Genomic DNA, 55683 nt, shown 5'->3' on the forward strand with positions numbered 1-55683 from the left:
GCACCTTCGAAGCGCTTTTCAAATCCGTTGCACAAACATGCGACCTCTTCCCACCAGACGAGTGCCGAAATCTCTTCAAGGCTGCCGGGTATGTTGCAGATTAAATGGACGGTGCTCTAAAGCGTTTCGAGTTTACCTTGAGACATCGCATAAAATCGAAACGCGTACACCATATAGGCTTATCACTGCGTTTCAGGATAATCTTTTGTCTCAGGTTTATCCCGAAACGCTTTAATGGCGGTCTTTTTCGCTTATGATCGACTTCCATCAGTGTTCTTATTTACTATAAGCTAAAAGCTGAATGTGCAGCGAGCTATTCCCAGTTGCCGGTTTGCCTGTCCCAGCTTTGTCCGGCGTTGGTTCTGACATCATAAAGCCCGTTGCCATAGACATAGGCTACTGTTTCGGGTTTGCATTCCAAATTTGCGACGGGCTGATCGTCTTTTAGGATGTTGATGCCGCCAAAGTGTCGGTTCTCCTGCTGGGATTCTTCTTCTGAAAACGGGCGGTCGAAGCCGCCAAAGACTTCGTAGGCATAGCCATCATTGTAGAACGTCACGCTTTCCCAGATCGCCCTTCCGACGCCGGACCAGGGTTCATAGAGCGCGTCCTGCACCGTTTCGGACAGTGTCAGGTCCGGCGCCCCGCCAACCGGTCCGTAGGCATAGCTGACCGTATAAAGATCAAAGCAAACCGCAACCTCGGTTGGCTTGCCGGAAATTTGGCAGGACATGAACGTGTCCATCTCTTTGGGGCAGTCGGCAAAAGCGGCGGGCGGCCCGAATAAAGCAAGCGCATAGATGACGAACTGATATCTCACGGTTTTCCCCTCGTTCTTGTGGTCCCCGGCCTCTGACCTTGCAGACCAGTGCCTATTGAAACATTGCTTTCAAATCTACCGTGCCACGTTGGCCAATATCTGCCCAGTGCGTTTTGAGGAAGGTATCCATACTTGCCCGACCCGCCGCTTTCAGGCGGTCCAGAAAGGCGCGGTCCGGGCTGAGTTTGGTTGCCACGCCCAGTTGGGTCATCAGCTCATCATCCATGATCGAATGCACCAGAATGTCTTTCATCGTTTGTGCTTTGACCGATCCATCCTCGATCAGGCGATGCACGAAATCAATCGCACGCAATTCGCGTAAAAGCGACGAGTTGAAGCTGATTTCGTTGATCCGGTTGACGATTTCAACCGAGGTACGGGGGATTTCTTCGCGCCGGATGGGGTTGATATGGACGATGACGATGTCGCGCGCTTTGGTGTTATAAAACAGTGGGAAAAGGGCGGGATTGCCCATGTAACCGCCGTCCCAATAAGCTTCGCGTTGGCCGGTCTTGGGGTCCTCAATCTCGATCGCCTGATAGATGGTGGGCAGGCAGGCCGAGGCCAGCAAGGCGTCTTCAGTGATCTCTTCACCAGAAAACACCTTGATCTTGCCGCTGCGCACATTGGTGGCCGAGATAAACAGCTTTGGCCCCTGATCGGCGCATACCTTGTCGAAATCCAGCATCTTGCGCAGCACCTGGCGCAGGGGATGGATGTTCAGCGGATTGAATTGATAGGGCGACAGGACACGGGTCAGGACATCCCCGGCCAGATAGGCGGGGCTCATCTCCATTATCTGGGCGAAAAGGGCGGGGGCAGGCGTGAAGGCAGCCAGCCACGCGGTCAGCCCGTTTTCTGGCAACTTGGCACCCAGGGCGATTTCCTGCCAGAAAGCGGCAAGTTCTGCTTTGGCCCCGTCGCGCCCATCCCGAACCCAACCGGCCTTGAGCGCGGCGGCGTTCATCGCCCCGGCGGAGGTTGCGGTGATGCCCTCAATCTCGATCCGCTCTTCCTCAAGCAGGCGATCCAGCACGCCCCAGGTATAAGCCCCATGCGCGCCGCCGCCCTGCAGGGCCAGGTTGATCGTCTTCACAATGCGGTCCAGCCGCCATCCACCGAGATCGTGGTGCCGGTGATCTGTTCCGCGGCGGGCGAACACAGGAAGGCGACGATGCCGCCGATTTGTTCTGTTGTGGCGAAGGATTTTGACGGTTGACGTTCCAGCAGAACCTCGCGGATGACGGTCTCGCGGTCCATGCCGTATTTCTTCATGGTATCGGGGATCTGCGATTCCACCAGCGGGGTCAGCACATAGCCGGGGCAGATGGCGTTGCAGGTGATCGGCTCTTCGGCGGTTTCCAGACCGACAACCTTTGTCATGCCCACAACGCCGTGTTTGGCCGCGACATAGGCGGATTTATAGGGAGAGGCGGTCAGCCCATGCGCCGAGGCGATGTTGATCACCCGGCCCCAGCCAGATTTGCGCATCCGGGGCAGGGCGGCAGCGGTGGTGTAAAAAGACGAGGACATGTTGATCGCGATGATTGCTTCCCATTTCTCGGGCGGGAATTCGTCGATAGCAGCAACGTGCTGTATGCCTGCGTTATTGACCAGAATATCGATCTGACCCAGCGCCTCAGCTGCCTTGTCGATCAGGGCGCGGCAGTCTTCCCCTTTTGACATGTCGGCCTTGATATAGACAGCCTTGCCGCCGCCGCGCTTGGTGATCTCTGCGGCCAGCGCATGATCTTCGTCCCGGTCGGTGAAAGAGTTCAGGACAACATTGGCGCCGAGTTTGGCCAGTTCTTCCGCGATGCCCAGGCCGATACCTGAATTTGATCCGGTGATAACCGCCGCTTTTCCTTTGATTGACACGCCCCAGTCCTCCTGTTGATCCTTATATAGGCGGAAACTAGTGCAAAATGCTGCGGTAGCGAAGGAGGGATTCGCAGTATGTTCTGCAAACTGCGACAAAGACGGGAAAAGCCAATAAAAAAACGCCCTCACAAGGAGGGCGTTAAGTTATTGAGGCAGGTTTCATACAGGCAAGAAACCTATCGAGCAGTAAGTCCTTTATACGCAAAGAGACTTCGGCGGCCAAGATAAAATTTCAACTTCGCCGACGGGCACGTTAAGCTGGGGTGAAATTCGAGGCAAATCGAGAGGGGGATACCGCGATGAACAGGATCGCAACGCTTGGCGCAACGCTGGCGCTGATCGCAACCAATGCACTGGCTGAGCCGAAACATGGCATTGCTATGTATGGCGAACCGGCCCTACCACCGGATTTTGTGTCCCTACCATATGTCAACCCTGACGCACCCAAGGGTGGTAAGGTCGTCTTCGGTGAAGGTGGTGGGTTTGATTCCATGAACCCGTATATCCGCAAGGGCCGCGCGCCCTGGGGGGTTCGGACGCATGTGGTTGAAAGCCTGATGGGGCGATCCTGGGACGAGTCTTTCACGCTTTACGGGCTTTTGGCCGAATCGATTGAGACCGGGCCGAATCGCGAATGGGTCGAATTTCAGCTTCGGCCGGAGGCGACATTCTCTGATGGGTCGCCGGTGACTGTCGAAGATGTCATCTGGTCATTTGAGACTCTCGCTGAAAAAGGTCATCCACGGTATAGCAATTCATGGGACAAGGTCGAAAAGGCCGAGAAAGTTGGCGAGCGGGGTGTGCGGTTCACCTTTAACGTGGTCGACAATGAACTGCCCCTGATCCTCGGCTTGCGCCCGATCCTGCGCAAGGCCGATTGGGACGGTCGGGACTTTGAAGAAAGCTCGCTGGATCTGGTCACCGGCTCTGGCCCTTATGTAGTCAGCGATTTCGAGCCGGGACGTTATATCGAGTTTCGCCGCAACCCGGATTACTGGGGCAAGGACCTGCCGTTCAATCGCGGGCAGAACAATATAGATGTTCTGCGCTATGACTATTTCAGCGACAACAACGTGATCTTTGAGGCGTTTCGCGCTGGCGAAACCTCGGTCTTTCGGGAGGGCAGCCCGGCACGCTGGGAAACGGAGTACAGTTTTCCAGCAGTGACCGAAGGCCGGATTGTGAAATCCGTTGTGCCGAACCAGCGCCCCTCGGGCATGGAAGGGTTCGTGTTCAACACGCGGCGCGCAATCTTTGCCGACTGGCGGGTGCGAGAGGCTCTGATCAAGGTCTTCGACTTCGAATTCGTCAACAAGACGATCAATGACGGGGTCTATCCGCGTCGCACCAGTTACTTCGCCAACTCGCCGCTGGGTATGTCACATGGACCCGCCGAGGGGCGAGTTCGTGAGCTTCTGGAGCCGTTCGCAGACGATCTGCTGCCGGGCGCGCTGGACGGGTATGACCTGCCGGTCTCCGACGGAGGCACTAACCGCCGCAATATCCGCGCCGCGAAAAAACTGCTGACCGAGGCGGGATGGGAAGTCGATGACAAGGGCGTCCTGCGCAATGCCGATGACGCGCCTTTCGAGTTCGCAATTACCCTGCGTGGCGATGCCGGGGAAGCAAAGGCGAATATGTATGTCGAAATGCTGCAGTCGCTTGGGATTTCCGCCCGGGTAGAACTGATGGACGACGCGCAATACACCGCGCGTCGCGCTGACTATGATTACGACATGATCATCAATCGTTGGGGGCTGTCGCTGAGCCCGGGTAACGAACAGATGCTTTATTGGGGGTCTGATGGCGTGACCACACCGGGGACCCGCAACTATATGGGCATGAACTCTCCTGCGGCCGAGGCGATGGTCCAGACCATGCTGACAGCGGAAGGTCAGAACGAGTTTGTCGCGGCAACCAAAGCGCTGGACCGGATTTTGACCACCGGGCGCTATGTTGTGCCATTCTGGTTCTCGGATGTATCTCTGCTGGCCCATAAGGCTGAGCTAAAATACCCGGCAGAGACGATCCCGGTCTATGGCGACTGGATTGGCTTTCTGCCTGAAGTGTGGTGGATCGAACCGCAATAACGTCAAACCGGGGCGGGCGGTTCATGATCGCCCGCTTCTGGATATTCAGACTCGCAACAGTAACGCTCTGGCACGCTTGGCATAGAAAGAGGGAAGTGCAGGCTTCTGTTGCCAGGTGCCTGCGAACCCCGCCTAAAGCTGCTAGGCCTTAGGGCTTAGATTTCGATGTTCGCACAGCTTACGCTGCGAGAGCCATCGGAGCTTTGTTGTCGTTTGCAACTAGCTTGATTGCGCCGATAACGGTGGCTTCCAGCCGAGCAAAAGCTAACACCTTTAGACGTCCGTCGATCCTGTTTCGGCCCCTAGATCCCCAAACGAAGGATTTTGGTGGAGCCGCCGGGTACCGCCCCCGGGTCCGATCCGCTTATTACGTGCGCGTTTATTGCCATAGTCCCCGAAGGAACGCTTTTTATATAAGGTGGCGGGACGCATCTGAAAAGGGGTCAGGGGCGCAGGCGGTGCCCGGTGCGGAAAATCCACCAGATCACCCCCAGACACATCACCAGAAATCCGGTAATCGCCACCAGGCTGATCCAGACATTGACATCCGATACTTCATAGAAGCTCCAGCGGAAGCCGGAGATCAGATAAAGCACCGGGTTGAAATGCGTCACTGTCTGCCAGAACGGCGGCAACATGGAGACCGAATAGAAGCTTCCGCCCAGAAACACCATGGGCGTAATGATCAGCAATGGAACCAGTTGCAACTGCTCAAAATTATTGGCCAGCAACCCGATGATAAAACCCAGCAACGCGAATGAGATACAGGTCAGAACCAGAAACAGAAGCATCACGACAGGGTGGGCGATCTGCAGATCGACAAACAGCGCGGCCGTCCCCAAAATGATCAGCCCAATCAGAAGCGCCTTTGTCGCCGCCGCCCCGACATAGCCGAGGATAATCTCGAAGAATGAAATGGGGGCGGACAGCAATTCGTAGGTTGTGCCCACGAATTTGGGAAAAAATATGCCGAAGGATCCATTTGCGGTCGCCTGGGTCAGCAGCGACAGCATGATCAGGCCTGGCACGATGAAAGCGCCGTATTCCACACCCTCAATCGTGTCGATGCGGGACCCAATGGCCGAGCCGAAGACAATGAAATAGAGGGAGGTCGACAGCACGGGCGAGATCACGCTTTGCACGAGGGTCCGGAAGGTGCGGGCCATTTCAAACTTATAGATTGCCTTGATCGCGTGAAAATTCATGGGTCTGCCCTCACAAGATCAACAAAAATTTCTTCCAGCGTGCTTTGCTTGGTTGACAGATCGCTTAGCTTCAGGCCCTCGGCGTTCAGGGCTGCCAGAAGGGTGGTGATGCCTGTGCGATCTGCGGCGGTGTCGTAATGATAGATTACGGCCCGGCCATCCTCAGCCAATGTCAGGTCATAGTCTGACAGGGCAGGGGGCAGGGCGGTAACAGGCTCCTGCAGGTGGACGGTAAGGGCCTTTTTACCCAGCTGCCGCATCAATTCATCCTTGGGCTGCACCAGCAACACCTGGCCTGCATTGATTACGCCGACGCGGTCGGCGATGGCCTCCGCCTCTTCTATGTAGTGGGTGGTCAGGATGGTGGTGACGCCGTCCTGCGACAGGCGCTCGACCAGATCCCACATATCCTTGCGCAGTTCCACATCAACGCCGGCAGTGGGTTCGTCCAGGAACAAAACACGGGGCTCATGGCTGAGCGCCTTGGCGATCAGAACGCGGCGTTTCATGCCGCCGGACAGGGCCTTGATCTGACTGTCACGCTTGTCCCAAAGGGACAGGTCGCGCAGGATTTTCTCGATCCGCGCGGGATCAGGGGGCAGACCGAACAGGCCACGGGAAAATGTGACGGTGTTGTTGACCGTCTCAAAATGCTCAAGCATGATTTCCTGCGGCACCAGCCCGATCAGTTTGCGCGCCGCACGGTAGTCGCGCTGAATGTCATGGCCCATGACATGAACACTGCCCGAGGTCGGGCGTGTCAGGCCGCAGATGGTTGAGATCAACGTCGTCTTGCCTGCGCCATTTGGACCCAGCAGGGCCAGAATTTCGCCTTCGCGAATATCTATCGACACGTCCTTAAGCGCAGTGTGCCCGCCGTCATAAACCTTACTGAGAGATGCGACCGAGATGGCAGCTTGCATGAGCGTCCCTATCATTGTTGCCGGCAGGACCATAGGGCGATCACCGGTGGCGGCAACGGCAAAATGGTGCGGGACAGAAAAAAGGCGCGCCGTGGCAGGCGCGCCCTTAAGGTCCGTCAGTGTCGGCTTTCAGCGACCGGACTGACGGACGGCGGGGGCTTTTGCGGCCGTGTAGCTGACCTCTGCGGTCAGTTCAGCAAGGCCAGCAAAACCGGCGGCAGATTGCACGTCGAACGCCACCTCCAATGGCATTTCGGGGGCAACTGCCGCCTCAGTGGTCTTATCGAGGGCTGCGACCACATCGTTCACATTCTCAGTTTTGCGCTCTGTAGATTTGGCACCGCCGGGAACAGGCAAACCGGTCATGCCCAGCGGGTTGAGCGGTGCAGCACGTCGGACTGGTGCCCCGTCCGAGGACGCGCTGATCGTGACCATACCGAGAACCGTGCCATCACCCAACTGTTCGCCCGCAGCAGTCACCAGCGCCCGCTCCTCCACACAATCAGTTTTGGCCGGGTCGGCGGAGTTTTCATCAAGAATACGCAACTCGCCATCGTCAAAAAGCCCATTTTGCTGCGGACTTAAGGGAATATCACCAGTGTCAAACAATGCTTCGTCCAGCCCGCCACCCTGGGCAAAGGTCGGCTCGCGTTCCAGAAACTTGGGGCGCAGCTCTTGCTTGCACTTTTCCGCATGTTGTTCTTGCGATGCGTCAGACGTGCGTCGCGGGCCGCTGGCAACGACATTGTCCGCAGCAACGCGTACTTCCTGTGTTTTTGCGTTCTGAACCGGCTGCTTGTCCCGACGAGCAACACTAATAACCATCAGTGGGCGGTTCTCGGGCGTGGTTTCGACAGGGCTGGCATCAGGCATGTTGATACTGTGACCACCCATGCGCACATCGCTGCTACTGGAATTGGCACTTTGACGACGCTGTGCGGAACCGCTGCCAGACGTTGCGCTTGAATTCCGCGACCTGACCTGCATGCCGCCATATTGCGGCGCGCTTTCGCTGTATCCTATCCTGGACTGCTCTTCAGTGATGTCGTATCCGACGCCCATATCAAGACCAGGGACACTGCTTTCGGTGGTACTGTTTCCCGCAACCTCGGTTTCATCGTCACCTTCACCTTCGTCAGCATCGTCCTCGATCGGCGCATAGCTGGCGGAAATGGTCACTTCGTTCGGTTTTTCTAAGGCCTTCACAACGACCTGGCTGCTGCTGTTTGAGCCGGATCCAATAAGTGCAAGAACGGGCACGGCAAAAAGAACAACGATCGCCGTTGCGACGACCCATTCAGTGCCAGCGGCCCCATCTTCTTCGACAGCTTTTCTGCGAAGCCCTGCCATCGCACGCGCAACATAGCTTACCATAACGCAACCTTTACATTCCCCGACACGCAGGGTGTACTCAACTTTACCCCACATGCTCCCCACCAGTATAATAACAGCGGAGCATGGCCTGTTAATGGCAAACGCAACGATTTGTCTGGTTTTTTACAGGAAAATATACCTATGCTTTTCAGCATCTTGGATGGATTATGGCTTCTATATTCTCGATACTAACAGAGTTTTGTCACACTCCGCCTAAAACACGCCTCAATCCGCCCCCTGACTTTGGTTTGAGGGTTTAAAGAATGCTGGTCGCGTCCCTACGGGATTCGTTTCGCAACAAGGCGCTCTAAACCTCGCCTGTAAATGGGTTCGGACAAAGTGTAATGTCTGGGACATGGGCTAAAACAGTCATTCAGAGATTTCATCGCTCAACCATGAGACCTTTGTCTTTGCTTCAGCCAAAGCACGATCAAAGGTGTCGAAAGATGCCGCCCCATAGTGCCCGATACTGTACCAACCTCTACCATCCTCCGGATCTCTCCGAAACTGATCAAATCCATACGTACCGTCAGGGCGAAGAAAAATATCGACGCAGATTGTTCCACCATCCAAATTCATTGAACGAATAACCTTGTTTGTGTGCGCCATAAGAAACCATCAAATGTGGGTGTGATTAAGTTACTCGGAAACATATAAGCTGCAAAGTTACTTTGGTAGGTCTGGGTTCAATCCTGCCGTTTGCTCCATTCTGGTATGTATCACGGCTTAACAGTTTCAGGCCATAAAAATGGCAATGTTTCTGTCCCATCATCTGGTTGACCTTGGCTGGGCGTGGCGCTAGCAAGGGGCGTGTTTGTCTGGGGTCGCCAGACCGCACTGCGCTCAGGCAGCAATACCGGTGTGACGAAAGGTTTGCCCCCCGTGTCCGATCTTCTCCGCGAATATCTTCCCATTTTGATTTTTCTTGGCCTTGCTATCGCACTTGGCCTTGTTCTGGTGCTGGCGGCCATTGTTGTCGCCGTGCGCAATCCTGATCCTGAGAAAGTGTCGGCCTACGAGTGCGGCTTTAACGCGTTCGATGATGCCCGGATGAAGTTTGACGTGCGCTTTTACCTCGTCTCCATACTGTTCATCATCTTTGACCTTGAGGTCGCGTTTCTGTTCCCCTGGGCGGCCAGCTTGCAGCATGTCGGCGTTTTCGGGTTCTGGTCGATGGTCGTCTTCCTGGGCGTGTTGACCGTTGGATTTGCCTATGAGTGGCGGAAAGGAGCCCTGGAATGGGAGTGATCGCCAATACCGGGGCAGGGGCCGATAAAGAGGCTGCGACGTTGGCCCTGAATGCGGAGTTGCAGGACAAGGGTTTCCTGCTGACCTCCACTGAATCTGTAATCAACTGGGCGCGGACCGGATCGCTGCACTGGATGACCTTCGGTCTGGCCTGTTGCGCGGTTGAGATGATGCATACCTCCATGCCGCGCTATGATTTGGAGCGTTTTGGTACAGCGCCGCGGGCCTCTCCGCGTCAGTCCGATCTAATGATTGTGGCGGGCACGCTGACCAACAAGATGGCCCCGGCGCTGCGCAAGGTGTACGACCAGATGCCTGAGCCGCGCTATGTGATCTCTATGGGGTCGTGCGCTAATGGCGGCGGCTACTATCACTATAGTTACAGCGTGGTGCGCGGCTGCGATCGGATTGTGCCGGTGGATATCTATGTCCCGGGATGCCCGCCGACTGCTGAGGCGCTGCTTTACGGCATTCTGCAGCTGCAGCGCAAAATGCGCCGCACCGGCACCATCGTTAGGTAAGGGGGCAGCATGTCAGAAGTTCTGCAAGAGCTGGCCGGAACGCTGGAACTGCGCCAGTCCAATGCGATTATTGAGGTGGGTGTAGAGCGCGACGAGCTGGTGGCTGTTGTGTCACCTGCTAACGTGGCGGAGTTTGTCTCGTTTCTGAAGGCTGACGGCAATTGTCAGTTCACTACGCTGATCGACATCACGGCTGTCGATTATCCCGCCCGGGAAAAGCGGTTCGAGGTGGTCTATCACTTCCTGTCGATGACCCAGAACCAGCGTATCCGTGTGAAACTGTCGGTGCGGGACGGGGAGCTTGTGCCCTCCATCACCTCAGTGTTCCCGGCGGCTGATTGGTATGAGCGCGAAGTGTTTGACATGTATGGCGTCATGTTCTCGGGCCATCCGGATTTGCGCCGCATTCTGACCGATTACGGCTTTCAGGGGCATCCGCTGCGCAAGGACTTCCCGACCACTGGCTATGTCGAGGTTCGCTACGATGAGGCTGAAAAACGCGTGATTTATGAACCGGTGGACCTGGTCCAGGATTACCGCCAGTTCGATTTCATGAGCCCTTGGGAAGGGGCAGAGTATATTCTGCCCGGTGATGAGAAAAAAGCGACCTAGGAATTCTTTATGACCAGTTTGGCGGAACAGGCATATGTAAAACTGATCGACCGCTATGGCGGTTTTGACGCAATTGTTGCTGGGCAGATGTTTGGGAAGTCATGTTTGAAAGTTGGTGGCAAGGCGTTCGCCGCGCTTCAAGGGGATTTTTTGGTCTTCAAACTAACCGGAGATATGCAGGCGAAAGCTCTGTCCGAAGACGGGGCATGCCTTTGGGGCCCATCTGGTGCGGGTCGCCCGATGAAAGAATGGGTCGCAGTTCCGGCGGACGGATTGCATGATTTTTCCGAGTACTCGGAAGCTGCTTTGAACTATGTGAAAGGCTGAGATGATGGCAGGTGACATCCAGCGCGGCAAGTATGATGACTGCTCGTTTGGCAGAGAGGCTAGCGAACGCCGCATCCGCAATTTTAACATCAACTTTGGCCCGCAACACCCTGCAGCACATGGCGTTTTGCGGATGGTTCTTGAGTTGGATGGCGAGATTGTGGAACGGTGCGATCCGCATATTGGCCTGTTGCATCGCGGCACCGAAAAGCTGATGGAAAGCCGCACCTATCTGCAGAATCTGCCCTATTTTGATAGGCTCGACTATGTAGCGCCAATGAACCAGGAACACGCATGGTGTCTGGCGATTGAGCGCCTGACCGGCACTGAGGTTCCGCGTAGGGCCAGCCTCATCCGGGTGCTCTACAGTGAAATCGGTCGTATCCTGAACCATCTGCTGAACATCACGACGCAAGCCCTGGATGTCGGTGCACTGACCCCGCCGCTTTGGGGGTTTGAGGAACGCGAAAAGCTGATGGTGTTCTATGAGCGTGCCTGCGGGGCGCGTCTGCATGCGGCTTACTTCCGCCCAGGCGGGGTGCATCAGGACCTGCCACCAGACCTGATCGAGGATATTGCGAAATGGTGCGAAGAGTTCCCGGCAGCCTTGGATGACATCGACGGCCTGCTTACGGAAAACCGCATCTTCAAGCAGCGCAATGTCGATATTGGCATTGTAACCCGTCAGGATGCGCTTGACTACGGGTTTTCCGGCGTGATGGTCCGTGGCTCTGGCATGGCCTGGGATTTGCGTCGCGCGCAGCCCTATGAATGCTATGACGAGTTCGATTTCCAGATCCCCATCGGCAATAATGGCGACTGCTATGATCGGTATCTGTGCCGTATGCTCGAGATGCGTGAAAGCCTGAAGATCATCTTGCAGTGTATTGATAAGCTTTCCGAAACCGAAGGCCAGGACGTACTGGCGCGCGGCAAGCTAACGCCCCCGACCCGGGCGAATATGAAAACCTCGATGGAAGCGCTGATCCATCACTTCAAGCTTTATACCGAAGGGTTCCATGTCCCTGCGGGTGAGATTTACGCAGCAGTCGAGGCGCCGAAGGGCGAATTTGGCGTTTATCTGGTCGCTGACGGAACCAACCGCCCCTACAAGGCCAAGTTGCGGGCACCCGGTTATCCGCATCTGGCGGCGATGGACCATCTATCGCGCGGCCACCAACTGGCGGACGTATCCGCCGTGCTTGGCTCGCTGGATATCGTGTTCGGTGAGGTTGACCGTTGATGTTGCTTGTGGCGTTTGGCCTTGCTTTTTCAGGCTATATTGTTCCGCAGGAACAGCTGGCCTTTGCAATCGCAGCCGTACTTTTCTGAGAAGGGGTAGAGATGAAGAAGATATTGATCGCACTGGCTTGTTTCAGTGCCAGCACTGTAAGCGCTGAAACGAACGAGCGGGAAGAGCTTTTCCTGAAGCTTGTTGTTGAGAACGGCTGTACGATGACGGAGGATCAGGCGGACGAAATTCTGCCGAAACACGACTTCACCACGTATGAAGTCGGACCGATGGTTGAGGCTTTGATCGAAAGCGGTCGCGCTTTGCTTGATGAAGACGAAAAACATCTCAAATTACTAACCGAGGACTGCAACTGACATGAAATATCTCTTCGCAATTCCAGCACTTCTGCTGGGCACCGCTGCAACCGCACAGGATGCTGATCTGAATACCGTTGTCACGGAGTCGATCGGCTATTTTAACCTTGCCCCGGGCCTCGTGGTTATCGAAGGCAACGAAAATCAGCCAAACCGTGTTTGCCAGATTTCCGTATCTGACGAAGCGTTTGCAGCTGGAGGTGCAGGCGCGTCCTACGACTGTTTCACGCTGAGTGAGACGGGCAATGACACGCTGTCAGACTATATCGATGCCTCGGTCGGGTACTTCTCTGTGCGTCCGGGCGTCTTTGTTGTCGAAGGTGAAGAAGGCTCTGTGATCTGCCAGTTGGAAGTTTCGGACGACTATATGGCGGCGCACAAGATCAACAACGTACAGGCTCAGGCAGACAACCTACCCAGCGCCGTATGTATGGGCTTGAGCGAGATTAAGGGCTAAGCCAGAAAGAAAGCATGATCAGGCATGGGCCAGATTCAAACCTCAAGGACACCGGCAACAGGGGCGGACGTGCCAGCGGGCGCGTTGCTTTTCCCTCCGGATGACTTGTGGGCTGGCCCATGGCTTGCAATCGCACCTATAATCCGGTCCATGCCCACTACAAAGGCGCCGTTAACCATCCACAGTGTGATTGTGCCGACTGGCAGGACCAGAACCATGCGCCATCCAGCATTGTTCGGCCCGAGATGGAAGATTTCGGTGATAGTGTTGAAACTCTGGCATGTCCCCTGATCGCCCCCCAGCACCAGCGAACCGGGCTCCGGAGATTTTTCTGGTCTATCCCGGCAACCCGCTTAAGCATACGCAAAAATACCCAAAGGACTAGCAACATGCTTCGCCGCCTATACTCAGAGCAGCCTGAAAGCTTCGAATTCACCCCGGGAAACCTGGTCTGGGCAAAGGCGCAGATTGCCAAATACCCCGAGGGACGGCAGGCGAGTGCGGTCATCCCACTGTTGTGGCGTGCGCAGGAACAGGAAGGCTGGGTCACCAAGCCTGCGATTGAATATGTCGCTGATATGCTGGGCATGGCGCGTATTCGGGTGATGGAAGTCGCCTCATTTTACTTCATGTTTCAACTTCAACCCGTTGGATCTGTCGCTAATATCCAGATTTGCGGAACCACGTCCTGCATGATTTGCGGTGCCGAGGATCTGGTGGGCGTGTGCAAGGATAAGATCGCTCCAGCCCCGCACCAGGTCTCTGCAGATGGAAAGTTCAGCTGGGAAGAGGTGGAATGCCTCGGGGCCTGTGCGAACGCGCCCATGGCTCAGATCGGTAAGGATTATTACGAAGACCTGACTGCCGAAAAGCTGGCAGATATCATTGATCAGCTTTCACATGGCGAAGTGCCGCTTCCTGGACCGCAAAATGGTCGTTTCTCGTCAGAAGCCGCAGGTGGACGGACAACACTTGTCGACGGCGTGGTGGCAGAACAGGCTAATGCCTCTGTCGATCTGGCCCAAAAGATGGGGGATACTGTTGCCCGCATAACGGATGGCGAGATTTCTGCGCCGATGCGGATTGCCGGTAGCTCAAAGAAAGCAGAGGGGACGCCAAAGGCGAAGCCAGTTAAGGCTGAACCGAAAGTGGTTTCCAACGAAGATAAGGAAGAAACCGTATCGCGCGCCCAACCGGCGCCGGATGCTCAAAAAGTTATTCCGTCGGCGCCAAAGGCGAATGAGACGGCAGCAACATCCCCAGCAGTACGCCCGGAGGGCCTGTCTGAGGCACGCGATGGCACGCCGGACGATCTTAAGAAAATACGTGGTGTAGGACCAAAGCTTGAAAAGCTGCTACACTCACTGGGCTTTTTCCATTTCGATCAGGTTGCAAACTGGACCAAGGCGGAAATCACATGGGTGGACGACAATCTTGAAGGGTTCAAAGGCCGCGTGACCCGCGACGAATGGGTTAGTCAGGCCAGGGAGTTCGCAAAGAAGTAACCCCAACTGAGGGAGGGTGACACTATGAACGGACTAATGGGATTGCTAGGAAATTGCCGCGTGATGTGTTGGATCGTGTCCGCACTGTTCGGGATACTAGCGCTTGTGTTTTTCAATGTGACCCTGGGCTGGCATTTCCTGCTGGCGCTGCTTTTGGGGGTTTTGGCGGCTGGGGCTGCCGCGTATTTTCTGCCGACCTGGTTCTGCACAGCAGACGCGACAGCGGCACCCCTGGCTGGATCAGCTTCTGCATTGCAGGGTGATACTGCCGATGACGTAAAGACCTCGGATAAAAGCGACGCGCCCACCGATGCTGGTAAGGGCGCCGCGTCTGATGATGTCGCCGATAGTGCTTCAAAAACCAATACGTCCGAAGATGAGGTCGCAAGGGATGAAATTGGCAACGATGACACGGCTGCAAGTGCCAGCCAGACATCTGAACCCTCCGAACCCTCCGCCGATGAGGGCGTCGACGAGGCCCCGACTGAAGATCAGCCGGTAGCCTCTGAAACCCAAGATGATCAGGCCGAAAGTGATGCGCTGTCCGTGGAAGATGAGACGGATCAGGTCAGTGCCGCTTCAGTTGACGCTTCGACCGCAGCAGATGACAAAGACGCATCCGCCGTTGTCAGCACCGGTACCTTGCTGCCTGGTGAGGAGGATATTGCCCATCGCAAGGGCGAGTGGCGCTACGAAGGCAAAGCTTCGGAAGGCGAGGCTGCATCATCAGATGCAGCCACCACCGACGCGTCTGGCGCTTCCTCGGACAGCGCAGCAGACAAAGCGCAGGATCCGGCGGACGAAACGACCGCTGAAAGTGATGACCACGACATTCCTGATCTCGACAATGACGGTGTGCTTGAAGGCCGTAATGAGGGTGAAAAACCTGAGACTCTGTCTGCAGCCCGCGATGGAAAGCCTGACAACCTCAAGGAAATCAAGGGTGTTGGTCCGAAGATGGAGCGTATGCTGAACGAGCTGGGCTTTTACCATTTCGATCAGATCGCGAAATGGACCGATCAACAGGTCGCCTGGGTCGATGCCAATCTCGAAGGCTTCAAGGGCCGGGTCAGCCGCGATGAGTGGGTCGCGCAGGCTAAAATTCTGGCCACAGGTGCGGAGACGGATTTCTCCAAGCGCGTTGATAGGGGTGACGTTTACTGATGCAGAGGGCGCATGGCACAACGCAAGACTGACCCGGACCGGGCTCAGGTCAAGCAACTGGCCATTGTTGTCATTGCAGCAATGGTGATTTGGATGGCAGGATCATTCCTGGGTGGCAAGCTCGGCCTGCATCCAAGCTATGCCATCCTGTTGGATCTGCTTGTGCTGGCTGCGTTTCTGTGGGCCATTATCGTTGGTATTCGGTTGTGGAGGCGGCAACCATGAAAGCCAGTGTACTGATAAAGCCCTTAGAAACCTTAGATGACAATATTTGGGTTGTCTGCCGTGCTGCTTTTTGTGAAAACCCTCTGGCCCGTTCTGAAAGGTGCCAATGATGCTGAATGACAGTGACCGTATTTTCACCAACCTCTACGGGATGCATGACCGCAGCCTTAAGGGCGCCCAGAAGCGTGGGCATTGGGACGGCACGGCAGATATCATCAAGCTGGGCCGCGATGAGATTATCGAACGGATGAAGGCCTCGGGCCTGCGCGGGCGTGGCGGTGCTGGGTTTCCGACCGGGTTGAAATGGTCGTTCATGCCCAAGGAAAGCGACGGGCGCCCGGCCTATCTGGTAATCAATGCCGACGAGTCCGAACCGGCCACCTGCAAAGACCGCGAGATCATGCGCCACGACCCGCATACCCTGATCGAGGGGGCGTTGATTGCCTCGTTCGCGATGGGAGCGCATGCCTGCTATATATACTTGCGCGGCGAATATATCCGCGAGCGCGAGGCGCTGCAGGCGGCGATTGACGAGTGCTATGATGCGGGTCTGCTGGGTGGCAACGCCGCGAAATCCGGTTGGGATTTCGACCTTTATCTGCATCACGGGGCAGGGGCGTATATCTGCGGTGAGGAAACCGCGCTGCTCGAAAGCCTTGAGGGCCGCAAGGGAATGCCGCGCCTGAAGCCGCCGTTTCCCGCGGGTGTTGGCCTGTATGGTTGCCCGACCACGGTGAACAATGTCGAATCCATTGCCGTTGTGCCCACCATCCTGCGCCGCGGGGCCGACTGGTTCGCCAGCTTTGGCCGTCCCAACAATGCCGGAACCAAGCTGTTTGCCCTAACCGGTCATGTCAACACCCCATGTGTCTTCGAAGATGCGATGAGCCTGCCGGTGCGGGAGTTGATCGAAAAACATGGCGGCGGTATTCGCGGCGGCTGGGATAACCTAAAGGCGATTATCCCCGGCGGTGCATCCTGCCCGGTTCTGCCCAAGGACGCGCTGGAAGACGCGATCATGGATTTCGACTGGATGCGGGAAAACAAATCCTCTTTCGGGACCGGCTGCATGATCGTGATGGATCAGTCCACCGATGTGGTCAAAGCGATCTGGCGGTTGAGCGCATTCTTCAAGCATGAAAGCTGCGGCCAGTGCACGCCCTGCCGCGAAGGCACCGGCTGGATGATGCGGGTGATGCAGCGGCTGGTCACCGGCGACGCCGAGATCGAGGAAATCGACATGCTGCTGGACGTCACCAAACAGGTCGAAGGTCACACCATCTGCGCCCTGGGCGATGCTGCGGCCTGGCCCATCCAGGGCCTGATCCGCCATTTCCGCGAAGAGATCGAGGACCGGATCAAGGCCAAGAAAACCGGGCGGATGAGCGCCGTTGCGGCGGAATAGGCTTGGCAGAAAATAGCTGAACCATGGGCGTGCCGCGGCCGTCTGATGGGGGCCTATAAAAATACTGCCGGATAATGAACTCCGTCGTACTCTTTTCGACTGATATACAGTCACAACCCGTATGATCCTTTTACACCAACGGATTAGAGTATAATGGAAAACACAAGCACTGATCACAGCAGCCTAAAGCACCTGCGCATTCCTTGTAGTTTGATCGTCGCGGCATTGACGCTGTCCTGCGCGCAGCCTGTCGCTGAATATGTCGGCCCGCAGCAGTTTGCGGACTTCAGGGCGGACGCGCCAGATTACATATTTGTGCATGGAGGGCCATATGATGGAGCTGCCTGGGGGCAGGAGGTAAGCTTCCTCGTAACGCCTGATGACCGTGTTCAATGTGTGTTTATTTTTGAAGGCCATGTTTGGCTGCCAGGTGGCGAACTTAGTGATCCGGATGTGCAAGATATTGATGCGTATGACGAGATTGTTGCAGGGGCGTATCAGAATTTCGAGCGCGCGATTGGTCCGCCTTCCAATTCGGGCGCTGCACCAATGGGCGCGCATACTGCCAACTATCTGGTAGAGATATCAAAAGGCGGCGTGAAAAGCTGGCGCGCCATAGGTATCGGAGAAGGCGACGGCAAAGCCTTTGATAGCCTAGATAACGCAATGCATGCCAAGCGGCATGAATGCTGGGCGTTTGGATAGCACGAGAAGGACGCAGCTTTTTGTCTTTTGGAGCGAGGGCGCGATGTTTCTATATGTGCTGGTTCTGTTGATCTGGGGTCTGTCCTTGGCTGCATTGAACCGCTTGCGTAAGCGCCTGGGTCTAAGCGGTGTTTGGTGGGTAACTATTTGTCCACCTGTCGTTGTCCCGGCGACACTTACGTGGATCACGGCGCCGATCACAATCACGCAAACGTCGCCAATCCTACAATGGACCTTTGTACTATCGTTTCTGTTTTCATATTGCGTGGCAGTAGCAGCTATTGCTTTTGGCGACTGGCCTGCGCGAAACACCTTTGATGTCTTTGAGTAAGACATATGGCGTGATCGCCGTCCCTGGCAGTGTTTACGCCCAACCATTTTGTTCTGGGTTGAGGTGGGGTATGCCGACCCCATGACCCACCAAATGCACCTAGCTGAATTCAATCTCGGCATTCTGAAATATGATTGGGACGATCCGCGTGTTGCGGATTTCGTCAATAATCTCGACCGGGTGAATGCCATTGCCCATCGCTCGCCGGGGTTTGTCTGGCAATTGCCACCGGATCAGATGGAGACTGGGCAACTGGGCGATGAAGGGCATCCGCGTATGGCGTCGTCGCTTTCGGTCTGGGAAGATGTGGACAGCCTGAAGCATTTTGTCTGGAACACAGTGCATAAGAAATTCTATGACCGGCGGGCCGAATGGTATGATGCCACAGATGCGATACGGCTGGTCTTCTGGTGGGTGGAGCCGGGACATCAGCCCGGTTTTTCCGAAGGAATGCAACGCTTTCGCCTGCTTCGGGACAACGGGCCGACGGAGGCCGCGTTTGACTGGAACTGGTTGGATCAGAACAGAGCTTAGCACCGTTGCCGCCTGTGGCCTTGCGGCAACGTCAGCCCTCGGCGGGCAGGGGGCGGCGTGGTAAGGTTGCATTTGCGCCCTTGGACCGGAATGTTATTCTGGCCCCGGAAAGGGCGGCCTTTGTAACGATTCCCCACTGCGCAGCCGATGAGGCCTGACACCATATGCGAACTGACGATACCGATACCCAGGCGGACAGCCGCAAGAACCGTTCCACACTTTTGATCATCATCGTTTTGGCGATTTCCTCGGCCGCGGCCTTCTGGAGTGTGAAACATGCCGTGCCGGGTGCCGAGGGCGACGGCCGATTTGCCTTCTGGATCGGCGCACCGGTGGCGGTTATCTCGTTCTTTCTGCTATTGCGCGCTGTGGTTGAGATGCTGGTGGAGCCGCAGATTCGAACCAAGCGTGTGGCCGCCTACGGCATCGTGATTGTTAGCTTTATGTTCATGGGCTTCTGGTTTTGGCAGTATTTGAAGTCCTGACCCTGCAGACAGACACATCTTTTGACCGGAAAAACCCGCGCAAAGTCGGCGATTTGCACTGGCATTGCGCGGTCAGAACGGGTTAGACACAACTGCAGCAGAATGGGGGCTGGCCGATGGCCCGCGCAAGCCACCCCGAAGGCCCGGTCTCCGCGATCAGGCACCAGAAACGGGAGAGCCGCATGAACATGCCGATATGCTTTGTCCGGATAGGGATGCTGGGACTGCTGTCCTGTCTGCCCGCTTGCTCCAGAGAGCCGGAAAGAGACGTGCCTGAAGCGTTTTATCAGGCCGCTGTCGCCATGGGTGTTGCCCAGAAGATTGCCTCCAATTGCGATAATCTGGAGTTTTCCAGCGAGGCCAGCACGGAATTGCTGGCAGATGCCAAGGTGCAGATGCTGTCGGCTGGTTTGTCCGAAGAGGATATAATTGGGATCAGCGAAGATCTGTCCACCGATCGTCTGGGTGCAGATATCGCGGCCTTTGCGCAGAACAATAATCTGGACAATGAAAAGCCCGAAACCTTCTGCACCGCCGGTAAGGCCGAGATCAAGGCCGAGAGCAATATCGGCAAATTACTGAAAGACGCCTGAGGGTTCCCTGCATGAGCGATTTGCGCACCATCATCATCGACGGCGTAGAGGTCGAGGTCGACCCGCGTCTGACCTTGCTACAGGCTTGTGAGGTCGTCGGCACCGAAATCCCAAGGTTCTGCTATCACGAACGCCTGTCGATTGCCGGAAATTGCCGCATGTGTCTGGTTGAGGTTGTCGGCGGTCCGCCGAAACCTGCCGCCTCCTGCGCGATGCAGGTCAAGGATCTGCGCCCGGGACCCGAAGGTCAGCCGCCCGAGATCAAGACCAAAAGCCCGATGGTCAAGAAAGCCCGTGAGGGCGTCATGGAATTTCTGCTGATCAACCACCCGCTGGATTGCCCGATCTGCGATCAGGGCGGCGAATGCGATCTGCAGGATCAGGCGATGGCCTATGGCGTGGATTTCTCGCGTTACCGCGAACCCAAGCGCGCCGCTATTGATCCCGACCTGGGGCCGCTGGTGGGCACCTGCATGACCCGCTGTATTTCCTGCACGCGCTGTGTGCGTTTCGTGACCGAGGTCGCAGGCGTGCCCGAGATGGGTCAGACCGGCCGCGGTGAAGATAGCGAAATCACCAGCTATCTGGGCAAGATGCTGACCAGCGAATTGCAGGGCAATGTGATTGACCTGTGCCCGGTTGGGGCGCTGACCTCCAAGCCTTATGCGTTTACCGCGCGGCCCTGGGAGTTGACCAAGACCGAAAGTATCGACGCAATGGACGCGCTTGGCTCCAACATCCGTGTGGATGCCAAGGGCCCTGAGGTGATGCGGATCATGCCGCGTAATCATGATGGTGTGAATGAGGAATGGCTGGCGGATCGCAGCCGTTTCATCTGGGATGGGCTGAAAAGCCAGCGTCTTGATCGCCCTTATGTACGCAAGGACGGCAAGTTGCAGGCCGCCACTTGGGGGGAGGCTTTCACCGCGATTGCCGTCGCTGTGGATGGCAAGTCCGTTGCCGGGATTGCCGGACCGCTGGCCTCGGTCGAGGCGATGTATGCGCTGAAGTCGTTGGTAGAGGCAAAGGGCGGGATTACCGAATGCCGCACGGATGGGGCAAAGCTGCCCATCGGCAACCGCTCGGCCTATGTCGGCACCGCCAAGATCGAGGATATCGACGACGCAGAGCTGATCCAGTTGGTCGGCACCAACCCGCGCAATGAAGCACCTGTTCTGAACGCCCGCCTGCGCAAGGCCTGGCTGAAGGGCGCGCAGATCGGGCTGGTCGGGCAATCGGTTGATCTGACCTATGACGTTGCGCATGTCGGCGCGACCGGTGCTGATCTGGCCAAGCTGCTTGAGCATAAATTCTCCAAGGTACTAGAGGTTCCGTCCATGGTCATCGTGGGGCAGGGTGCCCTGACTGGTGAGGATGGCGCGGCGGTGCTGGGCACGGCTATGAAGCTGGCCGAAGATACCAAAGGTGGTTTCCTTGTGCTGCATACGGCCGCCAGCCGCGTTGGCGGCATGGATATCGGTTTCGCCAATGATGGCGGGATCGAGTCGGCTTTGGGCGCAGATGTGATCTTTAACCTCGGTGAGGATGAGATTGATATCCCCGCAGGCCCCTTTGTGATCTATCAGGGCAGCCATGGGGACCGGGGCGCGCATCGCGCCGATGTCATCCTGCCGGCTGCTACCTATACCGAAGAAAGCGGCATTTTCGTCAACACCGAAGGCCGTCCGCAAATGGCCAATCGCGCAGGCTTCCCGCCGGGTTTGGCCAAGGAAAACTGGGCCATTCTGCGCGCGCTGTCGGCCGAATTGGGGGCAACGCTGCCATACGATGCGCTTGATGTGCTGCGGCGAGAGCTGTTCGCGAAGCACCCGCATCTGGCTCAGCTGGGTATGGTGCCGGAAAATAACTGGCAACCGGTTGAGGCTGGTACGCCCGGCGATGCTGCATTTACCGCCGCCCTTGGCGACCACTACCAGACTAACCCGATTGCTCGGGCCTCGAAAACTATGGCCGAGATGTCGCGTCTGGCGGCAGAGCGCGGTCAGGCCCTGGCGGCGGAGTAAGCAGATGCGCCGCGTCCTTGCATCCCTGTTGCTTGTCGCCGTAGCGGCCTGTCGGCCCGGCCTTGATGTCGGGACTGTGGGGTCTGCGGCTGTGAATAATGTGACCTTGCTGGAAACCGGCATTTTTCAGGTTCCGGGGGCCGCAGGACAGCAGAACTGGTGCATTGCCGGGCTTTACGGCAGCACCATCCTGCGCCTGCCGCCCAGCCAGCGCCTGACACGGATCGCCCAAATCCCCGCGGGCACAACCAATGTCGCAGGGCGCAGCGTAACCGGCCCCGGCGTCCTTTATTCCTCGCGCTCTGGCGGGTCGGTTTTTGATGTGCTGGCCGGTGCCCTGAACGAAAACCGGACCGTCCAGACGGCCCTTGATGAGTGTAACTGAGCTATGACCGAATTTCTGCAAACCCCCTTCGGCATCTTCGTTCTGATCCTGGCGCAATGCCTGCTGGTCACGGTCTGCGTGCTGGTTGCGCTGGCCTTTCTGATGTATGCTGACCGCAAGATTTGGGCGGCGGTACAGATGCGCAAGGGGCCGAACGTGGTCGGGGCCTTTGGCCTGCTGCAAAGCTTTGCCGATTTCATTAAATACATCGTCAAAGAGGTTGTCGTGCCCGCCGGGGCCGACAAGTTTGTGTTTTTCCTCGCCCCGATGATTGCCTTTGTACTGGCGGTGATCAGCTGGGCGGTGATCCCGTTCAATGACGGCTGGGTCATTGCCAACCTGAATATCGGTATTCTTTATATCTTCGCCATTTCCTCGCTTGAGGTTTATGGCGTGATCATGGGGGGCTGGGCGTCGAACTCCAAATACCCTTTCCTCGGAAGCCTGCGCTCTGCCGCGCAGATGATTTCCTACGAGGTGTCGATCGGCTTTATCATTGTGGGCATCCTGATCTCGACCGGTTCCCTGAACCTTACGCATATCGTGCAGGCGCAGGCGGGCGGCATGGGGTTCCTGAACTGGTACTGGCTGCCGCATCTGCCGATGGTGGTGCTGTTCTTCGTGTCCGCACTGGCCGAGACCAACCGCCCCCCCTTCGATCTGCCCGAGGCCGAGGCGGAGCTGGTTGCCGGCTATCAGGTCGAATATTCCTCAACCCCGTTCCTGTTGTTCATGATCGGCGAGTTGATGGCCGTCGTGCTGATGTGCGCGCTGATCACCCTCCTGTTCTTCGGCGGCTGGCTGTCGCCGATCCCCGGTGTCGCCGACATGCCGGTTCTGGGCGACGGGCTGCACTGGATGATCCTGAAGATGGGCTTCTTCTTCTTCATGTTTGCAATGGTCAAAGCCATCGTGCCCCGCTACCGCTATGATCAACTGATGCGTCTGGGCTGGAAGGTATTCCTGCCGATGTCACTGGCCTGGGTGGTGATCGCCGCCGGGTTCGCTGTAATGGATGTGCCGGGCTATGCGCGCTGGGATATGCTGCAATGAAAGGGATAATCTTATGAGACTTGTAGTTCAGAGCTTTGTAGGGGCTCTCTTGCTTTTGCTGTCCGGATGCATGGTCGAGTCGTCAGAGCCTTATACGCTGCCGACGGAGATATTCTCTTGCTCCAAAGGCTTCTCGGCACCTTCGTGCGATCCTAATGCGGCTGTTGCGGCGATGGATCGGCTTGAGAAAAGACGTTTTGCAGAGATCGTCTCCGCCACAACCAATCCGATGTTTGCAAGCGTTGCTCTGAGCGGTTCCAGTGATGCCATCCGTTATGGCTTGCAAGGCCGGTCATGTGCCGCGTTTCGCAAAGATGCAGAGGCGCTGCCCGGCATCTGGGCTTCGGCGAAGCTGAAGCCAACCGCAACGGGAACGCAGCGCTATGATAACAAGATCCTGACCTCTTACATCAAAGCAGCCGTCGCCTATTCCAAAGCAAAGGCAGGGTGCTAAGATGATCACTTCGGCTTGTGCGAAAATGGAAAGCTGCCGAGCTTGCAGTCTTTTGACGCAAGCCTTTTTGTGTGCAGTCGTAGCGACTGCTAAGGACCGCAGCCAATGATCCGTGCGTTTGCAGTCTTGATGAGTTTTCTCTTTTGGGGCCCGCCAAGTTACGCGCAGACGGACGATATTGTTGCGGCCTGCGCGGCCGAGCCGATTGGTGTTGGGGCCTGTGATGCTGAGGCACTGGCGGAAAAGCTGGGTCTTATGACAGCTGGCGACATGATCCCGTTCCGCGACAGCCGCATGGAGAGCTTTGCCATTCTGACGTCACTGCGTCTGACGTCTTCGGCGATTTTCTTCAACCTCGAAGGCGATGGCTGTGTTGCCGAGGAAGAGCGCATTCAGGCGGCCGAGATATGGCAGTTATGGGTACAGTTGCCGCAGGATGCTTTGCCGGAAGCCGCAGAACGGTTTTCGCAGTTGAACGCGCTTATGAACAATGTGTTTGAGATGGAGCTGGTGTGTTGAGAGCTTTCCTAAAATCAGTTCTAACTGTGGCCTTATGCCTTTCAGCAGCTCCGGCCATATCACAACAATTGTCGGCCGCTTTCCCGGTTCCCCTCGCCTGCGTTGATCAGTCCGTAGGGAGCGAGGGTTGCGCGCTTGCCGCTGTCGCAGAAGGCTTCGACCGTATTTCGCCGGGCTATTTCAATATATTTCGCGAGGCGAAGCTTGAGTCGTTTTACATGAGCCATGTAACAAACCAGTTCACCGGACCTTTGAATGCCGCTCTTTCGGGAGATAAATGCAGCGGTATCGAAGCTGTATATTTCTTCGGTGAAACCAGTTTCATTTATTTGCCACCTGCTGAGGACATTCCGGCCAGTGTCCGCGAAGAATATCTTAGGTGGCAAGCTGTCATGGATAACGTATCGGTCTTTCTTGACAGCCAAGCAACCGGAGGGTGCTGACATGACAACCATCGACTGGACCCGCGCAACGAAGTATTTTTTGCTGGCTGATTTTTTCGGCGGTTTCAAACTGGGCATGAAATACTTCTTTCGGCCCAAGGCGACGCTGAACTATCCACACGAAAAGGGCCCGCTTTCCCCGCGCTTCCGGGGTGAACATGCCCTGCGCCGCTATCCCAATGGCGAAGAGCGCTGCATTGCCTGCAAGCTGTGCGAGGCGATCTGTCCGGCGCAGGCCATCACCATTGATGCCGAGCCGCGCGACGACGGCAGCCGCCGCACGACGCGCTATGACATCGACATGACCAAATGCATCTATTGCGGTTTCTGTCAGGAGGCCTGCCCGGTCGATGCGATTGTCGAAGGCCCGAATTTTGAATTCTCGACCGAGACCCGCGAAGAGCTGTTTTACGACAAGGAAAAACTTCTTTCGAATGGCGACCGCTGGGAGGCGGAGATCGCCCGCAACCTCGAGCTGGATGCACCATACAGATAGGAGATAGCTGATGGGCGCTTGGGGAACAGGGGCTTTCGAAAACGACACCGCACTCGATTGGCTTTCGTCATTCGAGAAGAAAGGTGTGGTCGAGGTTGTGCGTGCGCTGGAAGTTATTGAGGAAAATGAAGACCTTGATGGTCCGGATGTTGATATCTTTCTCGTTGCGGCAGAAGCTCTAGCAGCGAGTTATACCGGTGCGCCTGAGCAGCTTGAAAAGTTGAAGCCTGGACTTATCGAAAAGCACGCGAAGAGCCTGACCGCAGTTGCAGGGCTGCCCGCAAGGTTCCGGGCGCTTAGAGATAAGATTTGCGACCCTGAGGTTTCAGAGGCAGCTGAGCTATGGGAAGACGAATTTCAGGAGTGGACGGCAGATGTTGATGCCACACTCGGGCGGTTGCCATGATCGGGCGAGCGCAGCAATCAGGAATTAGACAGTGAGCCAGGTAACCGACCCAAAAGACAGTGCAATGGACCGCGGTCGCGCCCTTTCGGAGCAGGTTCACCCCGGCACGGAAGAGGCACTACGATCCCGCTATGAGGCGTGGTTGCCAGGCGGTGTGGCTGAAACGGTCGTTGGTCATGTATGGGGCGAGGTTTACAGCCGTGAAGGGCTTGATCTGCGGACCCGTCATCTGATCACCATCGCTGCCCTTGCTGCAATGGGTGGGCAGACGCGACCACAGTTGAAAGTAAACATTGCAAACGGATTGGCTGTGGGCCTAAACCCACGCGAGATCACGGAGGCGATCTTTCAGATGCATCTCTATGGCGGCATGCCTGCGATGATCAATGCGCTAAACGCCGCCATCGAAGTATTCGAAGAGCAGGAGGTTGCCTGATGGGCTTCACCGTATTTGCATTCTATCTGTTCGCGATCACGGCCATGGTCTCTGGGCTGTTGGTGGTCCTGTCGCGCAACCCGGTGCATTCGGTTTTGTGGCTGATCTTGGCGTTCTTTTCCGCCTCGGGCCTATTTGTTCTGCTGGGGGCAGAGTTCCTGGCCGCGCTTTTGCTAATTGTCTACGTAGGTGCCGTCGCGGTTCTGTTCCTGTTTGTTGTGATGATGCTGGACGTGGATTTCGCCGAATTGCGCGGCGAGTTGAGCCGGTACACGCCCATCGGTGTGCTGATCGGCGTGATCCTTCTGATGCAGCTGGGGGTGGCCATCGGTGCCTGGGTTCCGGCTGATGCCGCCGAGGGGCTGCGAGATGCGGTTACTCCGCCGCTGGAGGAGACGCAGAACACCGTCGCGCTGGGGCAACTGCTTTATACCAAGTACGTCTTTTTGTTCCAGACCGCTGGCCTGATCCTGTTTGTTGCCATGGTCGGGGCGATTGTCCTGACGCTTCGCCACCGCGAGGATGTCAAACGCCAGAACATCCTGACTCAAATCTACCGCGATCCTGAGGCCGCTGTTGATCTGGTAGATGTTAAACCGGGGCAGGGGATATGAGGTTTCTAACCATCATTCTTGCTTGTTTGGCGGTACCAAGCTCGGTTGTCAGTCAGACCGCTTATGAGAGGGTTGGCAATTGCGGCTTTCGCGTAGCGGAAGTACATCCATCATCAGGTTTCATAGATCCCATTGTTGCTGCTGACGGAACGTTTGTGCTTGTTGGCTTTTCGCATCGTGATGATGATTGGTTCGGCAGTATCGCGATCACGCACGGAAATTGCCCGCAGGACATCACCTACCCGAGCTTTAATCAGTTAAAGGTTTTCGGCAGTTCTTCCGAATTTCAGGAACAGTTTGAGGTGGCGCTTGCCACGGCAGAGGCATTTCTTAAGGGTGAAGATCACGCAGATACGGAAGTACTTAGAACCGTTTTCCATAAACTTGGTTACCGCAACAGTGGTATACAACAAAAAGGCCGAGCTTCAGCCCTTTGGTCTGCGCAATGCGCTTGTGCGAATGCTGGTTTCAAATTGCCGGCATTTACCGGCAATGCGCCCGATTTTGAGGATCAGCAATGACGTTCATTTCCCTTGCTTTAGCCGTTAGCTCCATCTTTGTGGCAAGTGCTGCGGCACAGGGATTGCCGGTCAAAAGTTATTCCAAGAACACCGCCTTTCAGGGCAATCCCCGCGTCGTCATCCTGGATCGTGAAGGTGCGCAATACGCCCTCGTTTCCGCCCATAAAGAGGCTGGGCGGCCTTGGGCGGACGCGCTGTTTTACCGCTATCGCGATGACACACGCACGCTGATGAACCGGGCCTATGATTGTGCCGCAGGCACTTATCGCTGGCTGGGGGAAGGCAAGGATTTTCCGTCGATGTCGGCGGCTGTAAAACCATCGCAGACCGGTGATCGGCAGTTGCAACCGGGCAGCGTCGAATATGCGCTGGCCCGCTATGTCTGCGGGTTGTAAGGAGCGGGCGATGAAGCAGATGAACTTGGGCGGCTGGACCGCCGTAGCAATCGGAGTAGCCGTCGCCATTCTTGTGGCCAACGACTATTTCAGCGGCTGAGGAGACACAGATGATCGGTATTGAGCATTATCTTTTCGTTGCGTCTATCCTGTTTGTAACAGGGATCTTCGGCATTTTCCTCAACCGAAAGAACGTCATTGTTATTCTGATGTCGATCGAACTGATGTTGCTGGCGGTGAATATCAACTTCGTCGCGTTCTCGCATTTCTCGGGCGATATGGTGGGGCAGGTCTTTACCCTGTTCGTGCTGACCGTCGCCGCCGCCGAGGCCGCGATCGGTTTGGCCATTCTGGTTTGCTTCTTCCGCAATCGCGGCACTATCGCGGTGGAAGATGTCAACGTGATGAAGGGGTAGGAGTGCGGAGAATGCGTTACATCCAACTTATTGTTGCGTTGGCGGGAACCATGCTTGCGGGCGTGGCACCAGCGCTGACACCTAAGATGCCGCCACCCTGCCTCTGGGATCAAACGGCACAGAAGTTTGCTGATAAAGGTTTCGCGGCCTCGATTGTATCTGAGGACAACGGCTTTGCATCTTTTATCGCAGGCGCGATTGGTGGCCCGCAGCACAGGGTTTTGCAGCATTGCCCAACGGGTAAATATCTGTTGATCGTGATGTCGCCCTCGCAGGTCACCCGCATAGAAGAGCGGTTCAGGTTTTTCATGGAGACCACTGTTAAGGTGACCATGGAAGAGATAGCGCTGGATATCGTCACTATGGGGGCCGGTGTCCGGCGCGGGCAAGGCGATATCGGGCAATGTGGCTGCGATTATCTGCAGCAGTCAGGGCAATCGCAATGATGAAGCTTAGCGATATCAAGGGACGGAACGTGCGCATTGCTCGTGCTTCGTTAGCAGCAGCGGTCTTGCTGGGGGTTGCAAGCCATGTGGCGGCAGAGGAACCGCCCGCGATCGGGTTCGAATGTCCCTGGGACAGCAAGGCGCAACGTTTTTCGGAGGCCGGGGACGCGATCGCAACTGTTGTTCCCGGTGGGAACCAATTTGCAGTCACTTCTGTCTTCTTGGAGGAAACAGAGTATTCTTGGATGTACCTGCATCACTGTCCATCCGACACCCTTTTGTCGATCAAGTTCAGGAATGCGGATCATCTGGAGATAGAGTCTCGGTTCAACACCCTGATCGACTCGAACACGGCTTACAGCATGGACCAGATCGGTGCCGATCTGTCCAAGCGTGGCGCAATTGTCAAAAGAAGTCGTGGCGACATAGGACGCTGTGATTGTGAAACCCTCAAGAAAGAGGGATATCTGGAATGAAAGGCTGGGCATGACCACCATCATCCTGTTTGCGCCGCTGATTGGCGCATTGGTCTGCGGCTTTACGCATCGCTTTATCGGCGAAAAGGCGGCGATGACCTTTGCCACCAGCCTTTTGTTTCTGTCGGCGCTTTTGTCGTGGATCGTCTTTTTCGGTCAGCCGGGCGAGGTACAGCAGATCCCTTTGCTACGCTGGGTTTCAAGTGGCACGCTAAGCGTGGATTGGGGCATTCGTCTCGATACGCTGACCGCCATCATGCTGGTGGTTGTGACCACGGTTTCGGCGCTCGTGCATCTTTATAGCTTTGGTTACATGGACCATGATCCGCAATGGAAGGACGGCGAAAGCTATAAGCCGCGTTTCTTTGCATACCTGTCCTTCTTTACCTTTGCGATGCTGATGCTGGTGACCTCGGACAACCTGCTGCAGCTCTTCTTCGGCTGGGAGGGGGTCGGCGTCGCGTCTTACCTGTTGATCGGCTTTTACTATCGCAAACCATCGGCCAGCGCGGCAGCGATGAAGGCGTTTATCGTCAATCGGGTTGGGGATTTCGGCCTCGCCCTGGGGATTTTCGCCATCTACTTCATGGTCGATTCTATTCAGTTCGATGATATCTTTGCAAAGGCCCCCGCGCTGGCCTCGGAGTCGATCCATTTCCTGTGGACGGATTGGAATGCCGCCGAGGTGGCCGCGCTGCTGCTGTTCATCGGCGCTATGGGCAAGTCGGCACAACTGTTTCTGCACACATGGTTGCCCGACGCGATGGAGGGGCCGACGCCGGTTTCTGCCCTGATCCATGCCGCGACCATGGTGACGGCCGGTGTCTTCCTGGTTTGCCGTATGTCACCACTGATGGAGTTTGCGCCGCATACGCTGCAGTTCATCACGGTGATTGGCGCAACGACCGCCTTCTTCGCTGCCACAGTGGGGCTGGTGCAGAACGACATCAAACGTGTGATCGCCTATTCGACCTGTTCGCAGCTGGGCTATATGTTTGCCGCAGCCGGTGTCGGATTTTATCAGGCAGCGATGTTCCATCTGTTTACCCATGCCGCGTTCAAGGCGATGCTGTTCCTTGGCGCAGGCTCTGTCATCCATGCAATGCATCATGAGCAGGACATGCGGAACTATGGCGGGCTGCGCAAAAAGATCCCCGTGACCTTCTGGGCGATGATGATCGGCACACTTGCGATCACCGGGGTGGGGATCCCGCTGCTCTATATCGCGCATGTGCCGCTCGGACTGGCCGGGTTCGTGTCCAAAGACGCGATCATCGAAGGGGTCTATGCCGGGCACTCGATCTATGGTTTCGGGATGCTGCTCATCGCGGCTCTGTTCACCAGCTTCTATTCCTGGCGGCTGATGTTCATGACCTTCTACGGAGAGGAGCGCGGGGACGAGCATACCCACGCCCATGCTCATGAAAGCCCCCGTGTGATGACGATCCCGCTGATGGTACTGATGGTCGGCTCGGTTCTGGCGGGGATGGTCTATTATAACAAGTTTGTTGGCGAGACCTCTGAAGAGTTCTTTGGCAGTGCGATCTACAATATCGCCGCCCATTCCGGAGACCATGGCGATGCGCATACAACGGAGGCCGGTCACGGTGCGGCGGATCATGCCGCAGATGAGCACGCAGAGCCCCCGGCTGCGGATCACAGCACTGAAGATCACGGAAATGACCCTGCTGCCGCAGATGCAGGCCATGGAACCGACGACCACGCAGCCAAGGCCACCACGCCCGTTGGCGATGTAGCCGAGGGCCGAGAATGGGTGCTGCATGCCTATCACGATGTCCCGGTTCTGGTGAAACTGGCCCCGTTCTTTGCCATGCTACTTGGCCTCTATACGGCATGGATGTTCTATATCCGACGCCCGGAACTGCCCGGTCAGCTGCGCGAACGGAACGAGGCGTTGTATCAGTTCCTGCTGAACAAGTGGTATTTTGACGAGGTCTACGACTTTCTCTTTGTGCGGCCAGCCAAATGGCTGGGCCGGTTCCTGTGGAAGAAAGGCGATGGTGCGACGATTGATGGCGGGCTGAATGGCCTTGCGCTAGGGATCGTGCCGTTCTTTACCAAACTCGCAGGGCGGGCGCAGTCGGGATATGTCTTCCACTATGCCTTTGCGATGTTCGTCGGGCTGTCGGCCATACTTCTGATCGTGCTTGTCGGAGGAGCAGGCTGATGGACAATCTCCTTTCACTGGTCACGTTTCTGCCTCTGCTGGGTGTGGTCGCACTGCTGGTCCTGCGCGGCGATGACGAGTTTGGCCAGCGCAATGCGCGTTGGGTCGCCCTTGGCGTAACCGGGGCGACTTTCCTGATCTCTCTGGGAATTTTGGCAGAGTTCGACCCGGAACTGCCCGGCTTTCAGCTGGTCGAAAGCTATGAATGGCTGAGTTTTGGCGACCTGACCCTGCAATACAAGATGGGCGTGGACGGCATTTCGGTGCTGTTTGTGATGCTGACCACTTTCCTGATGCCGATCGTCATCGGGGCCTGCTGGGGTGTTACGCATCGGGTCAAGGAATACATGATCGCGTTCCTGCTGCTGGAAACGCTGATGATTGGCGTGTTCTGCGCGCTGGACCTGATCCTGTTCTACTTCCTGTTCGAGGCGGGCCTGATCCCGATGTTCCTGATCATCGGCATCTGGGGCGGCAAGGACCGCATCTATGCCTCGTTCAAGTTCTTCCTCTATACGCTGCTTGGATCGCTTCTGATGCTTGTTGCTATGATCGCCATGGCGCGCGAGGCAGGGACCACGGATATTGAGGCGCTGCTGAACCATACCTTTGCCTCTGGCACCATAACGGTGATGGGCTTCCATATTGTTGGCGGTATGCAAATGCTGCTTTGGATTGCTTTCTTTGCCAGCTTTGCCGTCAAGATGCCGATGTGGCCTGTGCATACATGGCTGCCCGATGCGCATGTTCAGGCGCCCACGGCGGGATCGGTGGTGCTGGCGGCGATCCTGTTGAAGATGGGCGGCTATGGCTTCCTGCGCTTCAGCCTGCCGATGTTCCCGGTTGCGTCTGACATGGCGGCGGATTTTGTCTTTGCGCTGAGTGTCATTGCCATCATCTACACCAGTCTGGTGGCGATGATGCAGGAAGACATGAAAAAGCTGATCGCCTATTCCTCGGTCGCGCATATGGGCTTTGTCACCATGGGCATCTTTGCGGCCAACCGGCAGGGGATCGACGGGGCGATTTTTCAGATGCTAAGCCATGGCTTTATCTCGGGTGCGCTGTTCCTGAGTGTCGGTGTGATCTATGACCGGATGCATACCCGCGATATCGATGCCTATGGCGGACTGGTGATCCGTATGCCGGCCTTTGCGCTGATCTTCATGCTGTTTACCATGGGCAATGTGGGCTTGCCGGGGACGTCCGGCTTTGTCGGCGAATTCCTGACGCTGGCAGGAGCGTTTCAGGCCAATACCTGGGTGGCGTTTCTTGCGACGACCGGGGTGATCCTGTCCGCCTGTTATGCGCTATGGCTCTATCGCCGCGTCGTGTTCGGCGATCTGATCAAGGAAAGCCTGAAACAGATCACAGATATGGACCGCAGAGAGAAAGCCTTGTTCGCACCGCTGATCGTGATGACCCTGCTATTGGGCATTTACCCGGCGCTGGTGCTGGACATTATCGGTCCCTCGGTCGAGGCGCTGATCGGCCAATATGAAACAGCGCTGGCCAATGCCGCAACGGCGACCCAGGTCGCCACCGGCCACTAAGAAAGGGCAGGAGCATGCTTGCAGACAATATCCAGGTGATCCTGCCGGAACTGATCCTTGCGGTCTTTGCCATGGTCGCGCTGATGTTCGGGGTGTTTTCACGGACGCATGATGCGGCCTCGCGGCTGGTGCACTGGGCCGCGGTGATTGTGCTGACCGGTCTGGGCTTTTGGATCCTGATGATGCCCGAGGGCACAAATACCGCCTTCAATGGCAGCTTTGTCGATGATGGCTTCGGGCGTTTCGCCAAGCTGCTGATGCTGTGGGGCGGGGCGGCTATGCTGGCCCTTTCGGTGGCCTATCTGCAAAAGCACGACATGATGAAGTTCGAGTACCCGGTGCTTATGGCGTTGGCGATTGTCGGCATGATGATCATGGTATCCTCGCAGGACCTGATGGTGCTATATATGGGGCTGGAACTGCAGTCTCTGGCGCTTTACGTGATCGCCGCCTTCCGCCGAGACTCCGTCAAGTCGACCGAGGCCGGGCTGAAGTATTTTGTTCTTGGCGCCCTGTCTTCTGGCCTGTTGCTCTATGGCGCGTCGCTGATCTATGGCAGTACCGGCACGACCCTTTTCGCAGGCATAGCCGAGGTTGCCGCCCATGACATGCCAATCGGCACGCTCATCGGGCTGGTGTTTCTGTGTACGGGTATAGCGTTCAAAGTGTCCGCCGTCCCGTTCCATATGTGGACCCCGGATGTTTATGAGGGTGCACCGACCCCGGTCACCGGCTTTTTCGCCACCGCGCCTAAGGTAGCGGCGGCGGCGATGTTCGCCCGCGTGCTGCATGACGGGTTCGGCGATGCCGTTTCGGATTGGCAGCAAATCCTGGCGCTATTGTCGCTGCTGTCGATGTATCTGGGCGCGATTGCCGCTATTGGTCAGACCAATATCAAACGGCTGATGGCCTATTCCTCTATCGGCCATATGGGCTTTGTCCTGATGGGGCTTGCCGCCGGGACAAAGGCCGGAACAAGCGGCATGCTGATCTATCTGGCGATCTATGTGATCATGAATGTCGGCGTCTTTGCCTTCATTTTGAACATGGAGCGGCGGGGCCGTGCGGTGATGGATATCTATGCCCTTGGCATGTATTCGCGCAACGAACCGGCCCGCGCGCTTTGTCTGGCGATCCTGATGTTCTCGCTGGCCGGGCTGCCACCCTTGGTCGGGTTCTGGGGTAAGTACTTCGTGCTGACGGCGGCGGTGGATGCCGGGCTGGTTTGGCTGGCAGTGGCGGGGGTTATCGCCTCGGTCATCTCGGCCTTCTACTATCTGCGGATCATCTACCTGATGTATTTCGGCGAAGAGACCGAGCCACTGGATGGCACCATGCCTGCGCTGCACTGGGCGCTGATGGGGGTGAGTGCGGCTGCGATGGTGCTTGGCCTCTATAACCTGCTGGGGCTTGACGGGTTTGCCGATGTTGCCGCAGCGGCGTTGACCAGTTGACGCAAACCTGGCCAGACGGTTGGGGGCGGGTTTGCCTGCCGAGCGTCGACAGCACAAGCAGCGAAGCAATGCGCCGGGTGCAGGCTGGCGAGGTGACGCCATTCTGGATCCAGGCGGATCAACAGACGGTCGCACGCGGGCGGCGGGGCCGACCTTGGGTTATGCCGCCGGGAAACTTTGCCGCATCCTTGGCCATGACCCCGACGGGCGGTCCGGCGCAAGCCGCATTGCGGTCCTTTACCATGGCGCTGGCCCTGCAAGAGGCGTTTAGCGCGTTCGGTGTGACCGGACTGGCACTGAAATGGCCAAATGATGTGTTGCTGAATGGCGGAAAACTGGCCGGCATCCTGCTGGAAAGCACGATGCTCAATGGGCAGCAAATATTGTGCATCGGGATCGGCGTGAACCTTGCGGCCGCCCCCGATCCGTCCGAGGTCGAAGCCAGAGCCGTGCCTCCGGCTGCCCTTGACGGGACACTCAAGCCAACGGGCCTTCTTGACGCACTTGCTGCCGCTTTTGCCCGTTGGGAGGCCATTCTTACCCATGAAGGGTTCGCGCCGGTTCGCACGGCCTGGCTGTCTCAGGCTGCCCGTTTGGGCGAGCCCATCGTTGCGCGTTTGCCAAATGAAGAAATAACAGGCACCTTCCGGGATATTGATGCAACCGGTGCGCTGGTTATCGAGACCGCGTCCGGGCAGCGCCATCTGCCAGCGGCAGATGTCTATTTTCAAGGGGAGGCAATCGATGCTTCTGGCAGTTGATGTGGGCAATACCAACACGATGTTCGCCGTGCATGACGGGACCACGTTCCTTGGGGAATGGCGCTGCTCGACCGATCATCTGCGCACGGCGGATGAATATTTCGTCTGGCTATCCTCGCTGATGGAACTGCAAAATCTGGCGGTTTCTGACGTGAACAGCGTGATCGTGTCTTCGGTTGTGCCGCAGGTGCTGTTCAATCTTCGGGTTCTGTCTGACCGCTACTTTAACTGTCGCGCGCTTGTGGTCGGTAAGCCAGAGTGCAAGCTGGGCATAGATGTGCGCATCGACGAGGGCTCTCAGGCGGGGGCGGATCGTCTGGTCAACACGGTTGGTGCCTATCATGAATATGGCGGCGACCTGATCGTCATCGACTTCGGCACGGCGACGACCTTTGATGTGGTTGATACCGATGGGGCCTATATCGGCGGGGTTATTGCGCCGGGGGTCAATACCTCGATGCGGGCGCTGCATCTGGCCGCTGCAGCTTTGCCCCATGTGGATGTGACCAAGCCGCAGGTGGTTGTCGGCACCAACACATTGGCCTGTATGCAGTCCGGCGTGTTTTGGGGCTATATCGGCCTGATCGAAGGGATCTGCAAACAGATCCGCGCCGAACGCGACCGCCCAATGAAAGTCATCGGAACCGGCGGGCTGTCCACGCTGTTCGAACAAGGCACAGAGATATTTGACGTCATCGACACACAGGTCACCCTTAAGGGGCTGGTGCTGATCGACGCGCTTAACAGAAAGACATGATATGAGCAAAGAGAACAAGCTGACATACCTTGCCCTTGGGGGCGCAGGTGAAATCGGCATGAACATGTATTTGTATGGTTACGGCCCGGTTGGCGATCAGCGGTTTATCCTGGTTGATTGCGGTGTGACGTTTCCATCCATGGACGGAACACCGGGCGTTGATCTGATCATGGCCGATCCGCAGTTCATAGCAGACCGCGCTGACCGGCTTGAGGCAATCCTGATCACCCATGCCCACGAAGACCATATTGGGGCGCTGGGTCTGTTGATCGACAAGCTGCAGGCCCCAGTCTACGCGCGGCGCTTCACCGCCGAGATTGCACGGCAAAAGCTGGATCGTTTCGGCAAAGACCCCGATATCGTGCACGAGGTCGGGCCATGGCCCGAGATGACCGATATGGGACCGTTTCGCGTGGGCTTTCTGCCGGTCGCACACTCGGTCCCCGAGGCCTCGGGCCTTGTGATTGATACGCAGGACGGACGCCTGGTGCATACCGGCGATCTGAAATTGGATCGGACGCCCTTGGTGGGCGAACCTTATGACCCGGATGTCCTGCGCGATATTGCAAAGGATGGTGTCAAAGCCCTGATCTGCGACAGCACCAATGTGTTTTCGCCCAAACCGGGCCGTTCCGAGGCTGAGATCAAGCCCGCCATTACGGAACTGATCCGGAACGCCAAAGGGCTGGTTGGCGCAACCACCTTTGCCTCGAATATCGCACGGTTGAAGACACTGGCGCAGGCGGCTCATGATGCTGGCCGCTCGGTCGTTATTCTGGGACGGGCGATGAATACGATGCTTCAAACCGCGGTTTCGACTGGTGTTCTGACCGATTTCCCACCCGTCGTGCCGATTGATGAGGCGCATGATATCGCCCGCAATGATCTGTTCATCCTGGCCACTGGATCACAGGGTGAACGGCGCGCTGCAACGGCGCAACTGTCCAGTCAGAGTTATCAGGGATTCCAGTTGAAGAAGGGGGACACCTTTCTTTTCAGTTCCAAGACCATCCCGGGCAATGAGGTTCCGGTCAGCCGGATCCTCAACCAGATGTCAGAGGCCGGTGTCAGCGTGATCGACGACTCGTCCGGTCTGTACCACGTCTCGGGCCATGCCAATCGGCCCGATCTTCAGGAATTGCACCGGGTTCTGGCCCCGGCCAATCTGATTGCCATGCATGGGGAGCATCGCCATTTGCGCGAGCATACCGAACTGGCAGAGGCCAGCGGTATCAATGGCGTGCTGGCCCCGAATGGCGCGATTGTCGATCTGACGTCGGAAAAAGCCGAAGTGATCGACAATATCGAAACCGGCCGTGTCTATCAGGATGGGTCTGTGCTGATCGGGGCAATGGACGGTGTCGTGCGTGACCGCATGCGCATGGCGCTGCGCGGTCTGGTCACGGTATCAGTGATGCTTGAGGCAGATGGCAGCCTGATTGACGGGGTCTGGGTTGATACGCTTGGCATGCCGGGGGAACCGGGCCTGTCGCCGGAACTGGAGGCGGTGATCGAGACCCAGATCGAAGGCGCAGCACGCAAGGTGCTGGATAATGATGACGCGCTGGAACGACTGATCGTCAAGGCGGTTCAGTCGGAAAGCCAGGACCATGTTGGGAAGAAACCCCTTGTGACGGTCCTGATCAATCGGTTTGAGGAATAACCGCTTAGACGGTTTTTAAAGCGTTTCGGGATAAACCTGAGACAAAAGATTATCCTGAAACGCAGTGATAAGCCTATATGGTGTACGCGTTTCGATTTTATGTGATGTCTCAAGGTAAACTCGAAACGCTTTAGTGCGGTCGGGGCACCTTAAATTCAGGCTATGGCAGCAGGCTGAAACCTGCTGCCTTTATGAGCATACCTGGCCCGCACGATAATTACTCGCTGGTCGCCCCAGTTGTCACTTCTGCCACTACCGACTTGGCTGAAACCCGTTTGCGGGGCTTGCGGACCGGTTTGGCGGGCGGTGTGTCATCTACTACAGCCTTGGCGCCTTCCGTCGGTTCCGCCTTAGGCGCATTGACGGTTTCCTCGGCCGGCTCTGCACTGGGCGGGGTTGTCGTATCGTCAGAAACCTCCACCGCTTTGACAGCATCCGTGTCAGACTTGGCCTCTGCCTCCGCCTTGGCGGCCAGTTCAGCCTCTTTCTCGGCCTTGGCCTTGCGCGGCTTGCGGGTCGTTTTCTTTTTCGGCTTAGGCGCATCTTCTGCTGCGGTCTCTGCCGGTGCCTCTGGCTCGGGCTTTTCGGCCAGCAGGTCGTCGACATTCATCGACTGCATCAGGAAGGCGGGGATGTGATCCCCCATGCCAATCACCGGCTTGCCACCACGATCCGAGCGACGTCCGCCGCGCTCGGTTCTCTGCGGGGCGGGTTCACTGCTGCGGGTCTTTGATTTGGCTTTTTTCTCAACCGGTTCGGACGGTTCCTTGTCGGATTTGCGTCGTGTGCGAGGGGCATCCTCGGTCGTATCGGCTGCGCCCAGCGGGCTGTCGATCACAGGGATCGATTTCTTCACCAGTTCTTCAATCTCGTCGAGATATTTCTGCTCGTGCGGCCAGCAAAGGCTCAGGGCCTTGCCCTCGCGCCCAGCACGGCCTGTCCGGCCAATGCGATGCACATAATCCTCGGCATGGGTCGGAACATCATAGTTAAACACATGACTTACTGAGGGCACATCCAGCCCACGGGCGGCAACGTCCGAGGCAACCAGCAGTTTCAATTCCCCTTCGCGGAAGCTGTCCAAAGTACGGGTCCGGATCGACTGATCCAGATCGCCATGGATCGGGGCCGCATCAAGCCCGTGTTTTTTCAGGGACTTGGCAACGATATCCACATCGCGCTTGCGATTGCAGAAGATGATACCGTTGGTCAGCTTTTCACCCTCAGCCGCGATCAGGCGACGCAGAACCTCGCGCTTTTCTTTGTCAGATGTGTCGCGGCGCTTTGGCTTGTGCTTGCAAATCGCCTGTTCGATGGTTTCAGAGGTTGTCGCCTGACGCGCCACCTCAACCCGGACTGGATTAGACAGGAATTCCTGCGTGATCCGGGTAATCTCGGGCGCCATCGTGGCCGAGAAAAACAAGGTCTGACGGGTAAAGGGGGTCAGCTTGAAGATGCGTTCAATGTCGGGGATGAAGCCCATATCCAGCATCCGGTCGGCCTCATCCACCACCATGACCTGAACACCGGTCAGCATCAGCTTGCCGCGCTCGAAATGGTCCAGCAGGCGGCCTGGCGTGGCGATCAGAACGTCGACACCGCGGTCGATCAGCCGATCCTGATCTTTGAAACTGGTGCCGCCAATCAGCAGTGCCATCGACAGTTTAGAGTTCTTTGAATACGCCTCAAAATTCTCAGCGACCTGTGCGGCAAGTTCCCGGGTCGGGGCCAGAACCAGACTGCGCGGCATCCGCGCACGCGCGCGGCCCTTGGCCAGCATGGTGATCATCGGCAATGTGAAAGAGGCCGTTTTGCCGGTGCCGGTCTGGGCGATCCCCAGAACATCGCGCCCCTCAAGGGCATGCGGGATGGCTTCGGCCTGAATAGGGGTGGGCGTGGTGTAACCGGCCTCGATTACGGCCTGCAATACCTTGGGGTCGAGCCCCAGGTCAGAAAATTCGGTCATGTAAGTCCTTCGGTCATGCGGCGAATGTTATGGCCGCAATTCCGCGCGGCCAGACCAGCCATATTGCCGGTCTTTTCGACTGGTTGCGGGATACTTCGTTTTTTGCGAAAGGTCAATCGGAACTGGCTTTGCTGGCCTGATCCGACCCCGGATAGGGTTCCGCAAAGCAGCCATAGTTCTTGTATTTCTCCGGCAGCAGGCCAAGCTTGGCCCGGGTCGCGTCCATACGCCAGAACAGGGTGTTTGCGTTTCGCACCCGAACCAGTAATTCTTCGAGCAGCGGACCGGCCACCGGGTCCAGGAAGGCCAGCTCATAGACCAGCGCATTTGTGTTCAGCATGGCATCTGTCTGATCCAGCGAAGCCGCACCGCAATGGGGAAATCCCATGCGATTAATTATCTGGCCCGGGTAGGTTTCTTTCGGGTCCATATCGCAATAGCTGCGCTCTGCCTCGGCGAATTTCAGCAGATTTGCATAGACCCAGCCAACGCTGCCGATCCGGCGCTGATGTTCGTTCAGGCCGTGATCATGAAAGGTCTGAAGGGCAGAGATCAGCCAGCGGTTATCCAGAAGTGGCATCAATTCGGTCCCATGGTCCTGCCACAGGCGGAAAAACAGCCGTCGGGCATGATCTGTATGGGCAGAGTTGCGGCGCAAATAGCTGACGAACAACGCGTGAAAATAGACGATCTGCGGCTGCCCGGCGAGTTGCTTTTTCAGCCGGGCGGAGTTCACCGCCATCTTGCTGCGCGGACCTTCGGGGATGTGATCGGGCGGCGCCTGCACCTCGACAAAATATGGCGCAAAGTCCACATCCAACGGCGGCATCATGTTGCCGAGCTTCTTTCGCAGCCCACGTCGCCGCCGAAACCGCTCTGCCAGATTGGGCAGCCGGGCGTGTTCATCCTGCGGCGTCTCCTTGGGCCATTGCGGGCCGTAGGTGGATGGCTTTTTGCGAAGCAGACGGTGCAGAAGCGGGCGCTTTGGCTCTGTCATTCAGCGTGTCCTGTCGGGTTTTGGTCCGCGGTCAGCCGGAGCGGCCCGACCAAATCGGGTTCAACTTAACATTTCCTTGGTCGCTGTCAGCTTTAGGTCGGGGTGATCGCGTTCGACCCGGTCGATATCCCATTGCAGGCGGGTCATATAGACCGGGTCGCCATCATGATCCTCGGCCATATGCCCCTTGTTCGCGTTGATGAAAGCGTCAACCTCGGCCTTCGGGCCGGACAGCCAGCGGGCAGAGGTGAACTGCGTCGGCTCGAACTGCACCGGGATGCCGTATTCCAGTTCAATCCGGCTGGCGAGAACCTCAAACTGCAGGGCGCCAACCACGCCGACGATCCAGCCTGCGCCGATCACCGGCTTGAACAGCTTTGACGCGCCTTCCTCGGCAAACTGGGTCAGGGCCTTTTCCAGATGCTTGGCCTTCATCGGGTCAGTGGCGCGCACCGATTGCAGCAATTCCGGCGCGAAGGAGGGGATGCCGGTGAACCTTAGCTTTTCGCCTTCGGTCAGGGCGTCGCCGATGCGCAACTGGCCGTGGTTGGGGATGCCAATGATATCGCCAGCCCAGGCATCCTGGGCCAGTTCACGGTCATTGGCGAGGAACAGAACCGGGTTTGATATCGCCATCGGTTTTGAGCTGCGCACATGGGTCAGCTTCATGCCGCGCTTGAAATGCCCTGAACACAGACGCACGAAAGCAACGCGGTCGCGGTGCTTGGGATCCATGTTGGCCTGAACTTTGAAGACAAATCCGGAAACCTTTGTTTCATCAGGAGAAATCTGTCTTTCTGAGGCTGGTCGCACCTGCGGCTCTGGCCCGAAATTACCGATGCCATCCATCAGTTCCTGCACACCGAAGGAATTGATGGCGCTGCCGAACCAGATCGGTGTCAGCGTGCCGTCCAGAAACGCTTGCCGGTCAAAGGCAGGCAGCAAACCGCGCACCATTTCGACCTCTTCGCGCAGCTTTTCCAGAAGATGTTCAGGCACATGCTCGGCGATTTTTGGATCATCCAGACCGTCGATCTGGATCGATTCTGCGCGCTTATTGCGGTCGGCCCGGTCCATCAGTTCCAGCCGATCATTCAGCAGGTCATAAGCACCCAGAAATTCGCGGCCCACACCGATGGGCCAGCTGGCGGGGGTGACGTCAATCGCCAGGTTTTCTTGAATTTCGTCAATGATCTCAAACGTATCGCGGCTTTCCCGGTCCATCTTGTTACAGAAGGTCAGGATCGGCAAATCCCGCAGGCGGCACACCTCGAACAGCTTTTGCGTCTGGCTTTCCACGCCCTTGGCCCCGTCGATCACCATGACAGCCGCATCCACCGCCGTCAGGGTGCGATAGGTATCTTCCGAGAAATCCGAGTGGCCCGGTGTATCGACAAGATTGAACCAGAACTCCTTGAATTCAAAAGACATCGCAGAGGCCGAGACCGAGATCCCGCGATCCTGCTCCATCTTCATGAAGTCCGAGGTAGAGCGCCGCGCCTCTCCCTTTGCGCGCACCTGACCGGCCATCTGGATCGCGCCACCGTAAAGCAGAAACTTCTCGGTCAGGGTCGTCTTGCCCGCATCGGGATGCGAGATAATGGCAAAGGTGCGCCGCCGGGCAATCTCGGCGGGCAGGTCGGGGCGGTTATGGGCACGGTCCAGCATGTTTCGGCCTATATCGGGGCTTTGGGGCCGGGTCCAGCCCCCGCGGCTACAACCAGCGCCGGGTTTTCGACAGCAACGCCTGATATTCGGTGCCGAACTTGTCGCAAAGATAGGTTTCTTCGTGCAGAACCACGCAGAAATGCAGCAGGACCCAAAGGATGGGGGCGATCAGCAAGGCCCAGTCCAGCGAAAAGGCAAGACCCAGTCCGACTTGCAGCAGCACCATACCAAGATACATGGGATTGCGCGTAAACCGGTACGGGCCATCTGTGACCACGACCAAGGCCGGTTCATGCGGATCGACATGGGTGCCTGCGGCTTTGAACGCCCGAACGCCAGCGGCGGCAAGCCATCCGGCGGCCCCTGACAGGACAAGTCCGACGACAAAGCACGGCAGGTTGAACCAGAACGGCAGCAGGGTCAGCGGGAAAAGCCACTCTAACGCCACAGCCAGCACCGGGGCGATGACCGATGCAAGTGGCGGATAAAACAGGATGTCGGCGCGGTCGGACATTTCACGATTATAGAGGCTGGACGGAGGCAACGGAACCAGCCATGTTTTCACAAAGCCGCAGGACAGCCTGCCTGGCGACAGACAAACCGATAGGGGAAAGCGCATCATGGATCTTGGGATTTCAGGGAAGAAGGCCATCGTTTGTGCCGGGTCCAAGGGGCTTGGCCGTGGCTGTGCAGAGGCGTTGGCCGCCGCTGGTGTTGACCTTATCCTGAATGCGCGCGGGTCTGACGCGCTGGAGGCAACGGCCGAGGCAATCCGCAGCGCACATGGTGTGACGGTGACGACCGTGGCCTGTGACATCACCACAGCCGACGGACAGGCCGAGGTGCTTGCCGCCGGAAAGGGTGCCGACATTCTGGTGAACAACGCAGGCGGACCGCCCCCCGGCTCCTGGGAAAACTGGGAGCGGGAGGATTTTATCGCCGCCCTTGATGCCAATATGCTGACGCCGATTGCTCTGATCAAAGCCTGTGTGCCTGATATGATGCAGAAAGGCTGGGGGCGGGTGGTCAACATCACCTCGCAGGCCGTGCGCTCGCCGATCCCGGTGCTTGGGCTGTCCAACTCTGCCCGGGCCGGGCTAACGGGATATGTCGCAGGCACATCGCGGCAGGTGGCTCATTCTGGTGTGACGATTAACAACCTGCTGCCGGGGCTGCATGACACGGATCGGGCGACCTCGCTTGATACTGCGGTCAGTCAGGCCGAGGGGATCACGCTCGACGCCGCACGCAAACGGCGTGAGGCGACGATCCCAGCGGGGCGCTATGGCACCTCCGAAGAGTTCGGCGCGATGTGTGCCTTCCTGTGTTCTCAACATGCCGGCTTCATCATCGGTCAAAACATCCTTTTGGATGGCGGCGGGTTTAACGCGACGCTCTAACCCCTTGCGATGGCGGGGCGTGGTTGTTAGACGGCCCGGAACCCTGAGTAAATTTATCGGACAGGCATGACCCCACGCCTTGAGCTTGATCATCTGAGTTGCAGTTTCGGCGAGACCGATGCGGTATCGGATGTGTCACTCAGCATTTTGCCGGGGCAGGTGACTTGTCTGCTGGGCCCATCTGGTTGTGGCAAGTCAACGACCCTGCGCATGGCTGCTGGAGTGGAACGGGCGCAGGCCGGCACGATCCGGATTGATGGTAAGGTGGTCGGGGACGCAACCGTGCATCTGCCGCCGGAAAAGCGCGGCATCGGCATGATGTTTCAGGATTTCGCCCTGTTCCCGCATCTGACGGCGGCCCAGAATGTCGGCTATGGCTTGCCGCGCAGTCAGCGGCAGGACCGCGTCGCAGAGTTGCTGTCCCGTGTCGGGCTGGACGGGCAGGGGGCAAAATACCCGCATCAGCTGTCAGGCGGCGAGCAGCAGCGCGTGGCCCTGGCCCGCGCCATCGCCCCCAGACCCGGTGTGATGCTCATGGATGAGCCGTTCTCGGGCCTGGATAACCGCTTGCGCGATGCCATCCGGGACGAAACGCTGGAAATCCTGAAAGAAGAACGTACCGCCGTTCTGCTGGTGACCCATGAACCAGACGAAGCCATGCGTATGGCCGATGAGATTGCCCTGATGCGCAAGGGCAGTATCGTTCAGGTCGGCGCGCCCTACAACATCTATAACGCGCCCGTGGATCGCGATGCGGCCGGGTTCTTTTCGGACATCAATGTGATTCATGGCGAGGTGAAGAATTTCCAGACCGAGACCCCGTTTGGAGCGTTCTTTTGCCCCAATATGCGCGATGAAGCGGATGTGGAAATTGTCATTCGTCCGCAACACCTTAAGATCGACTTTGATCGCAATGGCTCTGGCCCTTTGCCCACGCCGCAGGACGGGGTTCCGGCGCGTGGGCAGGTGGCGCGGGCGCGGTTCATGGGGCATGAAAGCCTGGTGGAAATGCGGATGGATCACGATGGTTCTGTGTTGAAGGTTACCGTCCCGGGGGTCTTTCTGCCAAAGCCCGGAACGCCGCTTTGGCTGTCGCTGCGGCGCGACCGGAGTTTTGTTTTTCCCTGCAAAACCCAGACCAAGGTTGATAGTCCCTGGATCACCGAGGCAACACCTGTATGACGGAAAAATCGTCACATTTTACGCTGAGGCCTTTATCCCGGCCTCCGAAAGCAATACATATCAGCCGAATGTGCAAAACTGCGCCACGGGCGCTAGCAGGGACTGACCGGAGAGCTCAATGACCCATATGCCACTTTTCTTCAACAATATCAGCCCGATGGGCATGGTACTGATCGCCGTGGTCGTGCTTGTCCTGTTTGGGCGCGGCAAGATCTCCTCGCTGATGGGCGAGGTTGGTAAAGGCATCACCAGCTTCAAGAAAGGCCTGAATGACGGCAAGAAAGAGCTGGAAGACGCCGCCAATGAAGACGCGGAAAACGCCCGCGACGTCACACCTGCGGCTGAAAAAGACAACGCCTGATTTTCAAGGAGCGTTAGGGGATGCCGGATATCGGCTGGATGGAACTGCTTGTGATCGGCATTGTCGCGCTGATCGTGGTGGGGCCCGAGGATTTGCCGGGCATGTTCCGCACTGTCGGCCGGTTCATGGGCCGGGCGCGCGGCATGGCGCGCGAGTTCCAACGCTCCATGGAAGAAGCGGCAGACGAGTCCGGCCTTAAGGAGGCGTCCAAAGGCTTGGATGATCTGCGCACGATCTCTGATGTACGGCCGACAAACATGGCTAAGAATTACGCCAAGAAATCGGTGCTGAGTGAGGATAACGCGAAGGACCCAAGCCCCAAGACCGAAGCGACCAAAGCGGCGCCGGACCCTGAACCGACACCGGCCAAGGATCCGACCTGAATGGCAACCGCATCCGACGACGACAACATTGATGACAGCGCCGCCCCCCTGATCGAGCATCTTGCGGAATTGCGCACCCGGCTGATCCGGTCGGTGCTGGCTTTCATAATCGCGATGGTGATTTGTTACACCGTATGGAAGCCGATCTTTGGTTTTTTGACGATTCCAGTATGCGATGCTCTAGCTAGCCTGAACCAGGACTGTAACCTTCAGTTAATCAAGCTTCAGGAAGGCTTTATGACGGCCATCCGGATATCGATGTTCGGCGGCTTTGCACTAGCCTTTCCTATAATTGGCCTTCAACTTTGGCGTTTCGTTGCGCCCGGTCTCTATCGATCTGAAAAGTCTGCTTTTCTTCCATTTTTGATAGCTTCGCCCGTTCAGTTCATTCTGGGTGCGGCTTTTGCATATTACGTTGTTTTGCCACTCGCATTCGATTTCTTCTTGGGATTCCAGCAGGGATTGTCAGAGGAAGCGAGCAACGACACTCTGCCCGGCACGACCATCGCTTTCCAAGGATCTATGGAAGAGTATCTGGGCCTTACGCTCAAATTTCTGATGGCATTTGGTCTGTGTTTTCAGTTGCCGGTCTTGCTGACTTTGATGGGGAAGGTAGGGCTTGTTTCAGCTGACGGTCTTCGCGATGTCAGAAAGTATGCCGTTGTCGGCATTTTGGTTCTGGCCGCGATTGTGACCCCGCCCGATGTAATCACGCAGGTCATCCTGTTCACTGTGGTTTACGGGCTTTACGAGATTTCGATCTGGCTTGTCTCGATGGTCGAGAAAAAGCGCGAGGCGGAATTGCGGGAGCAGGGGTATTACGACGATGAGGACGAGGATGACGCTGCTTTTGCCGAAGCCGAAGCCATGCTCGACGCGGACGAGGATGACGATGCCGAAACCAAACCCGAGCCGGAACCGGGACCATGAGCAAATCAGCCCTGAAACGTATCGCCGCCGCACTTGAGCGGATCAGCCCGCCACCGCAAGGCGCACCTGATCTGGATGCTGCCAGTGCCTTTGTCTGGCATACGGAACCAGATCGCCTGAGCCCGGTTGCCAGGGTGAACCGCGTCCCGCTTGACCTGTTGGTCGGCATCGACCGGTCGCGCGATACCTTGTTGAACAACACCCGCCAGTTTGCCCAGGGAAGTCCAGCCAACAATGTGCTACTTTGGGGCGCACGCGGGATGGGAAAATCCTCTGTTGTCAAAGCTGTACATGCTGATGTTCAGGCGAATTTTCCGGCGCTGAAGCTGGTGGAAATTCAGCGTGAAGATCTACCATCCATTGCCCGTCTGCTGACCATGCTGCGCGAGGCGGATGCGCGTTTTATCCTGTTTTGCGACGACCTTTCCTTTGATCATGACGACACCCATTACAAATCGCTCAAGGCGATCCTTGATGGCGGGGTCGAGGGGCGGCCCGATAATGTGATCTTCTACGCGACCTCGAACCGGCGGCATTTGATGCCCCGCGATATGATCGAGAACGAGCGCTCCTCGGCGATCAATCCGGCAGAGGCGGTGGAGGAAAAGGTCTCACTATCTGATCGCTTTGGCCTGTGGCTTGGCTTTCATGCCTGCGATCAGCAGGCCTATCTGGCGATGATCCGTGGCTATTGCGATGCGTTCGGAATCGAGATTGACGATGAAACGCTGCGGGTCGAAGCCATCGAATGGCAACAAACCCGGGGCAGCCGTTCGGGCCGCGTTGCCTGGCAATACATCACCGATCTGGCAGGGCGGCGCGGTGTTTTGCTGGATGCGGGTCGGAACAGCTCAAGTGCCTAACTTTAGGCCATCTACCTAAAATACCACCAAGCGTGTTTCGGCGTTATTGAACCAATTGCCCGGCGACCACGACCTCTCCTTCAGAACACGATGGAGGGACACATGAAACTGAATCCTGCAATCATCGCTCTTGCCATGGCCGGCTCGGCCGACGCACAGAGTTTTCAATTCAATCAAGTCGAACTGACTTTCGAACACTCGCGCAGCTACGCAAACTCTATGTCGTTAGATGGTCACCATTGCAGAGACATATGCAAAGGCCGCAAAGGAGAACGGCCATGACGTTCGATTGGCTCACCTTCGCGACTATCGGTTCGACATCGATTTTGAGTTTGGCAGCTATACCCACATCAAACCGCTGGAAGCTGATCTGGAGCAGTTCATGCAGGACTTGGATTGGGCAGAGCATTTTGTGCTGATGACGCCCATGTGGTGGGGCGGATTGCCTGCAAAGCTTAAGGGCCTGTTTGACAGAACATTTCTGCCCGGAACAGCCTTTGATTCGCGTCAGCCTAAAGCGTTTCGGGATAAACCTGAGACAAAGGATTATCCCGAAACGCGGTGATAAGCCTATATGGCGTACGCGTTTCGATTTTATGTGATGTCTCAAGGTAAACTCGAAACGCTTTAAATTCGGTATCCCCGCACCTTTGCTGACGGGGCGCACCGGACGGATTGTTGTTACATCAGACACGCCCCGGGTTTCTAAGGTTGGCATATAAAAGTGCCATGATCTGGCAACTCAAAGGGCAAATCTTTGGGTTTGTGGGAATAAAACCGACGCAGATCACCTATTTTTCAGGCGCAAGCCATCCAAAGCCTGGCAGCGTGTCGAAATGGATGGAAACCGTGGCTAAGTTGGGCTCAAAAGCGGCCTAGTTCAGCCGAACGTTCCGATACGGCAGCCCTGCAAGGCCGCCGTATCGGCTGACTTATTGCTTAAAGATAAGGCTTAGGATCGACACTTGCCGTTCCACGCCGGATCTCGAAATGCAGGTTTGGTGTGTCGCCCTTGGCCACGACGCCCACCCGCTGACCGCGCTTCACCAGATCACCTTTCTTCAAACTGACCCCAGTGACCCGGCCATAAACGGTCATGAGGTTGTCCGGATGGCGGATCAGAACGATGGTGCCAAGACCGCCCAGAGATTCCGAAATCAATGCAACCTCTCCATCCCCAGCAGCGCGAACCTCGGTCCCGGCGGGGGCGGCGAAATCAATGCCCTCGTTCTTGCGTGGGCCAGAGGCTGCGTAAGGTCGCAGCACCTTCGCACCCGCGATCGGCAGCAACAGCTTACCGCTAGAGGCAGCCGCTGTTTGGCGTGGCTTGGTCAGATCCGAAGACAGATCAGGGGCCGGTGGCTTCTGCGCCGCGTCAATATCCTGATTGGGTGGAAGCGGTCTTGTCGAAGAGGGCGGGGCGGTGACTGGCGAAGGTGTGCCGGGATCATTGACCGCGGCCGCTTGCGTCGCCGAACCATTTCGCTGATTGGCCGTCACAGGGATCAGCAATTCCTGATCCGGGCGCAGGGTCATCTGCGAATCCAGCCCGTTCCACTGCGACAATGCAGTGACCGAAACACTATAGAGCCGGGCGATGGAAAACGCCGTTTCGCCCGCACGGACTCGGTGGCGGATTGGATTAACCACTGTACCGGCCTGGCCGTTGTTGAAAGGATTATCTCCGGCAACATTGGCCGGGGCTGATGCTGGTGCGCCCAGTGGCTGCGTTTCGATATTATCCAGCGCGGTAGAGGCGATCTGCGGGCTCCAGACATTGTCATTGATAGAACCCCCGACATTGCGGGGCAGGGCCAGAACCTCGCCTGGGCGCGGTGCATAATTCGCTGACAGGCCGTTGTGTCGGGCCAGTTCTGCTGGGTCCAGATTGACCCGCTGCGCCATAGAGGCGACTGTGTCGCCGTTGCGGGCAACCATCACCTGATATGTGGAATACGTGATAACGCCGCGCGCATCCGGATCGGGTCTTGGCAGAACCTCCGCGCCGTTTTGAGGCCGATTTCCGCCAAACATGTCCCCGACCGTGCCGAAATCCATGCCGTTTTCGCATCCGGCCAAAGCCAATGCCGCGCCCAGCCAAAGGCTGACGCGCAAGGGTGTTCTTGCAATATTCGTCATATGTACCGCCCGTAACATTTGTATGCAGCCCTTTGTTAAGTCAGGGTTTTCTGCGTGCCTCTGATAAGGCTACTCCTCTGACATGCCCTCGATCAATGGCACAAATCGCACCGCACCAAGGTCATGGTAGTCATAGCCCTTATCTAGTTTTACCACTTTCACTAGGGTTTGCACAGCATCGGTTTGCCCTACCGGCAGAACCATGATGCCGCCCACCTTCAACTGCTCCAATAATGGGGAGGGGGGGTCTTCTGCGGCGGCTGTCACCAGGATACGATCAAATGGGGCCTGATCGGGCAAACCACGCGTACCATCCGCCGGAATGACGGTGACATTGGTATAGCCCAGCTGGTCCAGCCGCGCCTTGGCGGTGCGCGCCAAAGTCTTGTGCCGCTCGGTCGTATAAACCCGGCGGGCCAGATGCGACAGAATGGCCGCCTGATAGCCCGAGCCGGTACCGACCTCCAACACCGTGCAGCGCCGATCCATCTTCAAAGCCTGTGTCATCAGGCCGACCACTGATGGCTGGGAAATCGTCTGGCCGCATTCGATGGGCAGCGGCACGTCATCATGGGCGCGCTGCCTGAAGGTCTCGGTCAGGAAGGTATCGCGCGGCGTAATCTCCATGGCGCGCAAAACTTCAGTGTCGATGACACCATGCATGCGCAGGCTCATGACGAATTCCATGACCGATGGGTCAGCCATCGAACAGGTCCTTCAGCGGGTCCATCACCTCATGCGCTGTCAGGTCGGCGCGCAGCGGTGTGACGGTGGCATAGCCATTCATGGTAGAGTGTGCGTCTGACCCCGCTTCGGTCGCGGCATTCCCTTTGCCATGGCCCAGCCAAAGAAAGCGGCGACCATTGGGGGCGATATGCGGTTCGACCGAGAAACTGGGATCGGGGCGGTGGCCCTGAAAACTGGCGCGCACGCCCTTGAGCTGATCGCCGGGCAGGGGTGGGAAGTTGATGTTGTAAAAGACACCGTAGCGATTGTCACGCCAGGGGGCGCTTTCCAGAAGGCGGTGAATGATCTTTTCGCCATGGTGGCGCCCGACCTCGAACGGGTCCTCAAGACCGGCATTAGTCGGGGCAAAATACTGAGACATGGCAATCGCACGATACCCGTGCATCGCGGCCTCCATCGCGGCGCCGATGGTGCCGGAGTAAAGCGTATCCTCGGCCACATTATGCCCGCGATTGACGCCGGATAGCACAAGATCGGGCGGCGTGTCTTTCAGGATGTCACCGACACCAGCCAAGACGCAATCCGCGGGGGTGCCTTCAACTGCATAGCGCCGCGGTCCGAATTTCTCGATCCGCATCGGCCGGACATAGGAAATCGCATGGCTAACGCCGGACTGCTCAAAGGCCGGGGCGATCACCCAAACCTCGCCCTCCGGACCGGCCAGCGCGTTGGCCAAGGCCTCTGCCACAACAAGCCCGGGGGCGTTGATGCCATCATCATTTGTGACCAGAATTCGCATATCACTGCCCCCTTATTCGTGGCGGTTCTAAACCGACACGGCAGGGGCGTCCAGATGGGAGGTAAGCGTTTGCTTTGCTGAACTGCTGTATCAAAGCCCTTCTGACCTCTTTAAAGTACTTTCAGACATGGGAGTTCCGCTTGGCTCAGCCACCAAGGCATAAATTGCGGCAGCCTTGAGCCATTCCTGACAAGATATCCAGATCAATATGCTAAGGGCCCCACACCTCATTTCCACTCATTTCAAGATGCTGCGCTCACCGTTTTAGCATATCCGGCGACTTCGCTTGCCAGCCTTTCGTTGGCGGCGGCGCTCATAGGTCGCTTGATCAACACGCCCTGTTCCGAGAACGGGACCGACATTACAGCCTGATCGTATCCTTTAAAAAATGTCTGATACAACGCAGGGCTTGCCGTCGCAAATCCGTAATTGTCAAACACCACCACGCGGCCATCTACCAACTTGTGCAGAAGAAAGCGCAGGACATTTGGATGGTAGCCCAGATCATAGTGAATAAAGCAGAATTTTTCTTCACCGAATTCTGCGATACGCTTATTCATGTCTCCTTCAACAAATTGGAACTCCCCCTCTTTGGCCAGTCGTCTTTTGATCTCATCATCGCACATGATCGCTTCTTTGAACTGTGGCGACAGGGACTCAAACAAGTCGAAAAGCAGGAAATCTTTGGTGGCACCAAGGTGTTTTGCCGGCCGCATTAGCGCGACGGCGCTGCCGCCTTGTCAGACGCCGAACTCAGCCACATTGCCCTTAAGCGAAGCGCAGCTCTTCAACAGTTCGACAAGAAACATGATCTTGTCCTGAGACATCATGGAGTTCGGAACATCCTGCCAGTCACGGAACACGGCTCTTTGAAGCGCATCGTGCCTGTAGGGGTCAGCGAACCTTGTAGGTTGGTCACCGAATTTTTTGGGTGTCGCAATAATTCGGTCATCGTGCCGAAACTTTAGTTTGGCTGTATATTCAGAGAGGTAATCATATTTGCAGACCACCATGACATGGCTCTCAAACTCACCTGACGAGGCAACCACTTTAGTTCCGCGAAACTCGATCCCAAGAACCGCTGGGTCATCGTCAATAATCGCCTCAATCTTTTCCGGTAGAAGATTGACGATATGCTTGGAATAGTCGTTGAAACCAACCAGGCAGCATTTGCGGCGATTGACGCATATCTGGTATATCTCCATCAGCGTTTCTCTTGAAATGCCGGTCAAAAGTACCTGCCTAATGTATCTTATATGTTCTGGTTTCTCTGACAATTTGCTTTTCTCTATAAGACAAGCCAGGCTCAGAAAACCTTGGCCAAAAAGATAAATCCAAGGCCTCTATGACCTGCGGCCAAGCCAATCTCGCGGGATGCGTTGGTTTAGCTTGTTCTGCCACTGGCCATACGGTTTCGCAACCTAAAGTACAGCGTGTTCATTCCACGACATTACTCTGTTGAAGAATGGGCAAACTTGGATCGAGCCCCCTGCATCGGCTAAAGTTAGAGCCGATGGGGAGTATTTAGCCCAAAGCTCCATCCGCCCCAATCAGCGTCTTGCCGCGCATGTAGGGCACCAGCGCCTCTGGTATCTCAATCGACCCGTCTTCCTGTTGGTAATTCTCGACCACCGCGATCAGAGCGCGGCCGACGGCAAGGCCGGAGCCGTTGAGGGTGTGGACGAATTCAGGTTTTGCACCGGCTTCGGGGCGGAAGCGGGCGTTCATACGACGGGCCTGGAAATCGCCGGTGGTGGAGCAGGACGAAATCTCGCGATAGGTGTTTTGGCCGGGCAGCCACACCTCAATATCGTGGGTGCGGCGGGCGCCGAAGCCCATGTCGCCGGTACACAGTACCACGGTGCGATAGGGCAGGTTCAGGGCCTCAAGGATCCCTTCAGCGCATTTGGTCATCCGCTCCAGTTCTGCGTCGCTATCTTTGGGACGGGTGATGGAGACCATCTCGACCTTTTCGAACTGGTGCTGGCGCAGCATGCCGGTTGTGTCTTTGCCCGCGCTGCCTGCCTCGGACCGGAAGCATTGGGTATGCGCGGTCATACGGATCGGCAGGTCATCAGCGGCCAGAATTTCGCCTGCGACAGAATAGGTCAGCGGTACCTCGGATGTCGGGATCAGCCACCAGCCATTGGTGGTCTGATAGCTGTCATCGCCGAATTTTGGCAATTTATCCGTGCCCAGCATCGCCTCTTCCCGGACCAGCACCGGGGTCCAGACCTCTTTCAGGCCATTTTGCTCAGTATGGGTGTCCAGCATGAACTGCGCCAGAGCGCGGTGCAGGCGGGCCATCGCGCCCTTCAGCAGCACAAAGCGGGAGCCGCTGAGTTTGGCTGCAGTTTCAAAATCCATACCAGTGGATGCGGCGGCCACTTCGTAGTGTTCTTTCGGATCGAACTCGAAATTGCGCAGGCTGCCCCAACGGGCGATCTCGACATTATCGACCTCATCCACGCCATTTGGTACGGTGTCATAGGGCAGGTTGGGCAAGGTCAGCAGCACCTGGTCGAGTTGTTCCTGCTCAATCCGGGCCTTTTCCTGCAGTTCCGCCTCTTCGTCCTTTTTCGCTGCGACCAGAGCGCGCAGACGCTCAAACTCAGCCTCGTCACCGCGGGCTTTGGCGGCCCCTACCTCTTTGGAGACTTTGTTCCGCTCTGCCTGCGCGGCCTCAGCCGCCTGGATCGCCTCCCGCCGGCGGGCGTCAATGGCAAGGATATCCTCTGACCAGCCGTCTTCGCCCCGGCGGGCCATGGCGGCATCAAAGGCTTGAGGGTTTTCGCGGATCTGGCGAATATCGTGCATTGGTCGGTACGCTCCGGGCTGGTATTTCCCTGCCTATGCCACAAGAATCCTAACATAAAAAGTGGGCGGCGCAGAAAAGCGCCGATCAGGGCCTTTTCCTTTGGCCTGACAATCCTTACCTACCTTGCCATCCGCCGTGGCGCACACTAGGGTCCCGCGCAATTTCAAGAAGGCGGTGCGAGAGGAAAAGCGCAGATGTTTGTTACCCCGGCTTATGCACAGGCAGCAGGAGCAGCGGCCCCACAAGGGCCCAATATCCTGATCCTGATGATCCCGCTAATGTTCATCTGGTACTGGTTCCTGATCCGTCCTCAGCAAAAGAAGATGAAAGAGCATCAGGCCATGGTTGCGGCTCTGCGCCGCGGCGATCAGGTGATTACCCAAGGCGGCATTGTTGGCAAGGTCACGAAGGTGAAAGACGGAGAGCTTAGGGTGGAAATCGCCGAAGGTGTCGAAATCCGTGTCATTCAGGCGACCATCGCGCAGGTGTTAAACAAGACCGAACCGGCAGAGCCGGGCAAGTAACAGGCTACGAATGCAGAATTATCCCCTTTGGAAAAAGCTGGCTGTCGCGCTGATCTGCGTCGCTGGTGTTGTTTTTGCCATGCCGAATGCGTTCTATGCACCGGTAGAGCAGGCCAATGATGCGCGCGCCGCTCAGGAGGCGGGCGAGATACTGGATGCCGATCAGCAGGCTGCGCTTGAGGGGTGGCCCTCCTTCCTGCCATCGGGGCTGGTCAATCTGGGGCTGGATCTGCGCGGCGGTGTTTCGCTGTTGGTCGAGGTGCAGTTCAAGGATGTCTATAAAGAACGGACCGATGCGCTTTGGTCCGGGCTGCGCGATGCCCTGGCGGAGGACCGCGATGGCGTCGGCCGGTTCCGGCAGGAAGACAGCACGGAAGATGCAATTCGTGTTCGGCTGAACACGTCTGAGAATATGCCTCGCGCGCTGGAGATTGCACGTGGTTTGACACAGCCGGTGACGACACTGACCGGCGCCGGTGCGCGTGATTTTGATGTGGTCCAGGATGGGCCAGTCCTGGTGATGACCATGTCGGAGGCTGAAAAAGTCGCCACAAACGATCGCACCATGGCGCAAAGCCTTGAGATCATTCGCCGCCGTGTTGACGAAACCGGCACACGGGAGCCGACAATCCAGCGTCAGGGAACAGATCGCATTCTTATCCAGGTGCCGGGGCTTGGCTCGGCCGAAGAGTTGCTGGCCTTACTCGGCACAACCGCAAAACTGACCTTTCACCAGGTCACCGGGATCGCCTCCTCAGCAAATGAGAACCCAGGTGTGGGCAACATGATCTTGCCATCACTGGACCAGCCGGGGGTGTTTTATCGCTTGAACGCGCGCTCTGTTGTGACCGGGGAGCAGCTGGTCGATGCCCAGCCGAGTTTCGACGAACGGGGCCGGCCAGCGGTGTCCTTTCGGTTCAATGCAACGGGCGGGCGTTTGTTTGGCGCCTATACCGCGCAACATATCGGCGAACAATTTGCGATTGTGTTGGACGGGCAGGTCGTGTCAGCGCCGGAAATCATAGCGCATATTGCGGGCGGCTCGGGCATCATCACAGGGCGGTTTTCGACCGAGGAAACCACACGTCTTGCGATCCTGCTAAGGGCCGGGGCGTTGCCTGCAGAACTGAAGGTTATGGAACAGCGCACTGTTGGTCCGGAACTTGGGCAGGACAGCATTGATGCTGGGCGTATTGCTTGCGTCGTCGCCTTTGTCGCGGTGATGGTGTTTATGATGCTGAGCTATGGGGTGTTTGGCTTGTTCGCCAATATTGCACTGATCCTGAACGTTACCCTGATATTGGCGCTGTTGTCGGTCATCGGGGCCACGCTGACGCTGCCGGGGATTGCCGGGATTGTCCTGACCATCGGGATGGCGGTGGATGCCAATGTGCTTGTTTTTGAGCGTATCCGCGAAGAATTGCGCAGTGCGAAGCGCCCGGCGCGTGCGATACAACTGGGCTACGAAAAGGCGCTGTCGGCCATCATTGATG

61 protein-coding genes, 1 other RNA gene and 1 pseudogene (1 of these 63 only partly in view) are annotated in these 55683 nt (G+C 57.1%); 46 read left to right on the plus strand and 17 right to left on the minus strand.

Annotation, left to right across the window (positions count from 1 at the left end):
- Positions 1–313: 313 nt before the first annotated feature.
- From ACW9UQ_RS07615 to ACW9UQ_RS07625, 3 genes are read right to left on the minus strand one after another with little or no spacing between them, the layout of a single operon-like run.
- Entirely contained in the window at positions 314–820 is a 507-nt protein-coding gene (locus ACW9UQ_RS07615; protein ID WP_458930413.1) for a hypothetical protein, read from the minus strand.
- Between the two features lie 52 nt (positions 821–872).
- A complete protein-coding gene (locus tag ACW9UQ_RS07620; protein ID WP_458930478.1) occupies positions 873–1919 on the minus strand; it encodes a patatin-like phospholipase family protein in 1047 nt (348 codons plus the stop codon).
- Positions 1913–2698 carry a 3-hydroxybutyrate dehydrogenase gene (locus tag ACW9UQ_RS07625; RefSeq protein ID WP_458930414.1) on the minus strand — a complete coding sequence of 262 codons (786 nt, stop codon included), beginning with the start codon at positions 2696–2698 and terminating at the stop codon, positions 1913–1915. The genes ACW9UQ_RS07620 and ACW9UQ_RS07625 overlap by 7 nt, the downstream gene beginning before the upstream one ends.
- Before the next feature lie 302 nt (positions 2699–3000).
- Here ACW9UQ_RS07625 and ACW9UQ_RS07630 point away from each other — a divergent pair, with 302 nt between their 5' ends.
- The gene (locus tag ACW9UQ_RS07630) at positions 3001–4791 is read left to right on the plus strand and encodes an extracellular solute-binding protein (protein ID WP_458930415.1); all 1791 of its coding nucleotides are present in this window, start codon (positions 3001–3003) and stop codon (positions 4789–4791) included.
- A 94-nt stretch (positions 4792–4885) separates the two neighbouring features.
- Here ACW9UQ_RS07630 and ssrA read toward each other — a convergent pair.
- The 4 genes from ssrA to ACW9UQ_RS07650 form a co-directional block, all read right to left on the minus strand.
- Positions 4886–5234, minus strand: a transfer-messenger RNA (tmRNA) gene (gene ssrA, locus ACW9UQ_RS07635).
- On the minus strand, positions 5235–5996 hold the full coding sequence (locus ACW9UQ_RS07640) for an ABC transporter permease (protein WP_458930416.1): 762 nt from the start codon (positions 5994–5996) through the stop codon (positions 5235–5237).
- Complete coding sequence (locus ACW9UQ_RS07645; protein ID WP_458930417.1) at positions 5993–6919, minus strand: ABC transporter ATP-binding protein; 927 nt, start codon at positions 6917–6919, stop codon at positions 5993–5995. The genes ACW9UQ_RS07640 and ACW9UQ_RS07645 overlap by 4 nt, the downstream gene beginning before the upstream one ends.
- A 129-nt stretch (positions 6920–7048) precedes the next feature.
- Positions 7049–8293: a hypothetical protein gene (locus ACW9UQ_RS07650; RefSeq protein WP_458930418.1), complete on the minus strand. Its 1245-nt coding sequence runs from the start codon at positions 8291–8293 to the stop codon at positions 7049–7051.
- An 882-nt stretch (positions 8294–9175) separates the two neighbouring features.
- Between ACW9UQ_RS07650 and ACW9UQ_RS07655 the strand changes: the two genes are divergently transcribed.
- The 36 genes from ACW9UQ_RS07655 to ACW9UQ_RS07830 all read left to right on the plus strand — a co-directional run bounded on the left by ACW9UQ_RS07655 (position 9176) and on the right by ACW9UQ_RS07830 (position 37473).
- On the plus strand, positions 9176–9541 hold the full coding sequence (locus ACW9UQ_RS07655; protein WP_458930419.1) for an NADH-quinone oxidoreductase subunit A: 366 nt from the start codon (positions 9176–9178) through the stop codon (positions 9539–9541).
- Positions 9532–10062 carry a NuoB/complex I 20 kDa subunit family protein gene (locus tag ACW9UQ_RS07660; protein WP_458930420.1) on the plus strand — a complete coding sequence of 177 codons (531 nt, stop codon included), beginning with the start codon at positions 9532–9534 and terminating at the stop codon, positions 10060–10062. The genes ACW9UQ_RS07655 and ACW9UQ_RS07660 overlap by 10 nt, the downstream gene beginning before the upstream one ends.
- A 9-nt stretch (positions 10063–10071) precedes the next feature.
- Positions 10072–10674 (plus strand): NADH-quinone oxidoreductase subunit C, encoded by a 603-nt coding sequence (locus ACW9UQ_RS07665; protein ID WP_458930421.1) that lies wholly within the window; start codon positions 10072–10074, stop codon positions 10672–10674.
- Positions 10675–10683: 9 nt separating this feature from the next.
- On the plus strand, positions 10684–11001 hold the full coding sequence (locus tag ACW9UQ_RS07670) for a TfoX/Sxy family protein (RefSeq protein ID WP_458930422.1): 318 nt from the start codon (positions 10684–10686) through the stop codon (positions 10999–11001).
- A gap of 1 nt (position 11002) precedes the next feature.
- Positions 11003–12244, plus strand: coding sequence for an NADH-quinone oxidoreductase subunit D (locus ACW9UQ_RS07675; RefSeq protein ID WP_458930423.1), 1242 nt, complete (start codon positions 11003–11005; stop codon positions 12242–12244).
- 101 nt (positions 12245–12345) lie between these two features.
- Positions 12346–12609 carry a hypothetical protein gene (locus ACW9UQ_RS07680; protein ID WP_458930424.1) on the plus strand — a complete coding sequence of 88 codons (264 nt, stop codon included), beginning with the start codon at positions 12346–12348 and terminating at the stop codon, positions 12607–12609.
- 1 nt (position 12610) lies between these two features.
- Positions 12611–13066 carry a hypothetical protein gene (locus ACW9UQ_RS07685; protein WP_458930425.1) on the plus strand — a complete coding sequence of 152 codons (456 nt, stop codon included), beginning with the start codon at positions 12611–12613 and terminating at the stop codon, positions 13064–13066.
- A gap of 389 nt (positions 13067–13455) precedes the next feature.
- Positions 13456–14571, plus strand: coding sequence for an NADH-quinone oxidoreductase subunit E (locus tag ACW9UQ_RS07690; RefSeq protein WP_458930426.1), 1116 nt, complete (start codon positions 13456–13458; stop codon positions 14569–14571).
- Positions 14572–14595: 24 nt separating this feature from the next.
- The gene (locus ACW9UQ_RS07695) at positions 14596–15735 is read left to right on the plus strand and encodes a hypothetical protein (protein ID WP_458930427.1); all 1140 of its coding nucleotides are present in this window, start codon (positions 14596–14598) and stop codon (positions 15733–15735) included.
- 12 nt (positions 15736–15747) lie between these two features.
- Positions 15748–15960 carry a DUF5337 family protein gene (locus ACW9UQ_RS07700; protein WP_458930428.1) on the plus strand — a complete coding sequence of 71 codons (213 nt, stop codon included), beginning with the start codon at positions 15748–15750 and terminating at the stop codon, positions 15958–15960.
- A gap of 109 nt (positions 15961–16069) precedes the next feature.
- Positions 16070–17365 (plus strand): NADH-quinone oxidoreductase subunit NuoF, encoded by a 1296-nt coding sequence (gene nuoF, locus ACW9UQ_RS07705; protein ID WP_458930429.1) that lies wholly within the window; start codon positions 16070–16072, stop codon positions 17363–17365.
- A gap of 153 nt (positions 17366–17518) precedes the next feature.
- Positions 17519–18070 (plus strand): hypothetical protein, encoded by a 552-nt coding sequence (locus ACW9UQ_RS07710; protein ID WP_458930430.1) that lies wholly within the window; start codon positions 17519–17521, stop codon positions 18068–18070.
- 412 nt (positions 18071–18482) lie between these two features.
- On the plus strand, positions 18483–18935 hold the full coding sequence (locus tag ACW9UQ_RS07715; protein ID WP_458930431.1) for a DUF3291 domain-containing protein: 453 nt from the start codon (positions 18483–18485) through the stop codon (positions 18933–18935).
- A gap of 164 nt (positions 18936–19099) precedes the next feature.
- Positions 19100–19420 (plus strand): hypothetical protein, encoded by a 321-nt coding sequence (locus ACW9UQ_RS07720; protein WP_458930432.1) that lies wholly within the window; start codon positions 19100–19102, stop codon positions 19418–19420.
- Between the two features lie 182 nt (positions 19421–19602).
- A complete protein-coding gene (locus tag ACW9UQ_RS07725) occupies positions 19603–20013 on the plus strand; it encodes a DUF5333 family protein (RefSeq protein WP_458930433.1) in 411 nt (136 codons plus the stop codon).
- Positions 20014–20024: 11 nt separating this feature from the next.
- Positions 20025–22037: an NADH-quinone oxidoreductase subunit NuoG gene (gene nuoG / locus ACW9UQ_RS07730; protein ID WP_458930434.1), complete on the plus strand. Its 2013-nt coding sequence runs from the start codon at positions 20025–20027 to the stop codon at positions 22035–22037.
- 4 nt (positions 22038–22041) lie between these two features.
- Positions 22042–22422: a hypothetical protein gene (locus ACW9UQ_RS07735; protein ID WP_458930435.1), complete on the plus strand. Its 381-nt coding sequence runs from the start codon at positions 22042–22044 to the stop codon at positions 22420–22422.
- A 3-nt stretch (positions 22423–22425) separates the two neighbouring features.
- Complete coding sequence (gene nuoH / locus ACW9UQ_RS07740) at positions 22426–23475, plus strand: NADH-quinone oxidoreductase subunit NuoH (RefSeq protein WP_458930436.1); 1050 nt, start codon at positions 22426–22428, stop codon at positions 23473–23475.
- 13 nt (positions 23476–23488) lie between these two features.
- Complete coding sequence (locus ACW9UQ_RS07745) at positions 23489–23929, plus strand: hypothetical protein (protein WP_458930437.1); 441 nt, start codon at positions 23489–23491, stop codon at positions 23927–23929.
- A 105-nt stretch (positions 23930–24034) separates the two neighbouring features.
- On the plus strand, positions 24035–24448 hold the full coding sequence (locus ACW9UQ_RS07750) for a hypothetical protein (protein ID WP_458930438.1): 414 nt from the start codon (positions 24035–24037) through the stop codon (positions 24446–24448).
- A complete protein-coding gene (locus ACW9UQ_RS07755) occupies positions 24445–24891 on the plus strand; it encodes a hypothetical protein (RefSeq protein ID WP_458930439.1) in 447 nt (148 codons plus the stop codon). Before ACW9UQ_RS07750 ends, ACW9UQ_RS07755 begins: the two co-directional genes overlap by 4 nt.
- 1 nt (position 24892) lies before the next feature.
- Positions 24893–25387 (plus strand): NADH-quinone oxidoreductase subunit NuoI, encoded by a 495-nt coding sequence (gene nuoI, locus ACW9UQ_RS07760; protein ID WP_458930440.1) that lies wholly within the window; start codon positions 24893–24895, stop codon positions 25385–25387.
- A gap of 10 nt (positions 25388–25397) precedes the next feature.
- On the plus strand, positions 25398–25793 hold the full coding sequence (locus ACW9UQ_RS07765; RefSeq protein WP_458930441.1) for a DUF4259 domain-containing protein: 396 nt from the start codon (positions 25398–25400) through the stop codon (positions 25791–25793).
- Between the two features lie 31 nt (positions 25794–25824).
- The gene (locus ACW9UQ_RS07770) at positions 25825–26229 is read left to right on the plus strand and encodes a carboxymuconolactone decarboxylase family protein (RefSeq protein ID WP_458930442.1); all 405 of its coding nucleotides are present in this window, start codon (positions 25825–25827) and stop codon (positions 26227–26229) included.
- Positions 26229–26843, plus strand: a complete 615-nt coding sequence (locus ACW9UQ_RS07775) for an NADH-quinone oxidoreductase subunit J (RefSeq protein WP_458930443.1) — start codon at positions 26229–26231, stop codon at positions 26841–26843. The genes ACW9UQ_RS07770 and ACW9UQ_RS07775 overlap by 1 nt, the downstream gene beginning before the upstream one ends.
- Positions 26840–27364 (plus strand): hypothetical protein, encoded by a 525-nt coding sequence (locus tag ACW9UQ_RS07780; RefSeq protein ID WP_458930444.1) that lies wholly within the window; start codon positions 26840–26842, stop codon positions 27362–27364. Before ACW9UQ_RS07775 ends, ACW9UQ_RS07780 begins: the two co-directional genes overlap by 4 nt.
- Entirely contained in the window at positions 27361–27759 is a 399-nt protein-coding gene (locus ACW9UQ_RS07785) for a hypothetical protein (RefSeq protein ID WP_458930445.1), read from the plus strand. Before ACW9UQ_RS07780 ends, ACW9UQ_RS07785 begins: the two co-directional genes overlap by 4 nt.
- A gap of 110 nt (positions 27760–27869) precedes the next feature.
- Entirely contained in the window at positions 27870–28175 is a 306-nt protein-coding gene (gene nuoK, locus ACW9UQ_RS07790) for an NADH-quinone oxidoreductase subunit NuoK (protein ID WP_458930446.1), read from the plus strand.
- A gap of 11 nt (positions 28176–28186) precedes the next feature.
- A complete protein-coding gene (locus ACW9UQ_RS07795) occupies positions 28187–28621 on the plus strand; it encodes a hypothetical protein (RefSeq protein ID WP_458930447.1) in 435 nt (144 codons plus the stop codon).
- A complete protein-coding gene (locus ACW9UQ_RS07800; protein ID WP_458930448.1) occupies positions 28618–29097 on the plus strand; it encodes a hypothetical protein in 480 nt (159 codons plus the stop codon). The genes ACW9UQ_RS07795 and ACW9UQ_RS07800 overlap by 4 nt, the downstream gene beginning before the upstream one ends.
- 10 nt (positions 29098–29107) lie before the next feature.
- Positions 29108–31285 carry an NADH-quinone oxidoreductase subunit L gene (gene nuoL / locus ACW9UQ_RS07805; RefSeq protein WP_458930449.1) on the plus strand — a complete coding sequence of 726 codons (2178 nt, stop codon included), beginning with the start codon at positions 29108–29110 and terminating at the stop codon, positions 31283–31285.
- On the plus strand, positions 31285–32838 hold the full coding sequence (locus tag ACW9UQ_RS07810; RefSeq protein ID WP_458930450.1) for an NADH-quinone oxidoreductase subunit M: 1554 nt from the start codon (positions 31285–31287) through the stop codon (positions 32836–32838). Before nuoL ends, ACW9UQ_RS07810 begins: the two co-directional genes overlap by 1 nt.
- A 14-nt stretch (positions 32839–32852) precedes the next feature.
- Positions 32853–34292: an NADH-quinone oxidoreductase subunit NuoN gene (nuoN, locus tag ACW9UQ_RS07815; protein ID WP_458930451.1), complete on the plus strand. Its 1440-nt coding sequence runs from the start codon at positions 32853–32855 to the stop codon at positions 34290–34292.
- Positions 34289–35053 carry a biotin--[acetyl-CoA-carboxylase] ligase gene (locus ACW9UQ_RS07820; protein WP_458930452.1) on the plus strand — a complete coding sequence of 255 codons (765 nt, stop codon included), beginning with the start codon at positions 34289–34291 and terminating at the stop codon, positions 35051–35053. The genes nuoN and ACW9UQ_RS07820 overlap by 4 nt, the downstream gene beginning before the upstream one ends.
- Positions 35037–35810, plus strand: a complete 774-nt coding sequence (locus ACW9UQ_RS07825) for a type III pantothenate kinase (protein ID WP_458930453.1) — start codon at positions 35037–35039, stop codon at positions 35808–35810. Before ACW9UQ_RS07820 ends, ACW9UQ_RS07825 begins: the two co-directional genes overlap by 17 nt.
- A gap of 1 nt (position 35811) precedes the next feature.
- Entirely contained in the window at positions 35812–37473 is a 1662-nt protein-coding gene (locus ACW9UQ_RS07830) for a ribonuclease J (protein WP_458930454.1), read from the plus strand.
- 217 nt (positions 37474–37690) lie between these two features.
- Here the strand turns inward: ACW9UQ_RS07830 and ACW9UQ_RS07835 are convergent, their stop codons facing one another.
- The 4 genes from ACW9UQ_RS07835 to ACW9UQ_RS07850 form a co-directional block, all read right to left on the minus strand.
- Positions 37691–39439: a DEAD/DEAH box helicase gene (locus ACW9UQ_RS07835; RefSeq protein ID WP_458930455.1), complete on the minus strand. Its 1749-nt coding sequence runs from the start codon at positions 39437–39439 to the stop codon at positions 37691–37693.
- 112 nt (positions 39440–39551) lie between these two features.
- Positions 39552–40436, minus strand: a complete 885-nt coding sequence (locus tag ACW9UQ_RS07840; RefSeq protein WP_458930456.1) for a hypothetical protein — start codon at positions 40434–40436, stop codon at positions 39552–39554.
- 60 nt (positions 40437–40496) lie between these two features.
- On the minus strand, positions 40497–42104 hold the full coding sequence (locus tag ACW9UQ_RS07845) for a peptide chain release factor 3 (protein WP_458930457.1): 1608 nt from the start codon (positions 42102–42104) through the stop codon (positions 40497–40499).
- A gap of 46 nt (positions 42105–42150) precedes the next feature.
- On the minus strand, positions 42151–42723 hold the full coding sequence (locus ACW9UQ_RS07850) for a methyltransferase family protein (protein WP_458930458.1): 573 nt from the start codon (positions 42721–42723) through the stop codon (positions 42151–42153).
- Position 42724: 1 nt separating this feature from the next.
- Here ACW9UQ_RS07850 and ACW9UQ_RS07855 point away from each other — a divergent pair, with 1 nt between their 5' ends.
- From ACW9UQ_RS07855 to ACW9UQ_RS07885, 7 genes and pseudogenes are all read left to right on the plus strand, one after another.
- Positions 42725–43504, plus strand: a complete 780-nt coding sequence (locus tag ACW9UQ_RS07855; RefSeq protein WP_458930459.1) for an SDR family oxidoreductase — start codon at positions 42725–42727, stop codon at positions 43502–43504.
- A gap of 66 nt (positions 43505–43570) precedes the next feature.
- Positions 43571–44686 carry an ABC transporter ATP-binding protein gene (locus tag ACW9UQ_RS07860; RefSeq protein WP_458930460.1) on the plus strand — a complete coding sequence of 372 codons (1116 nt, stop codon included), beginning with the start codon at positions 43571–43573 and terminating at the stop codon, positions 44684–44686.
- A 118-nt stretch (positions 44687–44804) separates the two neighbouring features.
- Positions 44805–45047 carry a twin-arginine translocase TatA/TatE family subunit gene (gene tatA, locus ACW9UQ_RS07865; RefSeq protein ID WP_458930461.1) on the plus strand — a complete coding sequence of 81 codons (243 nt, stop codon included), beginning with the start codon at positions 44805–44807 and terminating at the stop codon, positions 45045–45047.
- Positions 45048–45067: 20 nt separating this feature from the next.
- Positions 45068–45248, plus strand: a pseudogene (gene tatB, locus ACW9UQ_RS07870) (Sec-independent protein translocase protein TatB); the annotation flags it as partial.
- A 182-nt stretch (positions 45249–45430) separates the two neighbouring features.
- Entirely contained in the window at positions 45431–46360 is a 930-nt protein-coding gene (gene tatC, locus ACW9UQ_RS07875; protein WP_458930462.1) for a twin-arginine translocase subunit TatC, read from the plus strand.
- The gene (locus ACW9UQ_RS07880) at positions 46357–47223 is read left to right on the plus strand and encodes an ATP-binding protein (protein ID WP_458930463.1); all 867 of its coding nucleotides are present in this window, start codon (positions 46357–46359) and stop codon (positions 47221–47223) included. The genes tatC and ACW9UQ_RS07880 overlap by 4 nt, the downstream gene beginning before the upstream one ends.
- A 229-nt stretch (positions 47224–47452) precedes the next feature.
- The gene (locus ACW9UQ_RS07885) at positions 47453–47788 is read left to right on the plus strand and encodes an NAD(P)H-dependent oxidoreductase (protein ID WP_458930464.1); all 336 of its coding nucleotides are present in this window, start codon (positions 47453–47455) and stop codon (positions 47786–47788) included.
- 374 nt (positions 47789–48162) lie between these two features.
- On the opposite strand, the gene ACW9UQ_RS07890 is transcribed toward ACW9UQ_RS07885, so the two are convergent.
- From ACW9UQ_RS07890 to serS, 6 genes are all read right to left on the minus strand, one after another.
- Positions 48163–49362 carry a peptidoglycan DD-metalloendopeptidase family protein gene (locus tag ACW9UQ_RS07890; protein WP_458930465.1) on the minus strand — a complete coding sequence of 400 codons (1200 nt, stop codon included), beginning with the start codon at positions 49360–49362 and terminating at the stop codon, positions 48163–48165.
- A 69-nt stretch (positions 49363–49431) separates the two neighbouring features.
- A complete protein-coding gene (locus ACW9UQ_RS07895) occupies positions 49432–50067 on the minus strand; it encodes a protein-L-isoaspartate(D-aspartate) O-methyltransferase (RefSeq protein WP_458930466.1) in 636 nt (211 codons plus the stop codon).
- Entirely contained in the window at positions 50060–50848 is a 789-nt protein-coding gene (gene surE / locus ACW9UQ_RS07900) for a 5'/3'-nucleotidase SurE (protein ID WP_458930467.1), read from the minus strand. Before surE ends, ACW9UQ_RS07895 begins: the two co-directional genes overlap by 8 nt.
- 242 nt (positions 50849–51090) lie before the next feature.
- Positions 51091–51564, minus strand: a complete 474-nt coding sequence (locus tag ACW9UQ_RS07905; RefSeq protein WP_458930468.1) for a hypothetical protein — start codon at positions 51562–51564, stop codon at positions 51091–51093.
- Between the two features lie 24 nt (positions 51565–51588).
- Positions 51589–52080 carry a hypothetical protein gene (locus ACW9UQ_RS07910; protein WP_458930469.1) on the minus strand — a complete coding sequence of 164 codons (492 nt, stop codon included), beginning with the start codon at positions 52078–52080 and terminating at the stop codon, positions 51589–51591.
- A gap of 292 nt (positions 52081–52372) precedes the next feature.
- Positions 52373–53665 carry a serine--tRNA ligase gene (serS, locus tag ACW9UQ_RS07915; protein ID WP_458930470.1) on the minus strand — a complete coding sequence of 431 codons (1293 nt, stop codon included), beginning with the start codon at positions 53663–53665 and terminating at the stop codon, positions 52373–52375.
- Between the two features lie 195 nt (positions 53666–53860).
- Between serS and yajC the strand changes: the two genes are divergently transcribed.
- Both yajC and secD read left to right on the plus strand, forming a co-directional pair.
- The gene (gene yajC, locus ACW9UQ_RS07920; RefSeq protein ID WP_458930471.1) at positions 53861–54190 is read left to right on the plus strand and encodes a preprotein translocase subunit YajC; all 330 of its coding nucleotides are present in this window, start codon (positions 53861–53863) and stop codon (positions 54188–54190) included.
- A gap of 10 nt (positions 54191–54200) precedes the next feature.
- Positions 54201–55683, plus strand: partial view of a protein translocase subunit SecD gene (gene secD / locus ACW9UQ_RS07925; RefSeq protein WP_458930472.1) — the 5' portion only. The gene runs 182 nt beyond the window's last position; the window shows 1483 of its 1665 coding nt (coding positions 1–1483); it begins with the start codon at positions 54201–54203; the stop codon falls past the right edge of the window.

This window comes from Halovulum sp. GXIMD14793, from assembly GCF_054457435.1.

Coding starts and splice junctions, on each gene's coding strand:
- ACW9UQ_RS07765 (WP_458930441.1), top strand. CDS start 25,398: ATGGGCGCTTGGGGAACAGGGGCTTTCGAAAACGACACCGCACTCGAT.
- ACW9UQ_RS07650 (WP_458930418.1), bottom strand. CDS start 8,293: ATGGTAAGCTATGTTGCGCGTGCGATGGCAGGGCTTCGCAGAAAAGCT.
- ACW9UQ_RS07905 (WP_458930468.1), bottom strand. CDS start 51,564: ATGCGGCCGGCAAAACACCTTGGTGCCACCAAAGATTTCCTGCTTTTC.
- ACW9UQ_RS07885 (WP_458930464.1), top strand. CDS start 47,453: ATGGTCACCATTGCAGAGACATATGCAAAGGCCGCAAAGGAGAACGGC.
- ACW9UQ_RS07745 (WP_458930437.1), top strand. CDS start 23,489: ATGAGACTTGTAGTTCAGAGCTTTGTAGGGGCTCTCTTGCTTTTGCTG.
- surE (WP_458930467.1), bottom strand. CDS start 50,848: ATGCGAATTCTGGTCACAAATGATGATGGCATCAACGCCCCCGGGCTT.
- ACW9UQ_RS07690 (WP_458930426.1), top strand. CDS start 13,456: ATGCTTCGCCGCCTATACTCAGAGCAGCCTGAAAGCTTCGAATTCACC.
- ACW9UQ_RS07780 (WP_458930444.1), top strand. CDS start 26,840: ATGAGGTTTCTAACCATCATTCTTGCTTGTTTGGCGGTACCAAGCTCG.
- ACW9UQ_RS07685 (WP_458930425.1), top strand. CDS start 12,611: ATGAAATATCTCTTCGCAATTCCAGCACTTCTGCTGGGCACCGCTGCA.
- ACW9UQ_RS07720 (WP_458930432.1), top strand. CDS start 19,100: ATGCGAACTGACGATACCGATACCCAGGCGGACAGCCGCAAGAACCGT.
- ACW9UQ_RS07725 (WP_458930433.1), top strand. CDS start 19,603: ATGAACATGCCGATATGCTTTGTCCGGATAGGGATGCTGGGACTGCTG.
- serS (WP_458930470.1), bottom strand. CDS start 53,665: ATGCACGATATTCGCCAGATCCGCGAAAACCCTCAAGCCTTTGATGCC.
- nuoG (WP_458930434.1), top strand. CDS start 20,025: ATGAGCGATTTGCGCACCATCATCATCGACGGCGTAGAGGTCGAGGTC.
- ACW9UQ_RS07795 (WP_458930447.1), top strand. CDS start 28,187: ATGCGTTACATCCAACTTATTGTTGCGTTGGCGGGAACCATGCTTGCG.
- ACW9UQ_RS07880 (WP_458930463.1), top strand. CDS start 46,357: ATGAGCAAATCAGCCCTGAAACGTATCGCCGCCGCACTTGAGCGGATC.
- yajC (WP_458930471.1), top strand. CDS start 53,861: ATGTTTGTTACCCCGGCTTATGCACAGGCAGCAGGAGCAGCGGCCCCA.
- ACW9UQ_RS07785 (WP_458930445.1), top strand. CDS start 27,361: ATGACGTTCATTTCCCTTGCTTTAGCCGTTAGCTCCATCTTTGTGGCA.
- ACW9UQ_RS07830 (WP_458930454.1), top strand. CDS start 35,812: ATGAGCAAAGAGAACAAGCTGACATACCTTGCCCTTGGGGGCGCAGGT.
- ACW9UQ_RS07670 (WP_458930422.1), top strand. CDS start 10,684: ATGACCAGTTTGGCGGAACAGGCATATGTAAAACTGATCGACCGCTAT.
- ACW9UQ_RS07710 (WP_458930430.1), top strand. CDS start 17,519: ATGGAAAACACAAGCACTGATCACAGCAGCCTAAAGCACCTGCGCATT.
- ACW9UQ_RS07660 (WP_458930420.1), top strand. CDS start 9,532: ATGGGAGTGATCGCCAATACCGGGGCAGGGGCCGATAAAGAGGCTGCG.
- ACW9UQ_RS07645 (WP_458930417.1), bottom strand. CDS start 6,919: ATGCAAGCTGCCATCTCGGTCGCATCTCTCAGTAAGGTTTATGACGGC.
- ACW9UQ_RS07640 (WP_458930416.1), bottom strand. CDS start 5,996: ATGAATTTTCACGCGATCAAGGCAATCTATAAGTTTGAAATGGCCCGC.
- ACW9UQ_RS07750 (WP_458930438.1), top strand. CDS start 24,035: ATGATCCGTGCGTTTGCAGTCTTGATGAGTTTTCTCTTTTGGGGCCCG.
- nuoK (WP_458930446.1), top strand. CDS start 27,870: ATGATCGGTATTGAGCATTATCTTTTCGTTGCGTCTATCCTGTTTGTA.
- nuoN (WP_458930451.1), top strand. CDS start 32,853: ATGCTTGCAGACAATATCCAGGTGATCCTGCCGGAACTGATCCTTGCG.
- nuoL (WP_458930449.1), top strand. CDS start 29,108: ATGACCACCATCATCCTGTTTGCGCCGCTGATTGGCGCATTGGTCTGC.
- nuoI (WP_458930440.1), top strand. CDS start 24,893: ATGACAACCATCGACTGGACCCGCGCAACGAAGTATTTTTTGCTGGCT.
- ACW9UQ_RS07835 (WP_458930455.1), bottom strand. CDS start 39,439: ATGACCGAATTTTCTGACCTGGGGCTCGACCCCAAGGTATTGCAGGCC.
- tatC (WP_458930462.1), top strand. CDS start 45,431: ATGGCAACCGCATCCGACGACGACAACATTGATGACAGCGCCGCCCCC.
- ACW9UQ_RS07800 (WP_458930448.1), top strand. CDS start 28,618: ATGATGAAGCTTAGCGATATCAAGGGACGGAACGTGCGCATTGCTCGT.
- ACW9UQ_RS07890 (WP_458930465.1), bottom strand. CDS start 49,362: ATGACGAATATTGCAAGAACACCCTTGCGCGTCAGCCTTTGGCTGGGC.
- ACW9UQ_RS07630 (WP_458930415.1), top strand. CDS start 3,001: ATGAACAGGATCGCAACGCTTGGCGCAACGCTGGCGCTGATCGCAACC.
- ACW9UQ_RS07855 (WP_458930459.1), top strand. CDS start 42,725: ATGGATCTTGGGATTTCAGGGAAGAAGGCCATCGTTTGTGCCGGGTCC.
- ACW9UQ_RS07715 (WP_458930431.1), top strand. CDS start 18,483: ATGACCCACCAAATGCACCTAGCTGAATTCAATCTCGGCATTCTGAAA.
- tatA (WP_458930461.1), top strand. CDS start 44,805: ATGACCCATATGCCACTTTTCTTCAACAATATCAGCCCGATGGGCATG.
- ACW9UQ_RS07675 (WP_458930423.1), top strand. CDS start 11,003: ATGATGGCAGGTGACATCCAGCGCGGCAAGTATGATGACTGCTCGTTT.
- nuoF (WP_458930429.1), top strand. CDS start 16,070: ATGCTGAATGACAGTGACCGTATTTTCACCAACCTCTACGGGATGCAT.
- ACW9UQ_RS07825 (WP_458930453.1), top strand. CDS start 35,037: ATGCTTCTGGCAGTTGATGTGGGCAATACCAACACGATGTTCGCCGTG.
- ACW9UQ_RS07840 (WP_458930456.1), bottom strand. CDS start 40,436: ATGACAGAGCCAAAGCGCCCGCTTCTGCACCGTCTGCTTCGCAAAAAG.
- ACW9UQ_RS07695 (WP_458930427.1), top strand. CDS start 14,596: ATGAACGGACTAATGGGATTGCTAGGAAATTGCCGCGTGATGTGTTGG.
- nuoH (WP_458930436.1), top strand. CDS start 22,426: ATGACCGAATTTCTGCAAACCCCCTTCGGCATCTTCGTTCTGATCCTG.
- ACW9UQ_RS07860 (WP_458930460.1), top strand. CDS start 43,571: ATGACCCCACGCCTTGAGCTTGATCATCTGAGTTGCAGTTTCGGCGAG.
- ACW9UQ_RS07680 (WP_458930424.1), top strand. CDS start 12,346: ATGAAGAAGATATTGATCGCACTGGCTTGTTTCAGTGCCAGCACTGTA.
- ACW9UQ_RS07775 (WP_458930443.1), top strand. CDS start 26,229: ATGGGCTTCACCGTATTTGCATTCTATCTGTTCGCGATCACGGCCATG.
- ACW9UQ_RS07845 (WP_458930457.1), bottom strand. CDS start 42,104: ATGCTGGACCGTGCCCATAACCGCCCCGACCTGCCCGCCGAGATTGCC.
- ACW9UQ_RS07850 (WP_458930458.1), bottom strand. CDS start 42,723: ATGCGCTTTCCCCTATCGGTTTGTCTGTCGCCAGGCAGGCTGTCCTGC.
- ACW9UQ_RS07665 (WP_458930421.1), top strand. CDS start 10,072: ATGTCAGAAGTTCTGCAAGAGCTGGCCGGAACGCTGGAACTGCGCCAG.
- ACW9UQ_RS07810 (WP_458930450.1), top strand. CDS start 31,285: ATGGACAATCTCCTTTCACTGGTCACGTTTCTGCCTCTGCTGGGTGTG.
- ACW9UQ_RS07895 (WP_458930466.1), bottom strand. CDS start 50,067: ATGGCTGACCCATCGGTCATGGAATTCGTCATGAGCCTGCGCATGCAT.
- ACW9UQ_RS07735 (WP_458930435.1), top strand. CDS start 22,042: ATGCGCCGCGTCCTTGCATCCCTGTTGCTTGTCGCCGTAGCGGCCTGT.
- ACW9UQ_RS07700 (WP_458930428.1), top strand. CDS start 15,748: ATGGCACAACGCAAGACTGACCCGGACCGGGCTCAGGTCAAGCAACTG.